The sequence below is a fragment of the Nostocoides sp. F2B08 genome, from assembly GCF_009184895.1.
Classification (GTDB): domain Bacteria; phylum Actinomycetota; class Actinomycetes; order Actinomycetales; family Dermatophilaceae; genus F2B08.
In genome coordinates, this window is the sequence record NZ_WESE01000002.1 from 113,075 (window position 1) to 169,070 (window position 55,996).

Genomic DNA, 55,996 nt, shown 5'->3' on the forward strand with positions numbered 1-55,996 from the left:
TCGAGCTTGGTGATGACGAAGTCGGTGACGCCGTTGATCCTCGTCGCATATCGGCCGATGACCGTGTCCATCCAGCCGCATCGGCGCGGACGGCCGGTCGTGGTGCCGAACTCGGCGCCGACCTTGCGCAGCGTCTCTCCGTCGTCGTCGAAGAGCTCCGTGGGGAAGGGCCCCTCCCCGACCCGCGTCGTGTAGGCCTTGAGGATCGCGATCACCCGCTCGACCCGGGTCGGGGGGATGCCGGAGCCGGTGCACGCACCGCCGGCGGTCGCCGAGGACGACGTGACGAACGGGTACGTGCCGTGGTCCACGTCGAGGAGGGTCGCCTGGCCGGCCTCCAGCAGGACGATCCGGCCGGCGTCGAGCGCCTCCTCGAGCTCCAGCGACGTGTCCCGGACCATCGGCCGCAGCCGCTCGGCGTAGGAGAGCAGCTCCTCGACGACGAGGTCGACGTCGCTCGCGCGGGTGTTGTAGATCTTGACGAGCACCTGGTTCTTCAGGTCGAGGGCCGCCTCGACCTTCTGGCGCAGGATGTTCTCATCGAACAGGTCCTGGACGCGGATGCCGACGCGGTTCATCTTGTCGGCATAGGTGGGCCCGATGCCGCGGCCGGTCGTGCCGATCCGGCGCTTGCCGAGGAAGCGCTCGGTGACCTTGTCCAGGGTGCGGTTGTAGGGCGCGATGATGTGCGCGTTGGCGCTGACGATCAGACGCGAGGTGTCGACGCCGCGCTCGTCGAGGCCGTCGAGCTCCTGGAACAGGACCTCCAGGTCGACGACGACGCCGTTGCCGATGACGGGGACGACGTTCGGCGAGAGGATGCCCGAGGGCAGGAGGTGGAGGGCGTACTTCTCTCGGGTGCCGTCCGGGCTCTCGATGACGACGGTGTGGCCGGCGTTGTTGCCGCCGTTGAACTTGACCACGTAGTCGACCGCGGACCCCATGAGGTCGGTCGCCTTGCCTTTGCCTTCGTCACCCCACTGGGCACCGACGAGGACGATCGCGGGCATGGATGACTCCTTGTGCGGCTGGGCGCCAGGGTTTGGTATGCGCTGGTCGCCTCCCGTGGAAGCCGTCACCGTCGCGCCGGACAGCGCCCCAGCCTATCGCCTCCGGGGGCCCGCGGCGGTGGCCCGGATCGGCGACAGCGGCAGCGGGCCGGCCTCCAGTCGGCCGCGGGCGAGGAGGGCCGCGCCGAGCTGGAAGCGGGTCTCGACGCCCTGCTCGTCCATCAGTCCGGCGATGCGGCGACGCACGGTCCGCAGGCTCCACCCGAGGGTGCGGGCAATGGCCTCGTCCTTGAGCCCCAGCGCCATCAGGTCGATCATCCGCGTCTCGGCGGGCTCCTCGCCGCGCTCCGCGTTGAGGGCCACCCCGGTCGTGTAGGTCGTCTCGTGGAGGGCCGTGAACGCGGCGATGAGCATCGGCTCGCGGATGACGAGGTAGTCGGACTCGGGCACGTTCCACTCCGCACAGGCGAGCACGGCGCTCGATCCGGCGATGAGGAACTCGCTCGGCGGCGCGGCGACGAAGCGCTGCTCCTCACCCGCCTCGGCCCACGCGTTCACCCAACGTCGGCCGGGGGCGGTGTCGAGGACCCCGAGTGGATAGATGGCGCGCATGACCAGCCCGTCGTCGAGTCTGCGGCGCAGGTCCCGCACGCGCTCGTCCTCCAGCCCGGGACCGTACTCGACGGTGCGGTTGACGGTGCGGAGGATACCGTCGCCGATCTCGTCGAGGAGGCCGCCGATGACGTCGGCCGCGATGTCCGCGGGAATGACCTCGAGGTCGGCGTCGCGGACGACGGTGGTCCGGGTCAGCTCACTCGTGATCGACCGGATCGCGTCGCGGACGTCGCTCAGCTCCTGGCGACGGGCGTCGAGGCGCTGGGCCTCCCGGTCGAGAAGTCGTTCGAGGTGCCGGACGACCTTGGCGGGCTGTCGCGCTGGTGACTCGCCGGTAGTTGAATGTTCGTCCACTTTGGCATTTTAGTGCCAATGGCCGCAAAGTGTCGACAAATGGGTGACGTGTCCGGCAAGATGGTGACTCGTCGAGGCTGAACGCAGGGGACATGACGCTTTGACGACAGTGGGGCGCCTAGGGCGCCTGCTCCTGGCAGGGGGCATCGCCGGAGGCCGCGGATACGCGGCCTCCGGCGATCTGTATGTGGGGGTGCCGCCTCACCGGCAAGCCACAGGCGCGACATACCGCGCGATCGACATACCGGCGCTGAGGCGAGAGAGCACCCGCATGCCACAGGCGCGACATACCGCGCGATCGACATACCGGCGCTGAGGCGAGAGAGCACCCGCATGCCACAGGCGCGACATACCGCGCGATCGACATACCGGCGCTGAGGCGAGAGAGCACCCGCATGCCACAGGCGCGACATACCGCGCGATCGACATACCGGCGCTGAGGCGAGGGCGCGGCGGGCGGCGGCTCCCGCTCAGAGCCCCAGCTCGCGGGCGCCGGTCGCCGACGAGGCGCGAAGGAACTCGACGCAGCGGTGGCGCTCCTCCTCCTCGCCGATGCCGTCGGCCGCTCGCGCCAGAGCGGCGAGCGCGCGCAGGAAGCCGCGGTTCGGCACGTGCTCCCACGGCACCGGCCCCTGGCCCCGCCAGCCCGCGCGCCGCAGGGCGTCCAGACCACGGTGGTAGCCGGTCCGCGCGTAGGCGTAGGCCATGACCACCTCGCCCTCGTCGAGGGCGTCCTCGGCGAGAACCGCCCAGGGCAGCGACGACGAGGGGTATGCGCGGGCCACCTGATCCGCCGCCCTGCCCTCGTCGAGGGCCGGGATCGCAGGGTCGTGGGGCAGGAGGGTCTCCGGGATGCCGAGAAGGTCGCTCACGGCGTCAACCCTAGTGAGCATGACGGAGGGCTGAGCACGACTGAGGGCGAGAACCTCCGACTTCGGGAGACAACGGTTGTCTCCCGAAGCGGAGGTTTCTCGCCCTCGGAGAGAAAGTTGCGGCAGGGACCCGTCAGCCGCGATGGGTACCGGCGGAGCGGAGGTTCTCGCAGGCCTCGACGACGCGGGCGGCCATGCCCGCCTCGGCCTCCTTGCCCCAGGCGCGCGGGTCGTACTGCTTCTTGTTGCCGACCTCGCCGTCGATGCGCAGCACGCCGTCGTAGTTCTTGTACATCCACGCGGCGACCGGCCGCGTGAAGGCGTACTGCGTGTCGGTGTCGACGTTCATCTTCACGACGCCGTAGTCGACCGCGGCCGAGATCTCCTCCGGCAGTGAGCCGGAGCCGCCGTGGAAGACGAGGTGGAACGGCTTGGCGTCGGCGGCCAGGCCGAGCTCCTGGCTCGCGGCCTCCTGAGCGGCCTTGAGAACCTCGGGGCGGAGCTTGACGCCACCGGGCTTGTAGACGCCGTGCACGTTGCCGAAGGTCAGGGCCGTCATGTAGTAGCCCTTCTCCCCGGCACCGAGTGCGCGCACCGTGGCGATGGCGTCCTCGGGCGTGGAGTACAGCTTCTCGTTGATCTCGTTCTCGACACCGTCCTCCTCGCCGCCGACGACACCGACCTCGATCTCGAGGACGACGTTGGCCTTCTGGCAGCGATCGAGGAGGTCCTCGGCGATCTGGAGGTTCTCGTCGAGCGGCACGGCCGAGCCGTCCCACATGTGGCTCTGGAAGAACGGCAGGCCGCCGCCGTCGACCCGCTCCTGGCTCGCGGCGAGCAGCGGCCGGACGAAGCCGTCGAGCTTGTCCTTCGGGCAGTGGTCCGTGTGCAGGGCGATGTTGACCGGGTAGTTCTTGGCGACCTCGTGCGCGAACGCGGCGAACGCGAGCGACCCGGCGACCATGTTCTTGACGGTCGGGCCGGAGAGGTACTCGGCGCCACCGGTCGAGACCTGGATGATGCCGTCACTGCCGGCGTCCGAGAAACCCTTGAGGGCGGCGTGCAGCGTCTGGCTCGAGCTGACGTTGATGGCCGGGTAGGCGAAGCGCTCGTTCTTGGCCCGGTCGAGCATCTCGCGGTAGACCTCGGGTGTTGCGATGGGCATACCTACTCCTTCGTGCGGGCGCCTCGCGACGCCGCGTATGTGGGCGTGTGGTCCTCGCCCATCCTTCCACGTGCGCCCGTCCCGCGTGAGTGCCGGTCCGTACTCACTCGCGCGGGGGCGCGAGCACGTAGGGCGTTGTCGTCGCGACCTGCGACAACCCCATCCGGATCAGAATAGGACGCGACGTCGGGAGCGCGTCGACCCGGCAGATCGAATGACCGGCGTCCAGTGCCCACTGGGCTCGCACGGCGGCCATGGCGCGGTACAACCCCTGCCCACGGTGCTCGGGATGGACCTTGCCGCCCCACAGTCCCGCGAAGTCCGTCCCCGCGACGAGCCGAAGCACCCCATGTCCGACGATCACCCCCTCCTCTCGGTCGACTGCCACCACCGACCGGACGTGCTGCCGGTCCGCCTCCTCCTCGGCCCGGAGCACCCGCGACCAGGCGGCTCCGCCTTGCCCGAAGACCGCCTCGTCGAGCGCCTCCACCTGTTCCCACTCGGCCTGCGCGGAGGCGGGGTCGGCGGAGATGGCGCGCACCGCATACCGGTCGGCGATCGTCACCGGTCGGGCGACCCGTTCGGCCGGGCCGAGCATCAACGCCTCCTCGTCCTCGGGCACGAACCCGTATGCGCGCAGCAGCTCCGGCAGGTCCGCCGGCTCGTCATAGGAATAGGTCTTCCACTCGACGCGCTGCCCGCGCGCGGTGAAGAAGGCGACCTGGCGCTCGATGACCGCGGCCGGGTCGGGCCCGAGGCCGGCCGGCGAGTCGATCATCGCGCCGTCCTCGGCCGGGTCGGGCGGGTAGACGCGCCGCACCGGCCCGTCGTACTCGACGACGTGCGTCGGAACGTACTCCCGCTCGGTGAGGCGGACCTGCTCGTGGAACCTCCGGAGCAGATCAGGGGTCTCGGTGGGTGCGTCCTTCGCTGTCATCCCCTCATCGAAGCGCAGCGGTGACCGAGTCCGCAGCCCGAATGAGGGCGAGGTGACTGAAGGCCTGCGGGAAGTTGCCGGCGAGCCGACCGGACTCCGGGTCGTACTCCTCGGCCATCAGCCCGAGGTCGTTCGCGTAGCCGACCAGCTGGGACATCAGAGCCCGCGCGTCGTGGACCCGGCCGGAGCAGGCGTACTGCTCGACGAGCCAGAAGCAGCAGATGAGGAACGGGTACTCGTCACCCTCGAGCCCGTCGAGCCCACTCTCGGTGCGGTAGCGGTGCAGCAGGCCGTGCTCGTCGCGCAGGTCCTCCTCGATCGCGGCGACCGTGCCGAGCATGCGCTCGTCGTCGTACGCGACGAACCCGGTGTGCGGGAGCTGCAGGAGCGAGGCGTCGACCTCGCGGTTGTCGTACGTCTGCGTGAAGGTGCCTCTCTCAGCATCGAACCCGCGCTCGAGGATCTCCTCGCGCAGGTGGTCGCGCAGCTCCCGCCAACGCTCCACGTCGCCCGACAGGCCGTGCTCCTCGACCGCACGGATCCCCTCGTTGAAGGCGGCCCACATCATCACCCTGCCGTGGGTGAAGTGGTGTAGGTCGCCGCGCATCTCCCAGATGCCGTGGTCCTCGCGGTCGAGGTTCGTCTCGCAGTACCGGAGCAGGTTGCACTGCAGACCCCATGTGTAGTCGTCCTCGCGGGCACCATGGTCACGCAGCCGGGCCAGGGCGAGCATGACCTCACCGGGCACGTCGGCCTGGTACTGGTCCGCGGCGCCGTTGCCGATCCGCACCGGCCGCGAGTTCTCGTATCCGACGAGGTGGTCCAGCTCCCGCTCGTCGAGGTCCCGCTCACCGCCGAGGCCGTACATGATGCGCAGGTCGGCGATGTCCCCCGCCACCGCGCGCAGCAGCCAGTCGCGCCACAGCGTGGCGCCCTCGATGAAGTCGTGGTCGACCATGACCTCGATCGTCAGCGCCGCATCGCGGAGCCAGGTGTAGCGGTAGTCCCAGTTGCGCCCGCCGCCGAAGCTCTCGGGCAGCGACGCGGTCGGGGCGGCGACGATGCCGCCCGTGCGACCGTGGGTGAGGGCGCGCAGCACGAGCAGCGAGCGGGTGACCTCGCGGTCGTGCACGCAGTGCGCCTCCACACGGTCGGCCCAGTCGGTCCAGAAGGTGCGGGTGCGCTCCAACGCCTGGTGGACGTCGACCGGCTCGGGACGGTCCTCCCAGGACGGGAACCACGTGAGGTCCCAGGACAGCTCGTCGCCCTCGCTCATCGTGAACGACCCGACGAACCGGGGTGCCGTGCCACCCGACGTCGTGTCGGCGCCTCCGCCCTGCTCGCCGGACTGGTCGATCGCGTGCAGACACGGCCCGTTGAGGAGCAGTGCGTCCGGTCCGGCGATCGACGACAGCCGGGCCCGTCCGTCGTCGGCGTCCTCCAGCCGGCGGAACCACGGGGTCGAGCGCGCATAGTCGAAACGGACCCGCAGGTCGTGGACGATCTCCACCTCACCCTTGAGACAGGTCACGATCCGGACGAGGTCACCGTGCCCGTCGCCAGGGACCAGGAAGTCGACGACCCGCGCCCGTCCGGTGGGCGCCTCCCAGACCGTCTCGAGGACGAAGGTGTCCTCCTCGTAACGCCACGAGGCGACCGTGCCGTCCGTGACCGACACCTGCCAGCGCCCGTCGTCGGGCCCGCCGAGGATGGCCGAGAAGACCGCCGGGCTGTCGAACCGCGGCAGGCACAGCCAGTCCACGCTCCCGTCGCGGGAGACGAGCGGCCCGGTCCGCAGGTCCGAGAGCAGGGCGTAGTCCTCGAGGGGGGTACTCATCGCGCCAGTCTGGCAAGGCGACAACCCGTTGACGGCATCCGACGGTGCGAGGACCATGACACGGACAGGGCCGGGCCGCGGGCCCGGCGTCGCATCGTGACCGAGGAGATCCTGATGAGGTTCGCACGAGTACTCGCGGCAGTCGCACTGCTACTCAGCGTGGGAGGGCTGTCGTCGCCCGTCTTCGCGACGACCGTCTACCGCGCGTCGCTGGACGGCGGTCAGGAGGTCCCGGCCCGCGAGACCGATGCCCGCGGACAGGCCATCCTCCGGCTGTCGTCAGACGGCACCGAGCTCCACTACCGAGTCATCGCCAACCGCATCGACAATGTCGTCGCAGCCCACATCCACGTCGGCGCGGCCGGCACCAACGGACCCGTCGTCGCCTTCCTGTTCGGTCCGCAGGCTCCCGGCAGCGGTCGGACCAACGGTGTCCTCGCGACCGGCACGATCACGGCGGACGACCTGGTCGGCCCGCTCGCGGGACAGTCGCTCGATGCGCTCATCGACGAGATCGAGGCCGGCGGCGCCTATGTCAACGTCCACACCAACGACGGCGTCGACCCGGCCAACACCGGCCCCGGCGACTTCCCCGGGGGCGAGATCCGCGGCCAGATCGGCTGAGCCGGCCCGCTCCTGGGTCCGCGTACTCAGGCGCTACGGAGGGACGACGCGCCACCCTTGAGGTATGGATCCGACGAGTGTCCGCGCGCTGAGCGAGGCGACCCCCGAGACCCGCAACCGGGTCGTCGACGCCCTGCGCGCGCTTGCCATCACCGTGGTCGTCGTCGGCCACTGGCTCGTCGCCGCCGTTGTCGTCCGCGACGGCGAGCTGGTCCCGAGTGCAGTGCTCGACATCGCGTCGTGGAGCCATCCACTGACCTGGGTCTTCCAGGTCATGCCCGTGTTCTTCTTCGTCGGCGGGTACGCCAACGCCCTCTCCTGGCGCGCGGCCCGCCGCGACGGCCGGTCCTACGCCGACTGGGTGCGCGCCCGGCTCGTCCGGCTCGGTCTGCCGGTCGTCCCGCTTCTGGTGACGTGGCTCGTCCTGGCGAGCACCGCATACTCCCTGGGCGTCTCGGGATCGACGCTGCGGCTCGCCTCGCAGGTGGCCCTCGTGCCCACGTGGTTCCTCGCGGCGTACGTCCTCGTCGTGGCCGTCGCCCCGGCGACCCTGGTCCTGTGGGAGCGCTGGCGCTGGTGGAGCATCCTGGCCGGGCTGGCAATGAGCCTCGCGGTCGACGCGGTGAGCATCGGAACCGGGGAGGAGCTTGTCGGGTTCGCGAACTACCTGCTCGCCTGGGCGACGGTCCATCAGCTCGGGTATGCGTGGGTCGACGGAGCGCTCGGCTCTCGGCTGCGGCGCCTGGCTCTCGCCGGTGTCGGCCTGGTCGGGCTGCTCCTCGCGGTGGGACCCGGACCCTACCCGATCTCGATGATCGGGGTGACGGGCGCCGAGCTGAACAACTCCTACCCGACCCGGGTCACCATGGTCTTCCTCGGCCTGCTCCAGGGCGGCGTCATCCTCCTCGCCGAGCGACCGCTCGCCGAGCGGCTACGCAGGCCGCGACTGTGGACCGCCACGGTCGCCGTCAACGCCCGGATCATGACGTTGTATCTGTGGCATCTGACCGCGATGGTGCTCGTCATCGGGCTGGCGATGCTCGCCGGCGGTGCGGGTCTGGGCTGGGAACCGCTGAGTGCCGGTTGGTGGGCGACCCGCCCTTTGTGGATCGGGACTCTTGCCCTCGTGGTCGTTCTCGCGGTCGCGCTGTTCGGGCGGTTCGAGAACCCGCGGCGCGACACCCGCCCGGCGCCTCCCCTGTGGGTGGCCGTCCTGGCCGTCGTGCTCACGTGCGGAGGGCTCGCAGTGATGGCGAAGTTCGGCATCGTCGACAACGGTGGCGTCACGTGGGTCTGGCCGCTGCTCCCGATCGCCGCCCAGGTACTGCTGCGGGTCGTGCCGCGGCATGCCGCGACCCTTACTCACTCGTGAGTCCGCAAGTGCCGGTGGTCCACGGAGGATCCTGCGATCGACGGGGGACGAGGGTCGCGCGTGGGCGGATCTGTCGCCGGAGCGGGCGGTCATGGATCGCTCGACTCGAGGTCGGCGCACGCGCGCTCCCAGTCCGTGGCCAGGGCCGCGAGGTCGGCGCGGTAGTCCCCGATCGGCGCACCCCGGCCACCGCGCCCGAGGAGGATCCCCTCTGCCGCCCACCTCGCGGCGGCCTCGTCGCGCAGGTGCTCGGGCAGCTCGCCGCGGGCGTTCGTCACCCGCCACCACGTCACGTTGCCGCCCCAGTGGCGCATGACCGAGCCGACCTGGCGCGGGCCGATGCCGACGAGGGCGGCGAGGTCGCCGTAGGAGACCAGTCGCCCGCGCGGCACGAGCTCGACCGCGCGCAGCACGCGTTCGACCACGACCTCGTCCACGTCGGTCAGACTAACCGGGGCCCTCGGGCGCGGCCCCCTGTGCCGGCGGCACCCAACCGTGCACGTGCTGCAGAACCCACGTGTGCATGGCGATCGCCGCGGCCGCCCCCGCGTTGATCGACCGGGTCGAGCCGAACTGCGTGATGTGGACCAGCTCCACGCTGGCCGCCCGCGCCTCGGCGCTCAGGCCCGGACCCTCGCCGCCGAAGAGCAGCAGAGCCGCCCGGGGGAGCGCATACCCCTCGAGCGGAAGCGAGCCCGGTACGTTGTCCACGCCGACCACGGTCAGCTCGTGCTCCTCGGCGAACCGGACGAGAGATCCGATGTCCGGATGGTGGTGCTCGTGCTGGTAGCGGTCGGTGACCATCGCTCCGCGGCGGTTCCACCGGCGGCGGCCGACGATGTGGAACGCGGCGACGTTGAACGCGTTGGCGGTCCGGATCACCGAGCCGATGTTGAAGTCGTGAGACCAGTTCTCGACGGCGACGTGGAGTGGATGCCGTCGGGTGTCGAGGTCGGCGACGATCGCCTCGTGCCGCCAGTAGCGGTAGCGGTCCTCGACGTTGCGGCGGTCCCCCTCGCGCAGCAGCACCGGGTCGTAGTGCTCCCCCGCCGGCCGGTCGCCCGTCCACGGGCCGACCCCGACCGTCGGTCGGTCGTCGGCCTCGTGGGACATCGGCGGGGCTCCTTCGGGTCTGGGCCGCCCCAATCTAGCCGGGTCAGGCAGTCGCGACCGCCGGTTCCGCCGCTCGGGCCACCGAGCGGCGGATCGCGTATGCGGCGAGGACCGCCGTGAGCATCCCCAGCGTGCCGGTGGTCACGAAGGCGAGCCGGGGGCCCATGACGACGGCGAGTGAGCCGCCGAGCACGGTGGCGACGACCGAGCCGCTGCGGGCCACGCCGCTGACGACGGCGACGACGCGACCGCGCAGACGCTCGGGGGTCTCGTCGAGGATGACGACGACGATGAGGGCGTTGGCGAGACCGAGTGCGACGCCGGCGACGAGGCAGAGCAGGAGGAAGACCGTGAACCCCGGTGCGACACCCTGCCCGACCTGGGTCGCCGCCGTGAGGGCGAGCGCGGCGAGCGTGACCGGGACGCGGCGGGCCGGATCGAGGAGGGCGCCCGCGGCGAGCGCGCCGAGGACCGCTCCGATCCCGCCGGCGACGGCGGCCAGTCCGAACTGCGCGGGCGAGGCACCGAGCACGTCGCGCACGAGGAACACCTCGACGGCGTTGACCGCCTCGACGGCGATGATGAACGGCACGAGCGCCAGGACGAGGACGAAGGCAACGCCCTGCCCCCGCAGCGAGCGCAGGGCCGCCACCGGCAGCAGCGTCAGCGGTTCGGCCGCCACCGGCACCCGGCGGGTGCGGACGAACAGCGGCGTGAGTCCCGCGACGACGCTCAGGGACGCGGCGATGAGCAGGGCCGTGCCCTCCCCCATGGTCTGGACGACGACCCCCGCGAGACCGGCCCCCGCCGGCATCGCCACGGAACGCAGCCCCTGCTGGACCGACACGAGCTGGGCCGTGTGCTCCTCACCCGCGAGATGCGGGAGGAGAGCCGTCCACACGGGCATGCCGAGAGAGCCGGCGAGCATGGCGATGAGCGTGAGGAGGTAGGTGGGAACCAGAGCCTCCCAGACCGCGAGGCCCGCGAGGGCCGCCGCCTGCACCGAGAGGGTGCTGACGAGGATGAGTCGCGAGTCGTAGCGGTCGGCGAGCGAGCCGGCGATCCCCATCGTGAGGATCGTCGGGAGCGAGATGCACAGCAGGAGGAGGGTCGCCGCATACGGGCCGGCCCCGCTCGCGTGCACCCGGAGCAGGAGGGTGACGAGGGACAGACCGAGTGCCCCCGTGACGAGCGCGCTCGCGGTGAGCATGAGTCGAGCGTCGCGGATCCGCCAGACGGACGACGCGTTCTGAAAGAGTTGTTTCATAAATGTGAAGGTACTCTTTCAGATCTTCGGTGGCAACCCTAGAATCGCGACATGCCGGATTCCCCCGACGCGAGCTCGTCCGTCACTCCCGACCACTCACCTCCCGACCAGGTGCGCATCACCGACTGCCAGGCCCTGCGAGCGCTCGCCCACCCGGCCCGGCAGCGGGTGATCATGGAGCTGTACTCCGGGGAGGTCCTCACCGCGAGCGAGGCCGCACAGATCTGCGGGATGACCCCGTCCGCGATGAGCTATCACCTCAGGGCGCTGGAGAAGGCCGGCATCGTCGAACGGGTCGAGAGCACCGACGGCCGGGAGCGTCCGTGGAAGGCGGCGGCAGAGTCCCTGACGATCGACCGTGCCGCACACTCGGGAGCCGGGACGGCGATCCTCCAGAAGTACACGGGGACCTGGACGGCGGACCTCATCGCGGGGCTCGAGCGGCTCTACGACGATCTCGGGGCGGGACAGAACCATGGCGTTCTCAGCCGTGGCCGGTTCTGGGTCACGGAGGCGGAAACGCGTGAGCTCGCGGAGGAGATCTTCCTACTGTGGGACCGCTACAAGGGCCGGACCCGCGCCGACCATCCCGAGGGTGCGCGACTTCGTGACGTGTACTCACTCGTCCTGCCCACCGAGGACGGGTGAGCGCAGATGTCGGGGACCCGCCACGGCGACACCCGACGCTGGGTCCTGCACGTCGACCTGGACCAGTTCCTCGCCGCCGTCGAGGTGCTGCGTCACCCCGAGCTGGCCGGACGTCCCGTGATCGTCGGCGGTCGGGGCGACCCCACCGAGCGGGGCGTGGTCTCGACGGCCTCCTACGAGGCGCGCGAGTTCGGCGTGCGCTCCGGCATGGCCCTGCGCATCGCGGCCCGGCGGTGTCCCGACGCGGTGTTCCTGCCGGTCGACTTCCCGGTGTACGAGTCCGCCTCGCGACAGGTCATGGACGCGATCAGGGCGGTCCCCGGCGCGGTCGTCGAGGTGCTCGGCTGGGACGAGGCCTTCGTCGGCGTGACGACGGACGACCCCGACGCCGTCGCGACGCGGATCCAACGGGACGTCCTCGCCGCAACGGGTCTGCACTGCTCGGTCGGCATCGGCGACACCCGGGTGCGCGCCAAGGTCGCGACCGACTTCGGCAAGCCCCGGGGGAGGTTCCGGCTCACGTCGGACACCTGGCTCGAGGTCATGGGCGAGCGACCGGTCAGCGCGCTGTGGGGCGTGGGCCCGCGGATCGCCGCCCGGCTGGGGGCGCTCGGAATCGCCACCGTGGCCGACCTGGCCGGCGCCGACGAGGCGGCGCTTGCCGCGGAGTTCGGTCCCCGCACCGGTCCGCACATCGGCGGCCTTGGCCGAGGCGGTGACAGCGCCGCCGTCGACCCGACCCCCTGGGTTCCCCGGGCCCACGGCCGCGAGACGACCTTCCAGCAGGACCTCACGGACGAGGCGGAGATCGCCGCGGCCATCGACGAGCTCGCCCGACGCGTCGTCGAGGACATCCGCAGGGAGGGTCGGCCGGCTCAGCGGGTCCACCTGAAAGTCCGCTTCGCGCCCTTCTTCACCTTCACCCGAGTGCGCACGCTGGCCGAGGCGACCTATGACGCGGAGGTCGTCGCGCATACCGCCCGGGCGCTGCTGGCCCGCCTCGAGGACGACCGGCCGATCCGCCTGCTCGGCGTGCGCGCGGAGATGGTGTCGCCGGAGGGCGGGTACGACCGCTGACCCGAGCGGTGCCGTCAGGCGCCGAGCTGACCCTTCCCGCCCAGTCGGAGCCACTGGAAGCCGTACCCGGGCAGCGCCAGCTCGAGCGGGCCGGACTCGACCGGGAGGCCGTCCCGCTCGAGCAGGTCGACCACCTCCATGCCGTCGTCGAGGCCCTCGATGTCGACGGACACCGACACCGGTTCGGCCCCCAGATTGTGCACCGCGATGACGGCGGACTCGTCGAGGTCGCACCGGTGGGCGAGGACCTGAGGACTGCCGCTGTCGAGCATCGTGACCTCCCCCCAGCCGAGCTCGGGGCAGGTGCGGCGCACCGAGATGATCTCGCGCATGAACGTCCAGAGGCTGTCCGGGTCGTGGCGCTGGTCCTTGACGTTGACGTGATCCGGGCCGAAGCCGCCGGGGACCGGTCGCTGGATGAGCCGGCTCGGCGGCGCGCTCGAGAACCCGGCGCTGGGGCCCGACGCCCACTGCATGGGCGTTCGCACCGCCATGCGGCCCTCGGCCTCGAGGTCCTCACCCATCCCGATCTCCTCGCCGTAGTAGAGGGTCGGCGTGCCCGGCAGCGAGAACATCAGGCTGTAGGCCATCCGGATCCGGCGCGGGTCGCCGGCGAGCATCGGCGGCAGCCGCCGCTTCAGGCCCCGTCCGAACAGCTGCATCTCGGGCTCGGGACCGAAGGCGTCGAAGACCTCCTGACGCTCGTCGTCCGAGAGCTTGTCGAGGGTGAGCTCGTCGTGGTTGCGCAGGAAGTTCGCCCACTGACACGCCTGGTGGATGCGCGGTCGCCCCTGCAGCGCCGTGACGATCGGGGCCGCCTCCATCCGCGCGAGCGCGAGATAGGTCGCCTGCATGGTCACGAAGTCGAACATCATCGTCAGCTCGTCACCGGCGTCGCCGCCGAAGTACTCGAGCTGCTGCTTGTGCGGGATGTTGACCTCACCGAGCATCATGGCGTTGCCCTTGCGGCGCGCCATGAAGGCCCGGATCTCCTTGAGGATGTGGTGCGGGTCGGAGGGGACGGCCGGGTCGTTGTCGGCCGGACCGGAGGTCTCGACGTCCTCGATGAAGAACGGCACCGCGTCGACGCGGAACCCGTCGATGCCGAGCTCGAGCCAGAACCCGATGACGCGCATGATCTCGTCGCGCACGGCCGGGTTGGCGACGTTGAGGTCGGGCTGGTGCCGGTAGAAGTGGTGGAGGTACCACTCCCCCGTCTTGTCGTCCTTGGTCCAGATCGAGTCCTCCTCGTCGGGGAAGACCACCTGGTCGCTCGTGTCCGGGGGCTCGGAGTCCCGCCAGACGTAGTAGTCGCGGTAGCGGTTGGTCGTGCTGCTGCGGGCAGCGCGGAACCACGGGTGCTGGTCGGAGGTGTGGTTGACGATGAGGTCGGCGATGACGCGGATCCCGCGGTCGTGCGCGGTCCGGATCACCTCGACGAGCCGACCGTGGTCCCCGAGGCGGCCGTCCACGCCGAAGAAGTCCTTGACGTCGTAGCCGTCGTCGCGGTCCGGGCTCGGGTAGAACGGCATCAGCCAGAGGCAGTTGACCCCGAGCTCGGCGAGGTAGTCGATCCGCTCGGCCAGACCCGCGAGGTCACCGGTGCCGTCCCCGTCGGCGTCGAGGTAGGTCTCGATGTCGAGACAGTAGATGACCGCGCTCTTCCACCACAGGTCCGAGGTTTGTGTCGCCCTCATCGGTCGCCTCCCGCCTGGCGCAGGGCGGGGAGGACCGACCCGCCGAACGCGTCGAGGAAGGCCTGCTGACTCTGGCCCACGTGGTGGAGATAGACGTCGTCGAACCCCAGGTCGAGGTACTCGGCGATCCACTCGCGGTGACGTCCGAGATCGTCGGAGATCCGGACCACGCCGTGGACGTCCTCGACCCGCACGTACTCCGACATCGTGTCGAAGGCCTCGACCGTGAGGGTGTCGCCGGCGATCGGGTCTCCGAAGACGTTGCTGCGCCACTGGTCGTGCGCGATCGCCTCCGCCTCCTCCATCGTCGGCGCCCACGACAGATGCAGCTGCAGGGCGGCGCGCCCCCGCCCGCCGTTCTCCCGGTATGCGGTGAGCACCTCGGCGAGGACCTCCACCGGCCGGTTGACGGTCACCAACCCGTCCGCCCAGGCCGCGACGCGGGCCGCGGACTCCGGCGAGATGGCGGGACCGATGAGCAGCGGCTGCTCCTCCGGGGTCTCCCACACGCGGGCCCTGGAGGCCCGGACCAGTCCGTCGCGGCTGACCTCCTGGCCGGCGAGGAGGCGGCGGATGATGTCGACCGACTCCTCGAGCCGGGCGACCCGCTCCTCCTTCGGTGGCCACGGCTCACCGGTCACCGTCTCCTGCATGGCCTCGCCGCTGCCGAGCGCCGCCCAGTACCGGCCCGGGAACATCTGCGCCAGGGTGGCCACCTGGTGGGCCAGGACGACGGGGTGGTACCGCGGACCGGGGATCGCGAGGCTTCCGATCGGAAAGGCGGTGGTTGCGAGCGCCGCGCCGAGCCAGGGCCAGTTGCTTCCGCCGTGTCCTTGTCGCACGCTCCACGGCGTGAGGTGTTCGGAGCACATCGCCATGTCGAAACCGGCGCGTTCGGCGCTCTGGACGTCGGCGAGGAGCTGACGGGGGCTGAGCTGTTCGTGGCTCGCGTGGAAGCCGATCCTGTTCATCGCCCCACCCCACCGCACGGATGGGCCGAAGGCAAGCCGAACGCGGTCGCGCGTCGGCGGTTCGCCCTGGCGTCAGGCCCTCGGCGGGTCGATGCGTCCCTCCGGCCCGGGCTCGACCGCCGGCACGTCGTCGGACCCGGTGTAGGACGACGGCGGCGGGATCTCCGCATCCCGCTGGCCGAAGTCCACCCGCACTGGGTCGCGCTCGGCTCCCTCGACCTCGAAGTACTCCTCCTTCGAGACGTTCGCGATGCCGGCGATGAAGTTCGTCGGAATGGTCTCGACCTTCGTGTTGAGCTCGCGGACGCTCGCGTTGTAGTAGCGGCGGGCCGAGGCGATCCGGTCCTCGGTGCCGGTCAGCTCGTTCTGCAGGGCGAGGAAGTTCTGGTTCGCCTTCAGGTCCGGGTATGCCTCGACCACGGCGAGCAGGCGGCCGAGCGCCTGGGTGAGCATGCCTTCGTTCTCGGCGGCCTGCGCCGGGGTCTGGCCGGGCGACATGGCGGCGGCCCTCGCCCGCATGACGTCCTCGAGGGTCCCGCGCTCGTGGGCCGCATAGCCCTTGACCGTCTCGACGAGGTTGCCGATCAGGTCGTGGCGGCGCTTGAGCTCGGTGTCGATCTGGGCCCAGGCCTCGTGGACGAGGTTGCGCAGCTTGATCAGGCCGTTGTAGCCGCTGACGAACCACAGCACCAGGGCCACGAGAATGACGCCGATGACGATGAAGGCGATGGTCATGCGGTCAGCCTAGCCGCGCGCGGTCACGCACAGTGAAGATCACGATTCGATAACGGGCCGGGCAAACCATGGCCTACTCCGGAGTAACCATTGTGACCTCCACCACACTCAGGCGAGCAACCGCCCTGTGACCGGAGGAGAAGCAGCATGGCACAGACAGTCCTGGTCGGCGTCGATCACGGAGACGCGTCCACTCGAGCCGTCGAGTTCGCGACCGACCGTGCGCAGCGCAATGGATGGGAGATCCTGCTCGTGCACGTCATCAACTGGTCGCCGTACTCGATGAACACGCCGTCCGAGAACGAGGAGAGGCATCGACAGCGCCAGCGCGAGATCGACCATGCGATGGAGCACGTCATCGCTCCCATGCGCGCGATCGTCGAGCACGGGGGCGTGCCCGTGCGTACCGAGGTCCGCCACGGCAAGCCGTCCGACACCCTCATCGACCTCGCGGAGGACAACGACGTGGTGCACATCATCGTCGGCCGGCTCGGCGACTCGGGCCTGCGCGAGGCCATCTTCGGCTCCGTCGCGAGCCGCCTGGTCCAGCATGCCAACGTCCCGGTGACGGTGGTGCCGTGATGGAACAGAGCATGCGCCACCGACAGGCTCCCCCTGCAGGGTCCGCCAAAGTACGCCTCGCCGTCATCGGGGCGGTCATCCTCGGCTTCTTCGTCGCCCTCTTCGTGGGTGCCCCCAAGCCGATCACCTGGCCGAACCCGACGCCGCAGTTCGAGGCCGACGCGTCAGCCTTCGACAGGGTGTCCGGCTGGATCACCAGTCTCGTCTTCTACGGCCCCAACGCCGGAGGCGAGGTCGACATCCGCCTCATCGTGCTGTGGCTGGTCACAGCCGCGATCTTCTTCACGATCTGGCTCGGCTTCCTCAACGTCCGCGGCTTCAAGCACGCGATCGACCTCGTCCGCGGCAAGTACTCCGACCCCGACGACGCCGGCGAGGTCTCGCACTTCCAGGCCCTGGCCACTGCGGTCTCCGGCACCGTCGGCCTCGGCAACATCGCCGGCGTCGCGATCGCCATTTCCATCGGCGGACCCGGCGCGACCTTCTGGATGATCGTCGCCGGTCTCCTCGGCATGAGCCTGAAGGCCGCGGAGTGCATGCTCGGCGTCAAGTACCGCCAGGAGCACGCCGACGGCACCGTCTCCGGCGGTCCGATGTACTACCTCCGCGACGGCCTTCGGGATCTCGGCCGCCCCGGCCTCGGCAAGGTCCTCGCCGTCATCTTCGCCATCTGCATGATCGGCGGCGCGGTCGGCGGTGGCAACATGTTCCAGTCCAACCAGGCCACCGCCCAGATCGTCAGCCAGGTCGGCGGCGAGGACGGGTTCCTCGGCAACAACCCCTGGGTCATCGGCCTGTTCTTCGCCGTCGCGGTCGGCGCCGTCATCATCGGCGGCATCAAGAGCATCGCGAAGGTGACGGAGAAGGTCGTCCCGTTCATGGCCGTCCTCTACCTCACCGCAGCCCTCATCGTCCTGCTCGTGAACTTCAGCGACATCCCTGCCGCCTTCGGCGCGATCATCGACGGGGCGTTCACCGGCGAGGGTGCGACCGGCGGGATCATCGGCGCACTCATCGTCGGTTTCCAGCGGGCCGCCTTCTCCAACGAGGCCGGCCTCGGCTCCGCCTCGGTCGCCCACTCGGCGGTTCGGACCAAGGAGCCCGCGACCGAGGGGTTCGTGGCCCTGCTCGAGCCCTTCATCGACACCGTCGTCATCTGCACAATGACCGCGTTGACGATCATCATCACCCAGGCGTACCTCAACCCCGACGCAGCGGAGCTCGGAGGCGTTGCACTGACGTCGAGCGCCTTCGAGACGGTCCTCCCCTGGTTCCCGGCCGTCCTCGCCATCGCGGTGGTCCTCTTCGCGTTCTCGACCATGCTGAGCTGGTCGTACTACGGGATGAAGGCCACGGGGTACCTCTTCGGCGACAACGTCCTGGCGGAGAACGTGTTCAAGGGGATCTTCCTCTTCTTCACCCTCCTCGGGTCGATCGCCAGCCTCGGTTCGGTCATCAACTTCTCCGACTCGATGATCTTCCTGATGAGCCTGCCCAACGTCATCGGCCTCTACCTCCTGGCCAACGTGATCCGCGGCGAGTTCACGCACTACCAAGACCGTCTGAAGTCCGGCGAGATCAAGGAGTTCGCGCACCGGCACTGAGCGGGATCACGCTCATCGACCACGGAGGGCCCGAGGAGGAGTCCTCGGGCCCTCCGTCGGCGTCGGGATCGCCGGCTTCAGGCCAGCCCGAGGTCGGCGAGTGAGTAGGCGAACCGGTACTCCAGGCCCGCCTCGGCGAACCGCTCGGCGGCTCCGGTCGCCCGATCGGCGATCGTGGCCACGGCGAGTACGGTCGCCCCCGCCTCCCGCGCCGCGGTGGCCGCCTCCAGCGGCGAGGCGCCTGTGGTCGACGTGTCCTCGACGACGAGCACCCGGCGCCTTGCCACGGACGGGCCCTCGATGCGCTGCTGGAGGCCGTGCGCCTTGCCGGCCTTGCGGACGACGAAGGCGTCGAGGCGCTCCCCGGCCACAGCAGCGGCGTGCAGCATCGCCGTGGCGACCGGGTCCGCACCCAGGGTCAGTCCACCGACGGCCTCGTAGGGGAGATCGGCGGTCAGGTGGCGCATGACGCGTCCGACGATCGGCGCGGCCTCCCCGTCGAGGGTGATGCGGCGCAGGTCGACGTAGTAGTCGGCGTCCCGTCCGCTCGAGAGGGTCACCCGACCGTGGACGATGGCCCGCTCCCTGATGATCTGGAGCAGGCGGGCGCGGTCCTGGGAGATGTCGGAGGCGATGTCGTGGGTCACGCTCGCAACCCTAGTGCGGGTCAGCGGCGGTGCCTGGGCGTGGCCAGTCGGGCCCGCAGAAGCCGTCGCGGTGTGACCTGCAACAGCCCGACGAGCGCCTTGTACTTCGCGCTCGGGACGGAGATCGCGCGGCCCGCCCGGGAGTCGGCGATCGCCGCCGCCACGACGTCGCGCACATCCAGCCACGCCGCCTCCGGCAGGTAGGACACGTCCATCCCTCCCCGCTCGTGGAACTCGGTGTGCGTGAACCCCGGGCAGAGAGCGGTCGCTGAGACGCCGGAGCCCGCCAGCTCCGTCGACAGCGCCTCGGTCAGCACGGTGACATAGGCCTTGGCGGCCGAGTACGACCCCGCGGAGATGAACGAGGCGACCGAGGACACGTTGATGATCTCGCCGCGTCCTCGCGCCCGCATCGTCGTCGCCGCCGCGTGGGACAGGACGAGCACCGCGCGACACATGAGGTCGAAGGCCGCCTCCTCGGTCGCCAGGTCGTTGTCCGTGAACGACGACTTCAGGCCCAGTCCGGCGTTGTTGACGAGGACGTCAACCGGGTCGTCCGCGGACCGCAGGCGCTGCGCGACGCCCTCGAGCGCCGCGCGGTCGACCAGGTCGGCCGCGACGACCTCGACGCGGACGCCATAGGTGCGCCGGGTCTCGTCGGCGAGCTTCTCGAGTCGGGAGGCGGTGCGCGCGACCGCGACCACCGCATACCCTTGCTCGGCGTACTGACGGACGAACTCGCGACCGATGCCGGCGGTCGCCCCGGTGACGAGGACGGTAGGCATGGCCTGCAGCCTACGTGGAGCACGGTAGGATACCCCCATGGGTATTGTCACCGAGCCTCGGACACGCGCCGCCGCGGGTCGGCTCGCGTACCTCCCGGTGACCCTGTTCTCGTCGGTGATGGGCCTGGGCGGGGTGGCCCTGGCCTGGCGACGCGCAGCACGGGTGTGGGACCTTCCCGACTGGCCGTACCTCGTGTTCCTCACCCTCGCCGTGGCTGCCGCGCTCGTCGTCGGGACGCTGTACGCGGTGAAGTGGGTCCGCTACCCGCAGGCGGCCCGTGCCGAGCTGGCCCACCCGCTGCGGATGGCCTTCGCACCGACCGTGACGATCGCGATCCTCGTGCTGGCCACGGCCCTGTCCGAGATCGCCCCCGGCGTCGCGTCCGTGCTGTGGTGGGTCGGGGCCCTCGGGCACCTGGCGGCGACCGTGGCCGTCCTCACCGCCTGGTTCGGCCGGGCAGACATCCTCGCCGGCCACGTCACCCCCGCCTGGTTCATCCCCGTCGTCGGCAACGTCATCACCCCGCTCGCGGCTGCCGCGATCGGGTCGGTCGAGCTGGCCTGGATCTCGTTCGGCGTCGGCGTCGTGTTCTGGCTGGCCCTCCTTCCCCTGCTCCTCCAGCGGCTGCTGACCCACGACCAGCCGTTGCCGGAGAAGCTCCTGCCGACGATGGCGATCTTCATCGCGCCGCCGGCGGTGACCATGCTCTCGTGGCAGAGCCTCACCGGGGCTCAGGCCGACCCGCTCAGCCTGGTGCTGCACGGGGCGACCGTCGCGTTCGTCGTGCTCCTCTTCGCGCAGGTCGGCCGGCTGCGCACCCTGCCCTTCGCACTGCCCTTCTGGACCTACACCTTCCCCCTGGCCGCGGCCGCGGTGGCCACGACCGCGATCGCGGGACAGGCGGACTGGGTCGGCTACGACGCCATCGCCGTCACCCTGCTGGTCGTCTCCACGACCGTCGCCGTCGCTGTCTCGGTGCTGACCGTGCGCGCCGCGCGCCAGGGGCGCATCTGCGTCCCCGAGGGATGAGGCCGATGACGACCCACGGAAGCACCGAGCCGAGCGGCACCGAGGGCGATCTCCCGACCTGGAGGCGGACCCTCGTCGTCGTCGCGCACCCCGACGACGAGTCGTTCGGGCTCGGCGGGGTGATCGACGCCCTCGTGCGCGCCGGTTCGTCCGTGCGTGTGCTCTGCCTCACGGCCGGAGAGGCCTCGACCCTCCATGCGGACGACGAGGTCGAGCTGACCCTCGTCCGCGCGGCCGAGCTGGAGGCGGCGGCCGAGCGACTCGGGGTCACCTCGACCACCCTCCTGCGTCACCCCGACGGTGAACTGAGCCACCGCATACCGGATCTGCTGACGTCGGTGCGCGAGGCCGTGCAGGTGGAGGCCCCGGACGGACTGCTGGTCTTCGGGGCCGGGAACGGCGTGACCGGGCACCCGGACCACGAGGCGGCGACGGCTGCGGCGCTCGCGGTGGCGGCCGAGCGAGGCCTCCCGGTCCTCGAGTGGTGCCTGCCGACCGAAGTGGCCGAGGCGCTCAACGCCGAGCTGGGGGCGTCGTTCGCCGGCCATGCCTCCGACACCCTGCCCATCACGGTCCGCGTCGACCGCGACCGTCAGCGCCGGGCGATCGCGGCCCATGCCAGCCAGGCCGTGCCCGGATCGGTCCTCTGGCGACGCCTGGAGCTGCTCGCGGACCTCGAACACCTTCGTCTGACCCGCCCCCAGGACTCTGACCGCCCCCTGCCACCCCCCAACTCAGGAGCCCCCTCGTGAAACCTCGTCGCACCGTCGCACTCGTCCTGTCCGCACTGCTCGCCGTCATCGGCCTGTCCGGCTGCTCGGACTCGGATCCCGAGGTCAGCGCCACCGCGGGCACGGCGGCCACCGCGCAACCCGCTGCGGGGAGCGAGCTCGACGCCGCCGACTTCGCGGCCGCCCTCAAGGCACCCGAGACCGTCATCCTCGACGTGCGCACGCCGGAGGAGTTCGCCGAGGGACACATCCCCGGTGCGGTCAACATCGACGTGCAGGCGCCCGACTTCGCGAGCCAGGTGGCCGCGCTCGACCCGCACGTCCCCTACGCCGTGTACTGCCGATCGGGCAACCGGTCGCAGGTGGCGCTCGACCTGATGGCCCAGATGGGGGTCACGGACGCCTATCACCTCGGCGGTGGCGTCGGCGCGTGGCAGCAGGCCGGTGGCGAGCTGGTCTCCGGCGGCGAGTGAGGCCGGGCCCGACCGGTACGGACATGGCACCCGTCGTGGCGACCCTAAGCAGGTGCTTAGGCTAGGAGCGTGCGCATCGCCACGTGGAACGTCAACTCGATCCGCTCCCGCATCGACCGCGTGGAGGACTGGATCCGGCGCACCGACGTCGATGTCCTGGCGATCCAGGAGACCAAGTGCCGGGAGGACCAGCTCCCCCGCCGACGCCTGGAGGCGCTGGGCTACGAGGTCGCTCACCACGGGTTCAACCAGTGGAACGGCGTGGCGATCCTCTCCCGGCTGGGTCTGCGCGACGTCGAGGTCGGCCTCCCGGGCGTGCCGATGTGGGGCGACCCGGCCGTCGCCGAGGCACGGGCCATCGGCGCCATGTGCGGTCCGGTTCGGGTCTGGTCGGTCTACGTGCCCAACGGTCGGCACCTCGACGACCCGCACATGACCTACAAGCTCGCCTGGATGGAGCACCTGCGCGACCGGGTCACCGGGTGGCTCGCGGCCGAGCGCGACGGCGGGCCGCCGTTCGCGGTGATGGGCGACTGGAACATCGCACCTCGTGACGAGGACGTCTGGTCGATGGAGTTCTATCGCGACAAGAGCCACGTCTCGCCGCCGGAGCGGGCCGCCTTCGACGCGCTGCTGGACGCCGGGCTCACCGACGTCGTGCGGCCACATGCTCCCGGGCCCGGAGTCTATACATACTGGGACTACCAGCGACTCCGTTTCGCCAAGAGGCAGGGTATGCGCATCGACTTCGTGCTCGGCTCCCCCGGGTTCGCCGACCGCGTCGTCGGCGCGGCGATCGACCGCGAGGAGCGCAAGGGCACCGGCGCGAGCGACCACGCGCCGGTCGTCGTCGAGCTCTCGGAGCCGACATGAGAGCCCGACAGGTCATCGACGGTGGCTCGCACCAGCTCATCGAGGGGCGCGGCGGCGAGCGGATCGCCGTCTGGGAGTATGCGCCGGGCCACTCGGGTGTGTCCGTCAGCCCCGTGACGGTCGTGTTCGCCCACGGCTGGACGCTCGACCACACCGTCTGGGTCCCGTTCATCGAGAGGGTCCAGGCCGAGCACAACGTGCGCGTCCTCGCCTACGACCAGCCGGGACACGGCGACACGACGCTCGGCAGTGAGTACCGCCCCACGATCAGGGCTCTGGGTGAGACCCTGGTCGACGTCCTCGACGCGACGGTGCCGGAGGGCCCGGTCGTGCTCGTCGGCCACTCGATGGGCGGCATGACGATCATGGCGTATGCGGGGGCCCACCCCGAGGACATCGGCACCCGGGTGCAGGGCGCTCTGCTCGTCGGCACGACGGCCGGGGACATCACCCGCCGGTTCCAGGGGGTCGAGACCGCCGTGATGCGCGTGATCCACCGCGCGCCGATGATCCCCACGGGCAACCTCATCACCCAGCGCGGACAGCGGCACAGCCTCTTCGGCGACCGGTGCGACCCGGCCGACCTGGCGTACACGGTCAAGGTGATGTCCTCGACCCCCCTGCCGACGCTCAGCCGCTACTACCTCGCGCTGATGGAACACGACGAGACCGAGCACCTCGGCGTGCTCGCCGGCACGAGGACCGTCGTGATGGTGGGCGAGAAGGACCGCCTGACCTCCGTCCGCCACGCTCGGCGGCTGCACACCGCGGTCCCGGGGTCGCGGCTCGTCGTCGTGCCCGGAGCGGGCCACATGCTCATGTTCGAGGCGCCCCAGCTGCTCGGTCTCGAGCTCAGTCACCTCATCGACGCGGCCGAGTCCGCCGGCGGCTCCCAGGTCAGATCAGCTCGCTCGCCCGGTTGACGGCGTGCCCGCGCCGCCGCACGTCGAGGGCGAGGCAGGCGAGGGCGGCGAGCAGGGCGCCGAAGGAGGCTCCGAGCAGCATGGTCTGCACCTGGCCGATCGCAGCGTCGATGAGCGCGTCGACGTCGGTGGGGTCCGGCAGCGCCGCGACCTCGCGGTAGTACCTGTTGAGGCCGATCGCCGTCAGGACCGCGATGCCGACGACCATGCCGACCATCCGCGCGACGACGACGAGTGCGCTGGCCGTGCCGTGGGCGTCCTGGGGGGCGTCGGCCAACGCCGCGTTGTTCACCGGCGCGAGCGCCAGGCCGACGCCGAAGCCGATGACGACCAGCCCGACCGTGCCGGCCGCGCTGTCGAGTGACCCCCGCCCCCACGAGCTCGCGGCGAACAGCGCACCGGAGGCGAGCAGCATGCCGATGCCGGCGACCGCGCCGTCACCGAGCCAACGCAGGGCCCACCCGCCGAGGACGGCACCGACCGGGACGGCGACGAGGAACTTCAGCAGTTCCAGAGCGGCCACCGTCTGGTCCGGCGAGACAGTGAGCCGGCTGAGCAGGGGGATCCCGACGATGACGGCGACCAGGGCCGTGCCGACGAGGAAGGACACGAGCAACGCCCACGGCACCCTGGCTCGCACGACGCCTCGGGGCACGAGCGGCTCGTCAGTGCGGGCGTGTCGCCAGACGTAGAGCAGCGCGAGCACCGCACCGAGCGGAAGCAGCGAGTAGCCCAGCGGGCCGATGACCTCGGTCTCCGGGTCCGCAGAGGCGAAGGTGAGGATGACGCAGCCGAGCGCGCCGCCGAGGAGCAGCGCCCCCGGCAGGTCCGCGTGCCGAAGGACCGGCCAGGCGGCCCGGGTGGCCAGGACGACGCCGGCTCCGGTGATGGCGAGCGCCACGACCCCGATCGGGGTCAACAGCACCGCGGAGGAGTCGCCGAACGGGACGAAGGGTGCGCCGAGCGCCACACTCGTCACGAGGGCGTCCGGCGCCCAGAGCGCGAGCACGAGAACGGCGAGCCCGAGAGCGAGAACGGCGGTGGGCGCCCAGACCCGCATCGACGTATGCGCGGGCCGGTCGGTCCGAGCAGGTCGCCCGACGACGAACAGGGCGATCGAGAGCAGGACACCGGCGACGGCGTTCAGCCAGAAGATGGCGCGCCAGTCGGCGACGGCGAGCACGGCTGCCCCGAGGACGGGCCCGAGGACGGAGCCGAGCTCCTGCACGGCACCGACGACGCCGAGGGGCGTACCCCGACGGTCGGCCGGCCACAGGTCGGCGACGAGGGCGAGAGTCGCCGGGACGAGCCCCCCGCCCCCGATCCCCTGGACGACGCGACCGCCGACGAGGACGGGCAGGTCGGTGGCGAGCGCGGTGACGACCGACCCGAGTACGAAGACCGCGAGACAGAGCTGCAGCACGCGCTGCCGGGAGACGAGGTCGGCCACTCGGCCGATGAGCGGAAGGATGGCGATGTAGCCGAGAAGGAAGCCCGAGACGATCGGGGTGGCCCGCTGGAGCGCCTCGATGGTGACCCCGACACCGGCCATCATGTCGGTCAGGGCGAGGACGACGACGTAGGTGTCGGCCGCGGCGAGGGCGACCCCGATCGCGGCGATGGTCAGGATGGACCGGGCCCGGGGTCCCGCACCCGTGGCGACGGTCTGGGTCATCGCGTGGAGCTCAGGTCGTCGGGCTGGCGGCGGGAGTGGTGGGCGCATCGGTCGCGGCACCCGTCGGCCGCTCGATCGGGACCGCCTGCCCGTAGTCGGTGAGGAGCAGGGTGTACGTGGACTCGGTCCCGTCGTAGAACTCGCCCTCGAGGACGGCGCTGCGCAGCTCGTTGTCGTCCGTCAGTCCGTACGTGACGTCGAACGTGCGGTCGGGTCCGCCGAGTCGCAGGAGCGCCTCGACCCGGTCGCCGGGCAGGGTTCCGGTGATCTGACGGAGGATCTCGCGGCCCTCTCTGGTCCGCTCGCCCTCGGCGAGGTCGGTCGTGGCGCCGATGAGGCTGGACAGCCCTGCCTCGGGGTCGAGGAACGTCGTGGGGTTCGGTGCCCCGAGCTCGTCGAGGTCGACCGGCGCGTAGTCGGGGGTGAACAGCTTCATGTATGCGTCGGGCCCGATGCAGATCAGCCCCACCGTCGCGGTGACGCCGTTGATCCGCCCTTCGATGTCTCCGGCGAACTTGATGGTGTCGCCGTCGACGACGGCGACACCGGTGGCCGAGCGGACCCCGTTGACGTCGGTCGGCACGTCGGTGCCCGTGAGCTCGACCGTCATGGCCTCGGTTGACTCGAGGATCTCCTGGGCGGCGGCGAGCTGCTCCTGCGGTCCCGCCGGCGCCTCGGCCTCGGCACTGCTCTCGTCACCGGAGCATCCGGTGACGACGAGCGCCAGGGCGAGGGCACCGGCGGTGAGGGAGAGACGACGCATGGCGCAATGCTACGGCTCGTCCACCACGAGCCTCGTCAGGTCGTGACGAGGGTCAGTCCGTCGGCCTGGGAGGACCGGTCGATCCGGACCGTGTCGCCGTCGCGGACCTCCCCGGAGAGGACCGCCTTGGCGAGCCGGTCGCCGATCTCCTTCTGGATGAGGCGGCGCAGTGGCCGGGCGCCGTAGGCGGGGTCGTAGCCGGTGAGCGCGAGCCACTCGCGGGCGGCGTCGGTGACCTCGAGCATGATGCGCCGGTCGTGCAGGCGGGTCGTCAGCTCACGAACCTGGAGGTCGACGATGTGCTGGAGCTCCTCGGCGCCGAGCGGGTCGAAGATGACGACCTCGTCGAGCCGGTTGAGGAACTCGGGTTTGAAGGCCGCACGCACCGCGCCCATGACGGACTCCCTCTTGGCCTCGTCGCTCAGCGTCGGGTCGATGAGCACGTGGCTGCCGAGGTTGGAGGTCATGACGAGGATGACGTTGCGGAAGTCGACTGTGCGTCCCTGCCCGTCGGTGAGCCGACCGTCGTCGAGCACCTGCAGCAGGATGTCGAACGTCTCGGGGTGGGCCTTCTCGACCTCGTCGAGCAGCACGACGGAGTAGGGCCGCCTCCGGACCGCCTCGGTGAGCTGGCCGCCCTCCTCGTAGCCGACATAGCCGGGCGGGGCACCGATGAGCCGGGCCACCGCGTGTCGCTCGGAGTACTCCGACATGTCGATGCGGACCATGGCGCGTTCGTCGTCGAAGAGGAAGTCGGCGAGCGACTTCGCGAGCTCGGTCTTGCCGACGCCGGTGGGTCCGAGGAAGAGGAACGAGCCCGTCGGACGGTCCGGGTCGGCGAGGCCCGCCCGGCTGCGCCGGACCGCGTCGGAGACCGCCTGCACTGCGGCGGTCTGGCCGATGAGCCGCGCTCCGATGATCGACTCCATCGCGAGCAGCTTCTCCGTCTCGCCCTGGAGCAGCCGACCTGCCGGGATGCCGGTCCACGCGGAGATGACCTCGGCGATGTCGTCGGCGCCGACCCGCTCCTTGACCATGAGCTCCTCGGCGGAGCGCGCCCGCTCGGCCTCGTCGGCCTGCGCGAGCTCGGCCTCGAGGGAGGGGATCTCGCCATAGAGGACACGGGAGGCCCCCTCGTAGTCGCCGTCGCGCTGCATCCGGTCGGCCTTCGTGCGCAGGTCGTCGAGACGCGCGCGCAGGTCGCCGATCTTGTTCAACCCGGACTTCTCCGCCTCCCAGCGGGCGGTCAGCTCGGCGAGTTGCTCGCGGCGCTCGGCGAGGTCGGCGCGCAGGCGCTCCAGACGCTCCCGGGACGCCTCGTCGGTCTCCTGGGCGAGGTGCATCTCCTCCATGGTCAGCCGGTCGACCGCGCGCTGCAGCTCGTCGATCTCGACGGGGCTGGAGTCGATCTCCATCCGTAGCCGGGAGGCGGCCTCGTCGACGAGGTCGATGGCCTTGTCGGGTAGCTGACGACCGGTGATGTAGCGGTCCGACAGGGACGCCGCCGCGACGAGGGCGGTGTCCTCGATCTCCACCTTGTGGTGCGCCTCGTAGCGCTCCTTGAGGCCGCGGAGGATCGCGATGGTGTCCTCGACGCTGGGCTCGCCGACGAACACCTGCTGGAAGCGCCGTTCCAGGGCGGGGTCCTTCTCGATCCGTTCGCGGTACTCGTCCAGGGTGGTCGCGCCGACGAGCCGCAGCTCTCCTCGGGCGAGCATGGGCTTGAGCATGTTGCCGGCGTCCATCGCGCCCTCGGACGCGCCGGCCCCCACCATGGTGTGCAGCTCGTCGATGAAGGTGATGATCTGCCCCTCGGCGCCCTTGATCTCCTCGAGCACGGCCTTGAGCCGCTCCTCGAACTCGCCGCGGTACTTCGCACCCGCCACCATCGCGCTGAGGTCGAGGCTGACCAGCCTCTTGTCGCGCAGGCTCTCGGGAACGTCGCCGTCGACGATGCGCTGGGCCAGCCCCTCGACGACCGCGGTCTTGCCGACCCCCGGTTCGCCGATGAGGACGGGGTTGTTCTTCGTGCGCCGGGACAGCACCTGGACCACCCGTCGGATCTCGCTGTCCCGGCCGATGACCGGGTCGAGCTTGCCGTCCCTGGCCGCCTGCGTCAGATCCGTGCCGAACTTCTCGAGGGCCTCGCCGGTCTCGACGGGGGTCTCGGAGGTCACCTTCCGGCCGCCGCGCTGGGTGTCGATGGCCGTCTCCATGTCGGCCGCGCCGCGCTTCTCGACGGCGGCCAGGTGACCGGTCTCGGCCAGGGCGAGCCAGAGCAGGTCGACCGCGAGGTACGAGTCGCCCTTGGCGCGCATGAGGGTGTCGGCCCGCTGGAGCACAGCGAGCGCCTCCCGCCCGAAGGTGGGTGCCTGGGTGCCGCCGGAGGTCCTCGGGAGGGAGCGGAGCCTGGCGTCCGCCTGGCCGAGAACGTGCCCGACGCCGGTGCCCGCAGCGGCGAGAAGCGCATCGGCCTGTGTGGTGTCGAGCTGCGCGAGGGCGCTCGTGATGTGGTCGGGGGTGATCTCCGGGTGTCCGGCGGTCTGCGCCGCCCGCTGGGCGAGCGCGAGCGCCTCGGCCACCTTGTTCGTGGGCTTGAGCTCCATGCCGTCGGTGTCTCCTGGTCAGGTGGTGCGGGTGCGTATCGATCCGATGGGATCAACCCTGCCAAAGTTGAGTCTATTCCGCTCAACCTTCGCCCTGGACGTGCGAGACGTCGTGCTCAGCAGGTGGCGCCGAGGTCCGAGAGGGTGTCCGTCGGCTCGGGGGTCGACGTCGGTCCGTCGGTGGGCGTGCCGTCCGGGCCGACCGTCGGCGACGACGTCGAGCCGGGGGTCGACGGCGTCGACGGGCTGGTCGTGGGACTCGGAGGGGGCGGGGTCTCGATCGCCTCCTGCACGAGCCGCCGGATCTCGGCGAAGTCCGGGTCGACGACGTCCACCACCTGGTTGGTCACCGGAAGCGACTGGAGGCGCCCGTCCTTCATCCGCAGCACGAGCTCGGCCCACGCCGGCAGATCCGCGGCGGGGATGTCGACGCGCAGGTTGTCGGCGACGGCGTCGGCGAGCTGGGGGTACCGGGCGAGCATCCGCAGCGGGTCCACCTGGTCGATGATCGCGCCGACGACGCACCGCTGGCGGCGCATCCGGGAGAAGTCGTCGGTCGTCGCACGGGAGCGTGCGTACCAGAGCGCGTGGTAGCCGTCCATCCGCTGCAGGCCGGGCTCGATCCACCCGGTGATCCCGACGACCTGGCCGTTCTCGACCTTGCCGCCGATCGGGACCCGCTCGGTCGCGTTGATCATCACCCCGCCCATGGCGTCGACGAGCTGCTCGAAGCCACTGATGTCGACCAGGACCGTGTCGTCGATCTCCAGACCGGTGATCTCCGAGACGACGTCCCGCGTCGTGGTCAGACCCGGTGAGGAGTCACCCGGGAACAGGTCGGGACGCCCCTCGGCGAGGGTCCAGACGCCGTTGAGAAGGCACTCGTCGCCGCAGTCGTAGCCCTCGGGGTAGATCTGGCTGAACGGGTTGTCCACCGGGAACGGCACGCGCTCGAGGTTGCGCGGCAGGCCGATGAAGACCGTGTCACCGGTCGCGGTGTCGATGCTCGCGACCATGATCGAGTCGGGTCGCACGCCCACCCGGTCGGGTCCGGCGTCGGAGCCGAGGAGCAGGAGGTTGACCCTCGGGCGCGAGGCCCAGGGGTCCTCGTCGTCCTCGTCCACAGCGGACATCGGCGGTCGGGTCGAGGACGTGACGACCTCGTCGAGGGTGTCGCGCTGGATGTCGATGCCCTGGACCGCCACCGCGGTCGGCGCCGCGATGACGACACACATCAGCGCCGTGAAGGCCGACAGTCGGCGGCGGTCGGCGCGGCGCATGTCCGGGGGACGACTGCCGCGCGAGGTCGCCACGATGCCGAGGATCCATGCCGCCGCGAGCACGAGGACGATTCCCGTCACCCCGAGCAACCGGCCCCGGTCCACCCCGATCTCCAGCACGGAGTCCACCGCGCCGTCGCGAGCGAAGAGGTAGCCGAGGTAGGCGAGCGGAGCGAGGAAGGCGAGGACGATGCCGTATGCGAGGGCCGGCCTGATCCGGAACAGCCCGGCGGCGGGGAGAAGGGTCGACAGCGCGGTCGCGCGGTAGGACCGGCGGACCTCACTCTCATACCGGACCTGTCGGTCGGAGCGGGTCTCGTGGTCGACCCTCCAGTGCCGCGATCGCGCGGGATCGACCACGACGGCTCCTTGCTCTCGACCCTGGTCCGGGATGATGGACGCGCACCCGTGCGTCCCTGGGACAGTTGAGCACAACGAACCCCCGCGGCGGAAGGTGCCGATGGTGTTGGATCGGACTCATGGCCACCCCTCTCCCATCGGACCTCGAGATCGCCCGGGCCACCCCCCTCCGGCCGATCGCCGAGGTCGCAGCCTCCGCTCATCTCCCCGGCGAGTACGTCGAGCCGTACGGCCGGCACGTCGCCAAGGTCGATCTCGGCGCCATCGAGGCGCTCGCCGACCGTCCCCAGGCGCGATACGTCGTTGTGACGGCCGTGACGCCGACACCACTCGGAGAGGGCAAGACGACGACCGCGGTCGGCCTGGCCCAGGGGCTCGTCGCCCTCGGCCACGAGACGATGCTGACGCTTCGCCAGCCCTCGATGGGGCCGACGTTCGGTGTCAAGGGCGGCGCGGCCGGCGGGGGCTACAGCCAGATCGTGCCGATGGAGACCCTCAACCTGCACCTCACCGGCGACTTCCACGCGGTGACCGCGGCGCACAACCTGCTCGCCGCGATGGTAGACAACCACCTCCATCACGGCAACGAGCTCGACCTGGACCCGCACTCCATCTCGTGGCGCCGGGTGCTCGACGTGAACGACCGGGCGCTGCGCAACACGGTGATCGGCCTCGGTGCCCGCATCGACGGCGTCCCCCGCCAGAGCGGCTTCGACATCACCGCGGCGAGCGAGGTCATGGTCATCCTGGCGCTCGCGACCTCGCTGCAGGACCTGCGCCGGCGGCTCGGGCGCATCGTCGTCGGGTACACCCGCGGGGGTCTGGCCGTCACCGCCGAGGACCTGGAGGCGGCCGGGGCGATGGCGGTCATCCTCAAGGACGCCCTCAAGCCCAACCTCATGCAGACGACCGAGAACACCCCGGCGCTGATCCACGCCGGCCCCTTCGGCAACATCGCGACCGGCAACTCGTCGGTCATCGCCGACATGGTCGGGATCCGCACCGCCGACTACGTGCTGACCGAGGCCGGGTTCGGAGCCGACATGGGCGCCGAACGGTTCTTCAACGTCAAGTGCCGCGTCGGCGGCCTCACTCCCCACGCAGCCGTTCTCGTCGTCACGGTCCGCGCTCTGAAGACGCATTCGGGGCGGTATGCGGTGGCCGCCGGCCGCCCACTGCCACCGGCGATGCTGCAGGAGAGTCCCGAGGACGTGCGGGCGGGCGCCGCGAACCTGCGCAAGCACATCGAGATCATCCGGTCCTTCGGGGTCTCTCCCGTCGTGGCGATCAACGCCTTCCCGAGCGACCACGCGAGCGAGCACGACGTCATCGCCGACATCGCCCGGGCCGCAGGGGCCCGCGTCGCGGTGGCCACACACGTCGTCGACGGCGGCAAGGGCGCCGCGGACCTGGCCCGTGAGGTCGTCGCGGCCTGCGCGGAGCCGTCCACCTTCACGCCCACGTACGACCTGCGCGACCCGCTGCCGACCAAGATCGAGCGGATCGCCACGGGTGTGTACGGCGCCGACGGCATCGATGTCGCCCCGGCCGCGGCCAAGGAGCTGCGTCGCTTCGAAAGCCTCGGCTACGGCGGGCTTCCGGTCGTCATCGCCAAGACGCACCTGTCGATCTCGTCCGACCCGACCCTCACCGGCGCCCCCACGGGCTGGCGCCTGCCGGTGCGTGAGGTGCGGCTCGCCGCGGGAGCCGGCTACGTCTACACCATCTGCGGGGACATGCGCACCATGCCTGGGCTGTCTTCACGGCCCGCGGCCCGCGGGATCGACCTCGACGAGGACGGCAACGTCGTCGGCCTCTTCTGATGTCGCGTAGCGTCGGATCCGTGACCGAGACCCGTCAGCGTGCTCTCCCGACCGACCGACGCCGCCAGGTCTGGGTCACGGTCTGCTTCGTCGCGGGCATCGTCGGCGTGCTGTTCGGAGTCGGAGTCCTCGGAGAGCGGGTCGAGGAGAGCCCGGGCGGTGACCTCGCCGCCGACGCCACGCTGTTGGCGCCCGCATCGCCGGCCTTTTCGATCTGGACCGTGATCTACCTGGGACTCACCGCATACACGGTCTATCAGTGGCTGCCCGAGCAGGCGACCGACCGGCGGCATCGCGCCATCGGCGGCCTCGCCGGGGTCTCCATGCTGCTCAACGCGGCCTGGCTGCTCGTCACGCAGCAGGGCTGGATCTGGGTCAGCGTCGCCGTCATCCTCGCCCTCGCCGCCGTCCTGGTCCGCCTCGTCTTCCTGCTGCAGACCACCCCTTCCTACGGGATCGCGGAGACGCTCATGGTGGACCTGACCTTCGGGCTCTATCTCGGGTGGGTCCTCGCCGCGTCGGGAGCCAACGTGGGAGCCGCGTTGTCATCCTCGAACGCCGGACCGGGGCGGTGGACGGCGATCGCGCTCATCGTCGTCGTCACGATCGTGGGCGCCGCGCTGCTGCGGCTGTTCTCCGGGCGCTTCGCGGTCGCCGGCGCACTCGCCTGGGGACTGGGGTGGATCGCCATCGGCCGGCTGTTCGACGAACCCAGCGACGCGCTGGTCGGCATCGTCGCCGCGGTCTGCGCCGTCGTCATCCTGGCGGTCGCCTGGACGAGCCAGGAACGCCGCGCAGTGATCGACGACCGCATCGCGATCTGAGCAGAAGCGTGACTGACCTGGTCGCCGAGCTCGTCCCCATCGCGGTCGCCATCGCGCTCTCGCCCTTTCCGGTCATCCCGGTGGTCCTGCTCCTGCTCACCGACCGCGCGCTGCCCAACGGTGGCGCTTTCCTCGGGGGATGGTTCGGCGGGCTGCTGGGGCTCACGGCGGCCCTCACCGTCCTCGCCGGAGCCATCGAGCTGTGGGACGAAGCGCCCACCTGGGCCGCCTGGGCCCGGGTGGTCCTCGGGGCCGGGCTCGTCGCGCTCGGCGTCCGGTCCTGGTTCGCCCGCGGCCGAGACGAGGGAATGCCCGCCTGGATGGACGCCCTCGACGGCTACACCCCCGCCCGCTCGGCCCGGCTGGGCCTCCTGCTCGCCGTCGCGAACCCCAAGTCGGTCGTCCTCGTCCTGGCCGGAGCCGTCACGATCGGCTCGGCCGCCCCGGGTCTCGCCCTCGGTGCCCTCGCCGCTGTTGTGTTCGCCGCTCTCGCCGCCAGCGCGGTGGCCCTGCCCGTCCTGCTCCGGCTGATCCTCGGGACGCGCGTCGTGCCGCCACTGGAGCGTCTCCGGAGGTGGCTCGTCGAGCACAACGACGCCATCGTCGCAGTCATCCTGGTCGTGCTCGGCGTCCTCCTCGCGCGCGCGGGCTGGGCCATGCTCTGAGGGTTTCGGCCGACCGTTCGCCCGAGCCGATCGCTCTCAGCCGTCGGGTTTGTCGTACCAGCCGCCGTGCTCGGCCGCCAAGGCCTCGAAGCGCTCGCGCAGACCGTTCTCCGCGGCCGCTCCCGGGTCGTCGACGACGTTGTCCTCGCGCACGTACACCGCCCACTCCACGGCCTCTGCGTCGTCCTCCCCCGCGAGCGCCTCGCGCTCGACCCGCACCTCGGTGAATCCCTCGTCGCGCAGCTCGTCCGCGATCCCCTCGGCCACGTCGCGATCGGGCAGGACGACGATGTGCTCGGTCACGAGTCGTACTGTCTCACGGCGGACGCCGATCCCCACCACGGCGCCCAGCATGCCCACCGCGCGACATAGCACGCCCCTGGCATACCCCCCCCCCCCCCCCCCCCCCCCCCCCCCCCCCCCCCCCCCCCCCCCCACCCCTGAACGTCCCCCACCAGCATGCCCACCGCGCGACATAGCACGCCCCTGGCATACCCCCACCCCTGCGCGTCACACACCTGCGCCTCTACACCTCGGCCAGCCGCGGCCGCCATCCACAAGTTCGAGCCCAAGGGCTTATCAATGTCCGTCATTGGGGTTATGGTCGAAGGACCGGTGCCGATCGCGCGGCTTCGGTTGTTCGCGTCCCAGTCGTTCGCGTCACCCGTTCCAGTCAGTTCCGAGGAGGTCGAGCCCATGGCCCCGCGTCGCTCAGTCGCCGCTGCCGTTGCGGCGGGCGCCCTCGTGGTCGGCCTTACGACCTCCCCGGCGAGTGCCAACGGCGACGTCGTGGCCGGCGGGCCGGAGCCCCGCGACCTCGCGTCGCAGGTCAGAACCGATGCGCTGCTCGACCACCTCGCGGCCCTCCAGGCCGTCGCCGACGCCAACGCGGGCAACCGAGCGGCGGGTACCAACGGATATGACGCGACGGTCCGCTACGTCGAGCGCCGCCTGGCCGCCGCCGGATACGAGACGTGGCGGCAGACGGTGCCGTTGACCGTCGAGGAGACGGTGTCCTCCTCCGTCGAGTACACCATCGACCGGACCACCCGCGTGATCCGCCACATGCCCATGACCGCCAGTCCTGGGACCGGCCCGGACGGCGTGACCGGCAGGGTGGTCAGCCCGTCCGGCCGGAGCACCGGGTGCCTCCCCCGCGACTGGCGTGAGGCCGACGTGTCGGGGTCCATCGCTCTCGTCTCTCGGGGCTCCTGCACGTTCGACGCGAAGTCACGGGTGGCGGCGGCCGCCGGGGCGAGTGCGCTCATCGTGCACAACAGCACCGCCGGACAGCTCAACGGCACGCTGCGCACGTCGGACCGCCACGTGCCGACGGTCGGCGTCTCGATGGACTCCGGGAGGGTCCTCGCCGGTCTGCCCGACGGAGCCGAGGTCACCGTCGTCGTCGACAAGGTCGTCGAGGAGCGCGAGACCGTCAACCTGTTCGCCGAGACCGGATCCGGCCGCGCCGAGGGTGTCGTCGTCGTCGTCGGAGCCCAGCTCGACAGCGACCCCGACAGCCCGGGCATCAACGACAACGCCACCGGCAGCGTCGCCATTCTCGAGACGGCGGTCCAGCTGGCCGAGGCCGAGCCCCTCGACCGCACCGTGCGCTTCGCGTGGTGGGGTGGTGGCGAGCTCGACCGGGCCGGGTCACAGCACTACGTCGACGACCTCGCCGAGACAGACCCCGAGGCCCTCGAGCAGATCGACGTCTACCTCGACGTGCGCCAGATCGGGTCGACCAACGGCGTCGTCGGCGTCTATGACGCCGACGAGTCCACCTACGCCATGCCCGGCGCGGCGCCTTCGCGCGCCGCGCAGGCCGAGCGACTCATCGAGGACCGCTTCGACGCGACCGGTCAGCCGTGGGTGGACGTGCCCTTCTCCGCCCCCGGCGACCACCGTCCGTTCGCCCGCGCGGGCGTTCCCGCCGCCGGCCTGACCGCCGGCGCCGACGGCACCAAGTCGCCGGACCAGGCGGCGGCCTTCGGCGGCACCGCCGGACTGGCCTACGACCCCAATCAGGACACCGTGGCCGACGACGCCGACAACGTCGACCCGCAGACCTTGTCGGTCCTGGCCCAGTCGGTGGCGCACACGACCGTCGCGCTGGCCACGGACCCCGGCCTCGTGGACGTTCGCGACCTGCTCCCGACCGAACCACCGGCCGCCGGGAGCGACGATGCGGCACCCGACTCGGCCGAGACCGACGGCGACGACTGACGCCGGCAGAGACCTCGCGCTCGGCCGGCCCGTCAGCGCCGGGACAGCAGGACCACCGACTCCGTGGCGTCGGCCGTCTGGGGGCGCAGGTCCCAGCCGCGGAAGACCGCGTCCGGCACCATCCCCGCGGAGAGGAAGTCGTCCCTGAAGGCGTGGTAGCCGTAGTCGTCGTCGAGGCTGAACTCGACGACGGCCCGGCCCTGCGGGGCGAGGCAGAGCGAGATCCGACGGAACACCTCGGTCCGCTCACCGGCGTCCATGTCGCCGAGCGGAGCCTGGGTCCACACCGCGAGGTCGAAGGGCGCAGTCTCGCCGAGGCGGTCGAGCGACAGTGTCGTGAACCGGGCCGGAACCCAGGCCACTCCGCTGGCCTCGGAACTGCCGGCGACCTCGGCGAGCAACTCCTCGGACGGGTCCACGACCATGACGCGGTGTCCGATGGCGCCCAGGTCCCGCGCCAGCCGACCTGATCCGCAGCCGATGACCAGGACCCGGCCGTGGCCGCCGAGCATGATGTCGACGAGCTTGGCCTCCCGTCCGGTGACGGTGACGCCGGCACCGGCATCGGTCGACGCCGTCGCCGGGAGGGTGACCTCCCCGACCGGGACGCCCAGAGCGACCGCGACCTCCTGGGCCGAGGTCGGGCGGTCCTTCGGCTCCTTGGCCAGGCACCGTGAGACGACGTCGAGCAGGTCGGTCGGAACGGCCGAGGGAAGGGTGGGCATGGGCTCCGAGATGTGCGCCAGTGCGGTCGCGACCGGGGTGTCGAGGTCGAACGGCCGACGTCCGGTCAGCATCTCGTGGGCCACGACCCCGAGGGCGTAGAGATCGCTGGCCGGCGTCGCCGCGCGGCCGAGTGCCTGCTCCGGGCTCAGGTAGTGCGGAGTCCCGAGCATCTCCCCGGTCCGGGTCAGGCCGGTCGACCCGGTGGCCCGCGCGATGCCGAAGTCGGTCAGCTTGACGACACCGTCGGCGGTGAGCATGACGTTGGCAGGCTTCACGTCACGGTGCACGACTCCGGCCTCGTGGGCGGCGTGCAGCGCGAGGGCCATCTGCCCGACGATGGAGCGCGCCTCGACGACGTCGAAGCCCCCGCGGTCGCGGATGGCCGCCGACAGGGGAACGCCCTCGACGAACTCCATGACGAGGTAGGCGATGCCGTCGTGGCTGCCGTAGTCGAAGAGAGTGGCGATGTTGTGGTGCGAGAGGCCTGCCGTGAGCATCGCCTCCTCGCGGAAGCGCTGGGCGAACACCGGCTCGTTGGTGCTGTCCGGTCGCATGATCTTGACGGCGACGACCCGACCGAGCACCTCGTCGCGGGCTCGCCACACGTCACCCATTCCGCCGTGGGCGACGAACGTCTCGAGCAGGTACCGGTCGCCGAGGAGGTATCCCTCATTGAAGCGTTTCACAGGGTCCTCAGATCAGGCATGGACCCAGCATAATCGCAGATCAGAGGGTGTCTGGCGTCACACTGACCCGCTCGCGCACGACGCGTCCGTCCAGTGCGCTCAGTCGGGCCAGTGGCGACCGCTGGGGTCCCACAGCACGAGGGCCCGGGACTGGCGCCGCCGGGGCCGCTCGCCGGGCCGCGTCGCATAGACGTCACCCGAGGGCGAGACGGAGAAGATCCGGTGCGTATGCGGTGCTCGCGCTGCCCGAAGCTGCTCACCGAGGTCCGCGAGCCGCTCCTCGAGCTCGGCGACCCGCTGTTCGAGCTCGAGGATGCGGGCGATGCCGGGGAGGCTGACGCCTTCCTGGGACAGCCGCTGGATCTCTCGGAGCTGGCTGACGTCGCGGCTGGAGTAGCGCCTACCCCCACCGCGCGTGCGGGACGGAGTCACGAGGCCGATCCGGTCGTACTGGCGAAGGGTCTGGGCGTGCATTCCGGCCAGCTCGGCCGCGACGGAGATGACGAAGACGGGCGTCTCGTCGTCCGGGTCGAAGGACGAGGCGGTGAAGCGCAGCGGAGTCATGGCACGCTCCTACCGACGGGCCCTCTCGGCGAGCTCGGCACGCGGGTCGGTGTCGCCGAGCTGCTGGTGCAGGGTCTCCAACGTTGCCCTGGCCTCGTCGGAGAGCTCCGTCGGTACGGTGACGACGACCTTGACGAGGAGGTCGCCACTGCCCCGGGTCGACGCCACCCCGCGACCCTTGACGCGCAGGACGCGACCGCTCGGGGTTCCGGCGGGGATCTTGACGCGCACCGACCCACCGTCGAGGGTCGGCACAGCGACGGTGGCCCCGAGAGCCGCCTCGTGGAACGTCACGGGTAGGTCGATCGTCAGGTTGTCCCCGTCGCGACCGAACACCGGGTGTTTCTCGACCGACACCTTGAGGAGCAGGTCGCCGCGGTCCGCGCCCGGATCACCCCGCTCACCCTTGCCCCGAACCCGGATGGTCTGGCCGTCCTTGACGCCGGCGGGGATGCGCGTGGTGACCGTCTCCCCACTGCCGGTGCGCAGGGTGACGGTCGAACCCTCGACGGCGTCGCGGAACGCGAGCGTCGTGCGCGCCTCGACGTCGTGGCCCTTGCGGGGACCGCGGGGGGCTCCGTAGGCGTCGAACCCTCCGGGTGGCGCGCCCGCCCGCTGCGCCGCACCGCCGCCGAACATCTGGGCGAGGATGTCGTTGATGTCGGCCCCTTGCGCACCCTGGGCGCCGCCGCCGTAGGCGGGGCCGCCCGTCGAGAAGCGCACCCGGGACCCACCGCCCCCTCCGCCGAAGGCGGAGAAGATGTCCTCGAACCCGCCCGTACCGCCGCCGGGGCCGCCGGCCGTGAAGCGCGCGCCGCCGCGCACCATCTGCCGGATGGCGTCGTACTCCTTGCGCTGCTCCTTGTCGGAGAGCACGGAGTGGGCCTCACCGACGTCCTTGAACTTCTGCTCGGCCGCGGCATCCCCGGGGTTCTTGTCCGGGTGGTACTGGCGGGCGAGCTTGCGGTAGGCCTTCTTGATCTGTGCCTCGTCGGCGTCGGACGAGACGCCGAGGATCGCGTAGAAGTCCTTGTCGAGCCAGTCCTGACTCGCCATCGGCGTCTCCTCCTCTCGTCAGCGAACGAACAGCACGGACATCGGTCAGCTCGGGTCGGCGACGGACACCCGGGCGGGCCGGATGACCCGTTGCCCTGTACGGTAACCCGGCTGGAGGACCTGGACGATCGTCGTGGCGGACGCGTCGACCGGCGTGATCGACCCGTCCCACTCGGCGTGGAGCAGGGCCTCGTGAACCACCGGGTCGAACGCCTCGCCCGGCGCGCCGTACCGCTCGAGCCCGAACTTGCCGAGGCTGTTCTCCAGCTTCTCCGCGATCGAGGCGAACGGGCCGTCGGCCAGGTCGCCGTGCTCGCGCGCCGCGTGGATGTCGTCGAGGACCGGCAGGAGCGAGTCGAGCACGTCGGCGATGACCCGCTCCTGGACCAAGGCGCGGTCGCGGTCGACCCGCCGCTTGTAGTTGACGTACTCCGCCTGCAGGCGCTGCAGGTCGGCCAGACGCTCTCGCGCCACGAGCGTGTCGGGGTGCTCGCCTGCGGTGCCGTCATCCGACCCGGCGCCGACCGAGTCGTTGACGGCCTCGGTGTTCGCGTCGTCGACGACCTCGCCCGTGACCGGCTCCTGGAGGGCCGGAGACTCGTCGACCACCTCGATAGGCGGAACCTCCTGGGCCTCGGCCGCCCCCGGGTCCGGGGTCACCTCGTCGGCGACCCCGGCACCCGGCTCGTTCGCGGCGCCCGCGGTCGTGTCGTCGGGACGCTCGGTCACTTGGTCTCCTCGTCGTCGACGACCTCGGCGTCGACGACGTCGTCCTCCGAGCCACCGGAGTCACCGGCGTCGCCGGCCGGGCCGTCCCCGGGCTGCCCGCCCGGCGCTCCGCCGGACTCGCCCTCCTGCGCAGCCGCCGCATACACGGCCGCACCCATCTTCTGGGACTCGGTGTTGAGCGTGTCGATCTTGGCGTTGATCTCCTCGACGGACGCGCCGGAGTCGGCCTTCAGGACGGTCTTGAGCTCCTCGAGGGCGTCGTTCACCGGCTTCTTGAGGTCGTCTGCGACCTTGTCCCCGCTGTCGGCCAGGAACTTCTCGGTCGAGTACACGAGCTGCTCACCGGTGTTGCGGGCCTCGGTCTCGGCGCGACGCTTCTTGTCCTCCTCGGCGTGCGCCTCGGCGTCCTTGACCATCCGGTCGATCTCCTCCTTGGAGAGGGCCGAGCCGCCGGAGATCGTGATCTTCTGCTCCTTGCCGGTGCCGCGGTCCTTCGCGGAGACGTTGACGATGCCGTTGGCGTCGATGTCGAAGGTGACTTCGATCTGCGGCACACCGCGCGGCGCCGGCGCGATGCCGGAGAGCTCGAAGGTGCCGAGCGCCTTGTTCTGCTGGGCGATCTCACGCTCGCCCTGGAACACCTGGATGAGCACACTGGGCTGGTTGTCCTCCGCGGTCGAGAACACCTCGGAGCGTTTGGTCGGGATCGCGGTGTTGCGCTCGATCAGCTTGGTGAAGAGCCCGCCCTTGGTCTCGATGCCGAGGCTGAGCGGCGTGACGTCGATGAGCAGCACGTCCTTGCGCTCGCCCTTGAGGACACCGGCCTGCAGGGCCGCGCCGAGGGCGACGACCTCGTCCGGGTTGACGCCCTTGTTGGGCTCCTTGCCGCCGGTGAGCTCCTTGACGACGTCGGACACGGCAGGCATCCGGGTCGACCCACCGACGAGGACCACGTGGTCGATGTCGGAGAGCGAGATGCCCGCGTCCTTGATGACGTTGTGGAAGGGCTGCTTGGTGCGCTCGAGCAGGTCCTTGGTCATCTGCTCGAACTGGGCCCGGGTCAGGGTCTCGTCGAGGTGGATCGGGCCGTTCTCGCTCATCGAGAGGTACTGGAGCGAGATGTTGGTGCTCGTGGCGGAGGAAAGCTCCTTCTTGGCCTGCTCGGCGGCGTCCTGGAGACGCTGCATGGCGATCTTGTCCTTGGACAGGTCGACGCCGGTGCTGTTCTTCACGGTCGTGAGGAGGTGCTGGACGACGCGCTGGTCCCAGTCGTCACCGCCGAGGTGGTTGTCGCCGTTGGTCGCGCGGACCTGGATGGTGGCGAAGCCGTCCTCGGGGTCCTTGCCGACCTCGAGGAGGGACACGTCGAACGTGCCGCCACCGAGGTCGAAGACGAGGATGAGCTCGTCCTCCTTGCCCTTGTCGAGCCCGTAGGCCAGCGCTGCGGCGGTCGGCTCGTTCACGATGCGCAGGACGTTCAGGCCCGCGATCTCGCCGGCCTCCTTGGTCGCCTGCCGCTCGTGGTCGTCGAAGTACGCGGGGACGGTGATGACCGCGTCGGTGACCGTCTCGCCGAGGTAGGACTCCGCGTCGCGCTTGAGCTTCTGGAGGATGCGGGCGCTGATCTCCTGCGCGGTGTAGGCCTTGCCGTCGATCTCGGGGCTCTTCCAGTCGGTGCCCATGTGGCGCTTGACCGAGCGGACCGTCCGGTCGACGTTGGTCACGGCCTGCCGCTTGGCGATCTCGCCGACGAGGACCTCGCCGCCCTTGGAGAAGGCGACGACGGACGGGGTGGTGCGGCCACCCTCGGCGTTCGCGATGATCGTGGGCTCGCCGCCCTCGAGGACTGCCACGGCGGAGTTGGTGGTGCCGAGGTCGATGCCGACTGCACGTGCCATGAGTGGGTTCTCCTTTGAGAAGTTGAGTTGGCTGCACTCAAGTTAGGCGGTGTCCGGTATGCGGTGCAAACCGGAGCGGTCGAACTTGCGTCCGTGAGACTCAACTTTGACCGGGCCTGCACCTATTCCCGAGGGTGATGATGGACCCATGACAGTCGTGAAGATCAACGCCATCACCGTGGGACCCGACAGCGGGGATGAGCTCGCCCGGCGCTTCGCTGCCCGGGCGGGTGCCGTCGACGGACAGGACGGCTTCGAGGGCTTCGAGCTCCTTCGACCCACCGACGACCGTCTCACCTGGCTCGTCGTGACCCGCTGGCGCGACGAGGAGTCGTTCCGGGCGTGGGTGTCCTCCCGCGACTTCGGCGCCGCCCACGGCGATCGGGCCCGCACGGCGCCCGGCGACCACGGGGCGCAGGGTGAGCGTCCCGAGGGCGCGAAGCCGCCGGTGGGGCTGAGCGCCGAGCTGTGGGGCTACGAGGTCGTCGACCTCTGACGCACGCCGCGACGAGGCGCATCTGCCGCGGTCCAGCGCAGATGCCGCAGCTACAAACGGCCGCCGCAGCAATTTCTGCGGCGTGAGCGCTCATCTGCGCCCGCTGCGCAGTTCCGCGTCACCTCCGCACACGGCGCACCCGGCACCGACCGGCTACCGTCGTCGCATGACATCGCGACGACCAGGTGAGCCCCTCGCCCGCAGCTCAGCCCGGCTCGTCGAAGAGGCCGCCCACCAGGTGACGGCGCTGCCGCCCGAACGTGTCGCCGAGCTTCTCGACGACCCCGACCACCTCGTCGTCGACATCCGCGACCCTCGCGAGCTGGAGCGCGAGGGGATGGTGCCCGGCGCATACCGGGCCCCGCGGGGCATGCTCGAGTTCTGGGTCGACCCGGAGAGTCCCTACTACAAGCCCGCGCTCGACGACGGCCGCACGTTGGTCCTCTACTGCGGCAGCGCCTGGCGCTCGGCCCTCGCGGCCAAGGCCTTGGTCGAGATGGGGCGCGAGGACGTCGTGCACCTCGAGGGCGGCTTCACCGCCTGGCGGGCTGCGGGCCTGCCGGTGGAGACGTACACACCCCGGCGCTAGCTAGCCCTCGCGGTCGCCCGTCTCCGCCTCTGCCTCGGCCTGCCCCGACCCGGGCACGGTCGTGTGCACCCGGACCAGGTCGATGCGCCGCCCGTCGAGCTCGAGCACCTCGAGCACCCGATCGTCCCAGCGCACCGTGTCCCCCACCTCGGCCAGTCGCCCGAGGCGTTCGAGGATGAAGCCGCCGAGGGTGTCGAAGTTGCCCTCGGGCAGCTCCTCGCCGAATACCCGCTCGGCATCCGCCCGGCCGAGGAGCCCGGGCACCTCGTTGTCCTCCATCGTCGTGCTCGTCTGGATCTCGTGCAGGTCGTATTCGTCCCGGATCTGCCCGACGAACTCCTCGAGCACGTCCTCGATCGTGACGATGCCGTCGGTTCCGCCGTACTCGTCGACGACGATCGCCAGGTGGTTGTTCTCGCCCTGCATCTCGCTCAGCGCGCTGAGGACCGGCTTGCTCCCGGGGAAGAACACAGTGGGTCGGATGAGGTCACCCACAACCCGCGCGTCGACCGGCGGGGTGAGGAGGTCGCGCACATGGAGGAAGCCGAGGATGTGGTCGGTGTCCTCCCCCGTGATCGGATACCTCGAGTGCTCCCGCTCGGTGACGTAGTGCCGGGCGTCGTCGATCGGCAGGGCGGCGTCGATGAAGTCCACCTCGGTCCGCGGGGTCATCACCTCGTCCACGGTTCGCTCGCCGACGGAGAGCATCCCGACCACCATGTCGCGCTCCTTCTCGCTGAGCGACTCGTGCTCGGCGACGAGGGACCGCAGCTCCTCGGGCCCGATGTCCTCGCGCTGGGCGTGCGGGTCCTGGCCGAGCAGCCGCACGACCGCGTTCGTGGAGACGGACAGCAGCCAGATGACCGGGCGCAGGAGACCGGCCAGGAGGTCGAGCGGCCGGGCGAGCAGGAGCGAGGTGCGCTCCGCGGCCATGAGTGCGAGCCGTTTGGGCACGAGCTCACCGAGGACGAGGGAGAGGTAGGCGATGACCAGGGTCGTCGCGACGAAGGCGACGGCATAGGCGGAGCCCTCCGCCATACCCACCCCCTCGAGGCCGCCCGCGACCACGGGCGCGATCTGCGCCGCACCGAAGGACGCCGAGAAGAACCCGGCGAGGGTGACCCCGACCTGGACTGCCGAGAGGAAGCGGTTCGAGTCGCCGGCCAGGCGGGCGACGGTTTCGCCGGCCCGCCCCCGGTCGGCCAGGCCGCGGATCTGGCTCTCGCGCAGTGACACCAGCGCGATCTCGGAGGCGGCGAAGACGCCGCCGATCAGGATGAAGACGAGGACAAGGGCGATGTTGGCCCATAAGGAGTCCACTGTCGGACCTTTCGGAGTGCGCGGGGCGGGCGCGCCCGCCGGGCGTGAGGGTGAGGACGATCCTCGCACATGCGCTCCGGCCCCTGACGCCACCGCGTGGAGGCGCTGCCGGTCGGACGGCTACACCGAGGCGGCCTGCCGGGCGGCGGGAGCGGGGACCGGGACGGTCCGGATCAGTCCACTCATCGCGATGAGGGAGATCGCGGTCGCCACGAGGAGCACGCGGGCGCCGAGGATCTCCGCGAGCGGCGGTGCGACCAGCGATCCGGCCAGCGCGGCGCCGACCATCACGGTGTCCCCGAGCCCGAAGACACTTGCACGGCTGTCGTCCGGGATGAGCCCCTGGAGGTGACGGGTCGCGTTGCCCTCCGCGTGCACCGCCGCTGCCCCGATGACGCCGAGCGCCGGGAGCGCGGCGAGGACGGCCGGAGCGAGCCCGAGCAGGACGATGCCGCCGGACATCAGGGCCAGACCGCACAGGGTCCGACGGACCGGACCTCGCCCGAGCCGGAGGAGGAGGGGTGCGCCCAGAGCCCCGAAGCCGAGCACTGCGGTCCCGATCCCGAATGCGGCCTCGGTGCTCCACGGAGCGGCCCAGTCGCCGGTCGCCATCGGCAGCAGGGTGATCCCCACCCCCGCGAGGACGAAGTTGATCATGGCGAGCAGCCCCAGCGTCCGTCTCGCCTGCGAACTGGCGGCCAGCACCGCGTGCCATCCGGTCCGGCCCCGCCGGGCCGTCCCACTCGGCGCGGGAAGGTCGACCCCGCGCATGACGACCACCGCGATCGCGGTCGCCCCGGTCGCCAGCGGGATGACGAGCCCGGGCACGCCCAGCAGGAGCCCGCCGACCGCGGGCCCGACGACGAAGCTGCACACCTCGATCGTCACGAGCCATTCGGTGCTGCGCGCCCGCGCCCCGGGCACCGCCGGGAGTCCCGCCACGAGCGCGGGGTATGCGGGGGTCGCCACCGCCACGACCAGCGCACTGAGGAGCACAGCGAGTCCGAGGAGGTCTGCCCACAGCGCGACGCCGCTGGCTGCGAGGAGGACGACCCTCGCGACGAGCGTGCCCATCACGATTCGCGAGCGCGAGAACCGGTCGGCGAAGTGCCCGACCCACCACGAGCAGAGCACGTAGGGGGCCATCCGCGCGGCTCCCGCCACGCCGAGCCACCATGCGGACCCGGTCCCCGCCCACACGGCGGCGAGCAGCAGCGGCCATGCGGCACCCATCGCCGTCGCGGCCAACGCATGGCTGACGAGGATCCGGGTCGGCGCCCTCATCGGGGTCAGACCACCTGACCGACGAGGGTGGTCGGCAACGGATCGAACCCGTTGAAGCCGACGGTCGAGTAGCAGGTCGAGTATGCCCCGGCGCAGTCGATCCGGACCTCGTCCCCCTCGGCCAGCGCGAGCGGGAGCATCCGCGGCTCGTTCTGGTAGAGGACGTCCGCGCTGTCACACGTCGGCCCTGCGACGACGCACGGCCCGACGGGACCTCCGTCGCGACTGGTCCGCAGCGGATAGCGAATTGCCTCCTCGAGGGTCTCGACGAGCCCGGTGAAGACGCCGCAGTCGAGGAACACCCACCGGGTGCCGCCCCGGTCGACGACCTCCACGACCGACGTCACGACGGTGCCGGCCTCACCGACGATGCCCCGCCCCGGCTCGATCAGCGTCCGCGGCAGGTCCGAGCCGAACGACGCCCGCAGCGCCGTCCGGATCGCCGACGCATAGTCGGCGACGGCCGGCTCGTCACCGGCGAGTCGGGCGGGGAATCCGCCACCCAGGTCGAGCAGCCACGGCCGCAGCCCGTAGGCGCGCAGGCCGGCGAACACGCGGGCGGACGCCGCGACGGGTGTCGCCCAGGCGCCCGGGTCGCGCTGCTGGCTGCCGACGTGGAAGGAGACCCCGGCGGGGTCGAGCCCGAGATGGGCGGCCAGGAGCAGGATGTCGAGGGCCTCGGCGGTCGAGACGCCGTACTTGCGAGACAGCGGCCAGTCCGATCCCGCCCCGCTCGTCACGAGCCGGCACAGCACCGAGGACCCCGGTGCCGCCTGCGCGACCTTGCGCGTCTCCTGCGGTGAGTCGACGACGAACAGGCTGACGCCGAGCGCGGCCGCCTCGACGATGTCGGAGCGACGCTTGACCGGGTTGGAGTACACGAGGGTCTCCGGCTGCGCTCCGGCAGCCAGGGCGGCCTTCACCTCGGCCGGGCTCGCCACGTCGAACCGGCATCCGGCCTGGTGCAGGGACCGCAGCAGGACGGGATGCGGGTTGGCCTTGACGGCGTAGTGCACACCCGTCCCGGGCAGGGCATCGGCCAGGGCGGAGAAGGCGCCGACCGCCGCGTGGACGTCCAGCTCGAGCCGGGGGGTGGAGGTGACGGGACGCGGCGCGGTGGGGTCGGTCGGTTCGGCGGAGGCGTGGACCTCCTCTACTGTCGGCAGACTCATGCCCACAAGGAGGCAGCGGGAGGGCTTCCTGATACCTCCCCGGGCTCGGGATGGCTAACCCGCGCTCGCGACGTCCTCGACCGGGACCGCATCACACGTCCCGTCCGGCAGCGAGCCCAGGGTCTCGACGGTCCGCGCGAAGGTCGTCGGATGGGTCTGCGGTGTGGCCGGCTCGACGACGTAGCCGTCGAGGTCGACCCTGGTCGGCTGGTAGTCGACGGCCGAGGTCACGTCCCCGTCGGGGTCGATCGTGAACGTGGCGCGCGCCATCATGCCCTCCTGTGTCGTCGGCAGCAGCCGACCCCCGGTCGTGTCCGGCGACTGGTTCGAGAGGAAGTTCCCGAGCCCGTAGAAGACGGTCCGTCCGTTGACGGTCTCGCAGGGCTGGATGACGTGGACGTGGGTGCCGATGATCAGGTCGACGGCGCCGGTGCCGAGGAGCTCCCGAGCGAGGCGACGCTGGTCAGCGGTGGGGGTGGCGACGTACTCCTCGCCCCAGTGCATGCTGAGCACGACGAGATCGGCACCCGAGTCCCGCGCCGCTTGCGCGTCGGCGGCGATCCCCTCGGCCTCGACGACCGGCCACATGGCGCGCGACAGCCATGGGGCGTCAGGTGGCACCTCGGTGTTGGGCCCCCCGTTGTTGAGCAACGTGTAGCTGTAGGCGAGATGGGCCACGGTCACGTCCCCGATCTCGTAGAGCGCAGGCTCTCCCGCCCGCGACTCGTCGGCCTGTGGACCTGCGTACCCGAGGCCCTCCTCCTCGAGGACGTCGATCGTCTGCGCCAGCCCGTCCAGACCGCGGTCCCAGCTGTGGTTCGACGCGAAGTCGCATCCGTCGAATCCGGCTGCGTGCAGGCCGGTCGCCACCTCCCGAGGTGAGTTGAAGACCAGCGTCCGGGGTTGCGTCAGGCCGGTGTTGTCGGCCGAGAGCGGAGTCTCGAGATGACAGATTCCGAGGTCGGCTCCCTCGATGAAGGGTGAGACCTCCTCGAGCATGGGGGCGAAGTCGAACTCGGCGATGGAGCCCTCGGCGTTGCGGGCCGCGTTCGCGATCACCGGCGCGTGGGGGAGGATGTCGCCCGCTGCGACGATCGTGACGGTGACCGGTTCCGAGGTGGCCGTCGAAGTCGCAGTCGTCGGCGCCGATGTCGCCAGAGCGGTCGGATCGCCGGCCCCGTCGGGCTGCGCCCCGGATCCCAGGCCGGAACAGGCGGCCAGAGCCATCGCTGCCCCCAGGGTGGGGAGCCAGCGCCAGGTCCGTCGCATCACACTCACTCGCTCTGACTCCGCCTCACGACCACTCCGCCGCCCGGGTCAGCGACCGTTCCTCTCCCGGTGGCCGCACCCCGGCCAGCAGCAGGGGCGCCGCATGCCCTCCTCGAGCTCCTCGCGGGTGCGGCGGATACGGCGCTCCCGCGTGGCGTCCTTCTTGGCATCCTCGACCCAGCAGATGAACTCGTTGCGCGCCAGGGGGGTGATGTCACGCCACGCCGTCAGCGCCTCCCCGTGCGCGGTCAGCTCCGCGGACAGGTCACTCGGCAGGTCATGGACCGTGCCTCCCGGAATCGTGCGCATCCGTCCATGGTATGCGCGACGCACGATTCGCCCGAAGCGTCACCCTCCCCGGATGGAGTCCCGCCGCCGGCGGTTCGCCTTCGGGGTGCGCCGGTCCCGGGCCTTGGTGAACTGGCGGAGCAGGTCTGCACCGACGTCGTTGAGCGCCGCCCGCAGATCCTGCTCGTCGGAGGTGGCGACGAGCCGGTCCTTGCCGCCCACCCATGCCTCGAGGGTGACCCGCTGACCGGGGGACTCGCGGTCCTTGACGCTCAGCTCGAGCTCCCAGACGCGGTCGCTCGTCGCGATCCGACTCAGGAGCTGGGACAGCGTGTCGGCGATGAGCGGCCGGTCGCTGTCGGAGAAGCCGCCACCGAGGCGGACGGTGTCGGCGTCGACGGGCTGGTTCACGGGCCACTCCTCGGGTCGGGTACCGGTCTCTGCGTCCACCCTCTCACGGGTCCCGACGAGCGGTGCGGCGTCCTCAGGAGGACGTGTCGGTTGTGCCCTCGTACAACCCCACATGGTTGCCGTCCGGGTCGGCGAAGATCGCCCACCACGAGGTCTCGGAGATGGGTGACTTCTCCATGAGCACGGTGCCTCCGCCTGCCGTGACCTTCTCGAGGGTGTCCTCGATCGAGTCGACCTCGACATAGGACCGCGGCTGGGTGAAGCCCTCACTGCGAGGCGCCAACCCGCCGCCGCTGACGCCGTTTGGCGCCTGCCACATGGGATAGCCCTCGAAGCCCGGCATCTCGGCGATCTGCCAGCCGAACAGGTCTGCGTAGAACGCCGAGGCGGCGCCGAGGTCCGCGACGGGGATGTCGATATGCGTGATGTCGCCGTGTGCCATGGGTCCTCCTTCGTTGAAGGTTCCAGGCTAGCCCCGACATGGGCCGAACGCTCGATATCCGCTGTCGACCCTGCCGGTGAAGGCTGGACCCGACCTAGCATTGCGTAGACGTGGGCCGCGCACGCGGCGCGCGACGCAAGGGAGAGACAACGGGCATGCACGCGGCTCTGTCGTTGCGGCTCTTCGGGCCGGTGACGCTGACCGACGCCCAGGGGCGGCCGCATCGCCTGCGCGGCAAATGCGCTCGGATCCTGGGCGTGCTCGGGATGCGGGCAGGTTCCGCGGTGCACAAGGACGAGCTCGCCGACGCCGTCTGGGACGGCGCCCCTCCCACGTCGTACCGGCAGACCCTGGACAGCGACGTGTGCGTCCTGCGCCGACGGGCCGGTCTCGGGACCGGCCGCGTCTCCGTCCTCGCGACCGTGCGCGGCGGGTACGAGCTGGATCCCGGCCGGCTCGAGGTGGACGCGGTCACCAGGCGCGACCTCGTCGAGCGGGTCGTCGACGCCACCTCGGCCACTGCGTTGGACGTCGGCCACCCGCTGGTCCGGACCAGCGGAGACATCCTGTTCGAGAACGAGCCGTTCTGGGACTGGGGCCGTGTCGTGCGCGAGGGCTGGGAGTCCGCCCTGAGCGATGCTCTCCTCCACATCTCCCGCTCGGCACTCGTGTGCGGGGAGCCCTCCCTCGCTCTGACCGCGGCCGCCGCGTCGCTCGGGCTGGCACCAGACTCCGAGTCCGCGACCGTTCACCTGATGCGCGCCCAGTGGTGGTCGGGCCGGCACAACGATGCCCTGCGGACCTACGTGACCCTCCAGGACCGGCTGGTGCGCGAGCTCGGCGAGATCCCGCAGCGGGAGACCCAGGACCTGTACCTCGCACTGTTGCGCGACCACGACCGACTGCCGTCCGCGGACGCCGCCGAGGACCACGTGCGGCTTCTGCTGACCCTGCTTCGTCGCACGCTGGACCAGACGCGCACGCCCCAGGACGGCGCCGGGGGGCCGGACACCGGCACAGAGGCGGAGCCCGCTCGGGCCTCGATGTGACGACCACGGTCCTCGTCGCCCACGGCAGCCTGGCCCTTGCAGAGGCGCTCTCCGCCGTCGTCGCGAGCGAGCCCGGGCTCGAAGCCGTCGCGACCGCCACCGACCCCGCGGGGGCCCTGACGGACGTCGGGCGGATCCGACCGGACGCCGTCCTGGCCGACCTGGGCGAGGGGGACTGGGTTGTGGCGGTCATCGCCCTCACCAAGGCCTACCCTCAGATCCGGGTCGTCGGCCTGGCCCCGGCGGAGGCGGCGGCGACCGATCGCCTCCTGGCCGCGGGCGTGCACCTCGTGGACGCGGCGTCCGCAGGGATGGGCGCGGTTCTCGCAGCCCTGCATGCCGGCGGGGGGCGGCGCGCCGACGAGCCCGGCGGATCCGCGCGAGCAGCGTCGGGCACCCAGCCGACGCGGTCCTCGGCCCTGGCGCCGACCGACCTCCAGCTCCTCCGTCTGGTCGCCGCAGGCCTGGACAGTGAGTCCGCCGCCCGTGAACTGGGGACCGACGCCGGCCTCGTCCGCCGCAGGCTCCGCCGGATCTGCACCGAGCTGCGGGTCGAGTCACCGATCCAGGCGGTCGCGGTCGCCCTCCGCGAGGGCGTGCTCGACCTGGGGTCCGGCCCGTGACCCAGCCGCGACCCGTCGCGATCGGCTGCGGGCGGCCGGCATCAGTCCGACGACCCCACCACCCGACCCGTGACGTCCTCGAGGGGGACCGATCCGAACTCCCGTGAGTCGATGGACCGGAACCGGTTGTCGCCCATGACGAAGACATGGCCTTCCGGCACGTTAACCGGCCCGAAGAAGACGCCATCGAGGGCTCTGGGATCGGTGTAGGGCTCCTCCTGCGGTTCCCCGTTGACGTAGAGCACGGCGTCGACGATGGCGACGGTGTCGCCACCCACGCCGACGACGCGTTTGACCATCGTCCCCCGGGGCCCGTCGAAGGCGACCAGCTCAGCCGGCCGCAGCTCCCCACCCATCAGTGCCACCCTGCTGACGTACACGGTGCTGCCGGATGCGATCGTCGGCGCCATCGAGTCGGAGTCGACCCGGTAGGGGGTCAGGACCCACTGCCGCGCCGCGAGGACGACGAGTGCCGCGACGACGATCACGGCGGCGATGGCGGCCCAACCGGTGCGTCCCCGTCTCTCGACCGGCCGCTCCTCGGTCGGCGCCGCTGCCTCAGATGTCGGAAGGGTCGTCATCGAGCTGTGGGGGCGCCGCCCGTATCGGGTCGAGCTCGGCGGGCTGGCCGTCCTGGAGGCCGACGTTGAACGCGGTCATCATCGCGAAGTCCTCGTGCGGCAGGTTGTGGCAGTGCATCATGTAGCGGCCCTGCCGCTGGAAGCGTCCGATGACCCGCACGACCTCGTTGGCGCCCAGGTAGACGGTGTCCTTCGGGCCGAGCTCGAAGTCGAACGGGGCGGCCCCGTTCCGGCTGAGAACCTTGAAGTCGATCAAGTGGACGTGCATGGGGTGCGACCACCCACCGGAGGTGTTCCGGAACTCCCACGTCTCCACGGCGCCCAGCTCCGGGTCGGCGATGGCGAAGGTGTGGCCGCTGGCGACGACGTCGTCCCAGGTCGTCTCGTTGAGCGAGAAGATGTTCGTGGTGTCCGACTTCTTCAGCTCGATGACCCGGGTTCTGGTGCTCATGCTCTCGGTCAGCGACATGACACTGCTGTTCGCGAGAGTCTGCGGAATCGTGTTCCACGTCGGGTCGCTCGTGTCGACCGGCTCGTCGGTGACCCGGAAAGCCATGATGTTCCGGGTGTTGTCGAAGTCGACGTTGTTCTCGAGACTTGCGTTGAAGAGGCGGACAACTCTGCCCGGCGGGTACTTCGAGAAGTCCACGAGGAACTCGTACCGCTCGCCGACGCCCTGCCGCCAACTCGTGACCGCCCGTGACTGCGGCATCAGGCCGTTGTCGGTCGCGACCATGTGGACCGGCTCGCCGCTGCCGAGGTAGGGCCGGTAGGACCGGGATATCGAGGCGTTGAGCAGCCTGAACCGATAGACGCGCCGCTGGACGTCCATGACCGGCCACGGCACACCGTTGACGAGGACGACGTCGCCCCAGAGCCCCGAGTGCTCCTTGTCGTCGAAGGCGAGGGATCCGTCCCGGTTGAACATCAGGTCGCCCAGGGTGAGTGCGACGTCGAAGCGACCCTGCGGGAGCAGCGCGCGCTGGGCGTCGTCGTGGACGTGGAACTGGGCGGCGAGCCCGCGGTACACGTTCTGCGAGGTGATGTGCGAGGCGTGGTCGTGGAACCAGAAGGTCCGCCCGCCCTGGACGTTCTCGTAGAAGTAGTCCTTGTAGTAGCCGGGCATCGTGATGTCGTTGGCGTACCCGTCGTACTGCGGGAGAGAAGCGTGCCCGTGCAGGTGGGTGGACAGCGCATACCCGTGCTCCTCGTGTCCGAGGTGCCCGTCCCCGAACAGTCGGTTGCGTACCCGCAGGACCACGCGCGTCCCGTTCTCCACCGAGATCGTCGGCCCCGGGACGAGCCCGTTGTACCCGATGACCGGCGTCGGGAGCCGGTCCAGGATGTTGATGGTCGCCGGCTTGGCCGTCACCCGGTAGTGCTCGACCGGTGCACCGTCGTCGTCCACGCCCCGGTAGACCGGCTCGAGACGCGGCAACGGCCGGAACCCCCGTCGGAACGGGCGTGGGAAGTCCCGGTCACTGAGGTCGCTGATCGACTTCGTCGACAGGACGTTGCCCAGCGGAGAGGTCAGGCCGACATAGGCGAGTGCGCCCACCCCACCGGCGGTGAGCACGGCTCGTCGAGAGACCGGCACGACTGGCTCCTTCCACGGTGCGGCCTAGGCCGCCGGACCCGCTCCCCCGGCTGCCGGGATGCGGTCCACACCACTCAACCTTCCGTGACCTTGTGCAGACCTTGCGTTTACCCGAGCGGGTCCCCCGTTCGGAGGACCGTGCCGGTCCGGTCCGCTCGGCCGGATCGCGGATCGACGTGTGACACGATGGCGCGCGTGACTTGGCTCGAAGCGATCATCCTCGGCATCGTCCAGGGCCTGACCGAGTTCCTCCCGATCTCCTCGAGCGCCCACCTGCTCATCGTGGGCCAGCTGTTCTTCGACGGCCGCGACCCGGGCGCCGCGTTCACCGCCGTGAGCCAGATCGGGACCGAGATGGCGGTCGTGGTGTACTTCGCCAAGGACATCGGGCGGATCATCTCGAAGTGGTTCCGAGCGTTCGCGGGGAAGGTCCCGCAGAGCGACCCCGATGTGCGGATGGGCTGGATGGTCATCGTCGGATCGATCCCCATCGGCGTCCTGGGCCTGCTGTTCGAGGACGCGATCGACAGCGGGCTGCGCAACCTGTGGATCACGGCGACCATGCTCGCCGGAGTGGCTTTGGTCCTGTTCATCGCCGACCGGCGGGCGAAGAACGAGCGGACCCTGGACCAGCTCACCTGGCGACACGCGATATCCCTCGGCCTCTGGCAGGCGCTTGCCCTCATCCCCGGGGTCTCGAGGTCGGGCGCGACCATCTCAGGTGGGCTGCTCATGGGCTACCGCCGGGAGGCCGCGGCCCGCTACGCGTTCCTGCTCGCCGTTCCCGCCGTGCTGGCCTCCGGGTTCTACAAGCTCAAGGACATCGGCGACGACGCCACGGCGGCCTGGGGACCGACGATCCTCGCGACGGCCATCGCCTTCGTCATCGGCTACGCGGTCATCGCCTGGCTCCTGCGCTATGTCGCGACCCACACCTTCACGATCTTCGTGGTCTACCGGCTGGTCCTCGCAGGCGTGCTCGTCGTTCTGCTGGCGACCGGCACGATCGCCGCCACCTGACCGACGGCACCGGCCGTCAGGCCCGCACGTGCCAGGCGTCGTCGGCCGGTCGGCCCGCGGCGACGAGGCGGCCCTCCTCCTCACCTGCGTCCGCCCAGCCGTCGAGCTCGATCACCGCGATCGCCGAGGTCGGCATGGGAACCCACTCCCCGGTCAGGGTCTCGACGAGCTCCTCCACCGCGGGGTTGTGGCCGACCAGCGCGGCGGTGTCCACGGTCGTCGGGATCGAGCGGATCCGCTCGAGGAGGTCCCGGCCGTCGAAGGTGTAGGCGCTCTCGGACTCGCGCACGTCCGCCTCGTCGGTGAGCTCCTCGGCGATGAGCGCCCAGGTCTGTCGGGTGCGCGTGGCCGCGGAGACGATGGCGAGGTCTACGGGCGGGCAGTGCTCGGCCATCCACCGGCCGGTCTCCGGGGCCTGGCGACGACCACGGGGCGCGAGGGGACGGTCGCGGTCGTCCAGAGCGACGCTCCAGTCCGACTTCGCGTGGCGGATGACGACGAGCGTGACGGTCATAACCTCAGCGTAGGTCCGCCCGCGAGCGCCGCCGGCCACATGTCACAATCACCACGTGGGAGGAACGCAGTCCGCGTCGTCGGCCCCGCCGACCAAGGGCCCGACCAACCTCACCAAGTTCGCCTGGCTGGCGATCGCGACCGCTCTCGCGACGATCGCCCTGAAGATGGCCGCCTATCTCGTCACCGGCTCCGTGGGCCTGCTCAGCGACGCCGCCGAGTCCGTCGTCAACCTCGTCGCGGCCTTCGTGGCCCTCATCGTCCTGCACATCGCCGCCAAACCGGCCGACGAGAACCACCACTTCGGCCACACGAAGGCGGAGTACTTCTCCGCGGCGGTCGAGGGCATCATGATCTTCGTCGCCGCGGTGGTCATCATCGTCGCCGCGGTCGAGCGCTTCATCAACCCGCAGCCACTCGAGCAGGTCGGTCTCGGCCTGGCCATCTCCGTCGTGGCGTCCGTGCTCAACGGTGCCGTGGCCCTCGTCCTCGTCCGCGCCGGCCGGCGTCACCGCTCGATCACGCTCGAGGCCGATGGGCGACACCTCTTCACCGATGTGGTCACCTCGGCCGGCGTCATCGTGGCCGTCCTGCTCGTGGCACTCACCGGGTGGCTTCGGCTCGACCCGATCATCGCCTTCCTCGTCGGCTGCAACATCATCTGGACGGGCTGGACGCTGGTCCGCCGCAGCGTCGACGGCCTCATGGACCACACGATGACCCCCGAGGAGCACGACCGTCTCACCGCGACCCTGTCCCGCTTCTCCTCCGAGGACGTCGTCTTCCACGGCGTCCGCACCCGCGAGTCGGGGGCGGAGAAACACGTCGCCATGCACGTCCTCGTGCCCGGGACGTGGAGCGTGCAGCGCGGACACGACCTCCTCGAGGAGGTCGAGGAGGCGGTCCGGACCGAGTTCGGGCGCTGCGAGGTCGTCACCCACCTCGAGCCGCTCGAGGACCCCCGCTCCTACGAGGACGGCCCGGGCCTGGCCGTCCCGTCCGACCACCGCCCGGACCGCCACCACGGGCCCCGATAAGGTCGGCCGGATGAGCGAGTCCTACTACCGCGCGCTCGGCGCCGGCCGCTACGAGCCGACCGTCCACACCCAGGGCGCGTGGCGCGAGGACGAGCAGCACATGGGTGCGCCGTCGGCGCTCATCGCGCACTGCATCGAGCGACACGAGCCACGGCCGGACATGCTCCTCTCCCGGATCTCCTACGACATCCTCGGGGTCATCGGCCTCGCCGTGACGAGCGTGGAGATCGTGACGGTCCGCCCCGGGCGCACGATCGAGCTCGTCGAGGCGGTGCTGAGGACCGGCGCCTCCGACCGTCCCGCGATCAGGGCCCGGGCCTGGCGGTTGCAGACCTCGGACACCTCGGCGGTCGCGGGCGGCGCCCCGGACCCCCTGCCGGGTCACGAGGACCCGGACGCCCTGCCGGCCTGGCGGGAGCGCAGCGACGTCTGGCCGGGCGGCTTCATCGCGGCCCTCGACATCCGCCGACCCGGCCCCGTGC

56 protein-coding genes (2 of these 56 cut by a window edge) are annotated in these 55,996 nt (G+C 70.9%); 22 read left to right on the forward strand and 34 right to left on the reverse strand.

The window, feature by feature from the left end:
- The 6 genes from GA707_RS04150 to GA707_RS04175 all read right to left on the reverse strand — a co-directional run.
- Positions 1-1,010: the 5' portion of an adenylosuccinate synthase gene (locus GA707_RS04150; RefSeq protein ID WP_152177174.1), read on the reverse strand. Its footprint begins 292 nt before the window's first position; the window shows 1,010 of its 1,302 coding nt (coding positions 1-1,010); it begins with the start codon at positions 1,008-1,010; its stop codon lies off the left edge, out of view.
- Positions 1,011-1,103: 93 nt separating this feature from the next.
- Entirely contained in the window at positions 1,104-1,979 is an 876-nt protein-coding gene (locus GA707_RS04155) for a hypothetical protein (RefSeq protein WP_152177175.1), read from the reverse strand.
- Positions 1,980-2,449: 470 nt separating this feature from the next.
- Complete coding sequence (locus GA707_RS04160) at positions 2,450-2,851, reverse strand: DUF3151 domain-containing protein (protein ID WP_226963523.1); 402 nt, start codon at positions 2,849-2,851, stop codon at positions 2,450-2,452.
- Positions 2,852-2,984: 133 nt separating this feature from the next.
- The gene (fbaA, locus tag GA707_RS04165; protein WP_152177177.1) at positions 2,985-4,016 is read right to left on the reverse strand and encodes a class II fructose-bisphosphate aldolase; all 1,032 of its coding nucleotides are present in this window, start codon (positions 4,014-4,016) and stop codon (positions 2,985-2,987) included.
- 103 nt (positions 4,017-4,119) lie between these two features.
- Positions 4,120-4,953 carry a GNAT family N-acetyltransferase gene (locus GA707_RS04170; RefSeq protein ID WP_152177178.1) on the reverse strand — a complete coding sequence of 278 codons (834 nt, stop codon included), beginning with the start codon at positions 4,951-4,953 and terminating at the stop codon, positions 4,120-4,122.
- Positions 4,954-4,957: 4 nt separating this feature from the next.
- Positions 4,958-6,790 carry a glycoside hydrolase family 15 protein gene (locus GA707_RS04175; protein ID WP_152177179.1) on the reverse strand — a complete coding sequence of 611 codons (1,833 nt, stop codon included), beginning with the start codon at positions 6,788-6,790 and terminating at the stop codon, positions 4,958-4,960.
- Positions 6,791-6,904: 114 nt separating this feature from the next.
- Between GA707_RS04175 and GA707_RS04180 the strand changes: the two genes are divergently transcribed.
- Together GA707_RS04180 and GA707_RS04185 are read left to right on the forward strand one after the other, a co-directional pair.
- The gene (locus tag GA707_RS04180) at positions 6,905-7,414 is read left to right on the forward strand and encodes a CHRD domain-containing protein (RefSeq protein ID WP_152177180.1); all 510 of its coding nucleotides are present in this window, start codon (positions 6,905-6,907) and stop codon (positions 7,412-7,414) included.
- A 64-nt stretch (positions 7,415-7,478) separates the two neighbouring features.
- Complete coding sequence (locus GA707_RS04185) at positions 7,479-8,786, forward strand: acyltransferase (RefSeq protein ID WP_152177181.1); 1,308 nt, start codon at positions 7,479-7,481, stop codon at positions 8,784-8,786.
- Between the two features lie 89 nt (positions 8,787-8,875).
- On the opposite strand, the gene GA707_RS04190 is transcribed toward GA707_RS04185, so the two are convergent.
- Genes GA707_RS04190 through GA707_RS04200 form a run of 3 tightly spaced genes read right to left on the reverse strand, consistent with a single transcriptional unit; the run spans position 8,876 to position 11,166 of the window.
- Positions 8,876-9,223, reverse strand: a complete 348-nt coding sequence (locus tag GA707_RS04190; RefSeq protein WP_152177182.1) for an MGMT family protein — start codon at positions 9,221-9,223, stop codon at positions 8,876-8,878.
- 10 nt (positions 9,224-9,233) lie between these two features.
- On the reverse strand, positions 9,234-9,899 hold the full coding sequence (locus tag GA707_RS04195; RefSeq protein ID WP_152177183.1) for a TrmH family RNA methyltransferase: 666 nt from the start codon (positions 9,897-9,899) through the stop codon (positions 9,234-9,236).
- A 43-nt stretch (positions 9,900-9,942) separates the two neighbouring features.
- Positions 9,943-11,166 (reverse strand): MFS transporter, encoded by a 1,224-nt coding sequence (locus GA707_RS04200; protein WP_152177184.1) that lies wholly within the window; start codon positions 11,164-11,166, stop codon positions 9,943-9,945.
- Positions 11,167-11,217: 51 nt separating this feature from the next.
- On the opposite strand from GA707_RS04200, the gene GA707_RS04205 reads away from it, so the two are divergent.
- Together GA707_RS04205 and GA707_RS04210 are read left to right on the forward strand one after the other, a co-directional pair.
- The gene (locus tag GA707_RS04205; protein WP_152177185.1) at positions 11,218-11,814 is read left to right on the forward strand and encodes a helix-turn-helix transcriptional regulator; all 597 of its coding nucleotides are present in this window, start codon (positions 11,218-11,220) and stop codon (positions 11,812-11,814) included.
- A 6-nt stretch (positions 11,815-11,820) separates the two neighbouring features.
- A complete protein-coding gene (locus tag GA707_RS04210) occupies positions 11,821-12,891 on the forward strand; it encodes a DNA polymerase IV (protein WP_152177186.1) in 1,071 nt (356 codons plus the stop codon).
- A gap of 14 nt (positions 12,892-12,905) precedes the next feature.
- Here GA707_RS04210 and GA707_RS04215 read toward each other — a convergent pair whose 3' ends face one another.
- The 3 genes from GA707_RS04215 to GA707_RS04225 form a co-directional block, all read right to left on the reverse strand.
- Complete coding sequence (locus GA707_RS04215; RefSeq protein WP_152177187.1) at positions 12,906-14,588, reverse strand: alpha-amylase family protein; 1,683 nt, start codon at positions 14,586-14,588, stop codon at positions 12,906-12,908.
- Positions 14,585-15,559 carry a TIGR03885 family FMN-dependent LLM class oxidoreductase gene (locus GA707_RS04220; RefSeq protein WP_152177188.1) on the reverse strand — a complete coding sequence of 325 codons (975 nt, stop codon included), beginning with the start codon at positions 15,557-15,559 and terminating at the stop codon, positions 14,585-14,587. Before GA707_RS04220 ends, GA707_RS04215 begins: the two co-directional genes overlap by 4 nt.
- 72 nt (positions 15,560-15,631) lie before the next feature.
- Positions 15,632-16,294, reverse strand: coding sequence for a LemA family protein (locus GA707_RS04225; RefSeq protein ID WP_152177189.1), 663 nt, complete (start codon positions 16,292-16,294; stop codon positions 15,632-15,634).
- Positions 16,295-16,441: 147 nt separating this feature from the next.
- Here GA707_RS04225 and GA707_RS04230 point away from each other — a divergent pair, with 147 nt between their 5' ends.
- Positions 16,442-16,876 (forward strand): universal stress protein, encoded by a 435-nt coding sequence (locus tag GA707_RS04230; RefSeq protein ID WP_152177190.1) that lies wholly within the window; start codon positions 16,442-16,444, stop codon positions 16,874-16,876.
- Positions 16,876-18,480 (forward strand): sodium:alanine symporter family protein, encoded by a 1,605-nt coding sequence (locus tag GA707_RS04235; RefSeq protein WP_226963586.1) that lies wholly within the window; start codon positions 16,876-16,878, stop codon positions 18,478-18,480. The genes GA707_RS04230 and GA707_RS04235 overlap by 1 nt, the downstream gene beginning before the upstream one ends.
- A gap of 77 nt (positions 18,481-18,557) precedes the next feature.
- Here the strand turns inward: GA707_RS04235 and GA707_RS04240 are convergent, their stop codons facing one another.
- Positions 18,558-19,127, reverse strand: a complete 570-nt coding sequence (locus GA707_RS04240; protein WP_226963524.1) for an orotate phosphoribosyltransferase — start codon at positions 19,125-19,127, stop codon at positions 18,558-18,560.
- A gap of 20 nt (positions 19,128-19,147) precedes the next feature.
- A complete protein-coding gene (locus tag GA707_RS04245; protein ID WP_152177191.1) occupies positions 19,148-19,912 on the reverse strand; it encodes an SDR family oxidoreductase in 765 nt (254 codons plus the stop codon).
- A gap of 37 nt (positions 19,913-19,949) precedes the next feature.
- On the opposite strand from GA707_RS04245, the gene GA707_RS04250 reads away from it, so the two are divergent.
- The 5 genes from GA707_RS04250 to GA707_RS04270 all read left to right on the forward strand — a co-directional run bounded on the left by GA707_RS04250 (position 19,950) and on the right by GA707_RS04270 (position 23,942).
- Positions 19,950-20,942: an SLAC1 anion channel family protein gene (locus GA707_RS04250; RefSeq protein WP_152177192.1), complete on the forward strand. Its 993-nt coding sequence runs from the start codon at positions 19,950-19,952 to the stop codon at positions 20,940-20,942.
- A 5-nt stretch (positions 20,943-20,947) separates the two neighbouring features.
- Positions 20,948-21,694, forward strand: a complete 747-nt coding sequence (locus GA707_RS04255; protein WP_152177193.1) for a PIG-L deacetylase family protein — start codon at positions 20,948-20,950, stop codon at positions 21,692-21,694.
- The gene (locus GA707_RS04260; RefSeq protein WP_152177194.1) at positions 21,691-22,146 is read left to right on the forward strand and encodes a rhodanese-like domain-containing protein; all 456 of its coding nucleotides are present in this window, start codon (positions 21,691-21,693) and stop codon (positions 22,144-22,146) included. Before GA707_RS04255 ends, GA707_RS04260 begins: the two co-directional genes overlap by 4 nt.
- A 69-nt stretch (positions 22,147-22,215) precedes the next feature.
- Positions 22,216-23,019: an exodeoxyribonuclease III gene (locus GA707_RS04265; protein WP_152177195.1), complete on the forward strand. Its 804-nt coding sequence runs from the start codon at positions 22,216-22,218 to the stop codon at positions 23,017-23,019.
- Positions 23,016-23,942, forward strand: coding sequence for an alpha/beta fold hydrolase (locus tag GA707_RS04270; RefSeq protein WP_152177196.1), 927 nt, complete (start codon positions 23,016-23,018; stop codon positions 23,940-23,942). Before GA707_RS04265 ends, GA707_RS04270 begins: the two co-directional genes overlap by 4 nt.
- Here GA707_RS04270 and GA707_RS04275 read toward each other — a convergent pair.
- The 4 genes from GA707_RS04275 to GA707_RS04290 form a co-directional block, all read right to left on the reverse strand.
- Positions 23,917-25,617, reverse strand: a complete 1,701-nt coding sequence (locus tag GA707_RS04275) for an MFS transporter (protein WP_152177197.1) — start codon at positions 25,615-25,617, stop codon at positions 23,917-23,919. The two genes, GA707_RS04270 and GA707_RS04275, sit on opposite strands and share 26 nt — an antisense overlap.
- Positions 25,618-25,627: 10 nt before the next feature.
- Complete coding sequence (locus GA707_RS04280) at positions 25,628-26,380, reverse strand: LppX_LprAFG lipoprotein (protein WP_152177198.1); 753 nt, start codon at positions 26,378-26,380, stop codon at positions 25,628-25,630.
- Between the two features lie 35 nt (positions 26,381-26,415).
- A complete protein-coding gene (gene clpB / locus GA707_RS04285; protein WP_152177199.1) occupies positions 26,416-28,986 on the reverse strand; it encodes an ATP-dependent chaperone ClpB in 2,571 nt (856 codons plus the stop codon).
- Positions 28,987-29,102: 116 nt separating this feature from the next.
- On the reverse strand, positions 29,103-30,626 hold the full coding sequence (locus GA707_RS04290; RefSeq protein ID WP_152177200.1) for an LCP family protein: 1,524 nt from the start codon (positions 30,624-30,626) through the stop codon (positions 29,103-29,105).
- 119 nt (positions 30,627-30,745) lie between these two features.
- Here GA707_RS04290 and GA707_RS04295 point away from each other — a divergent pair, with 119 nt between their 5' ends.
- From GA707_RS04295 to GA707_RS04305, 3 genes are read left to right on the forward strand one after another with little or no spacing between them, the layout of a single operon-like run.
- Positions 30,746-32,449, forward strand: a complete 1,704-nt coding sequence (locus GA707_RS04295; RefSeq protein ID WP_152177201.1) for a formate--tetrahydrofolate ligase — start codon at positions 30,746-30,748, stop codon at positions 32,447-32,449.
- Positions 32,450-32,469: 20 nt separating this feature from the next.
- Positions 32,470-33,273: a tryptophan-rich sensory protein gene (locus GA707_RS04300; RefSeq protein ID WP_226963525.1), complete on the forward strand. Its 804-nt coding sequence runs from the start codon at positions 32,470-32,472 to the stop codon at positions 33,271-33,273.
- 8 nt (positions 33,274-33,281) lie between these two features.
- The gene (locus GA707_RS04305; protein ID WP_193315165.1) at positions 33,282-33,938 is read left to right on the forward strand and encodes a GAP family protein; all 657 of its coding nucleotides are present in this window, start codon (positions 33,282-33,284) and stop codon (positions 33,936-33,938) included.
- Between the two features lie 36 nt (positions 33,939-33,974).
- Here the strand turns inward: GA707_RS04305 and GA707_RS04310 are convergent, their stop codons facing one another.
- The gene (locus GA707_RS04310; RefSeq protein WP_152177752.1) at positions 33,975-34,241 is read right to left on the reverse strand and encodes a ribonuclease E inhibitor RraB; all 267 of its coding nucleotides are present in this window, start codon (positions 34,239-34,241) and stop codon (positions 33,975-33,977) included.
- Positions 34,242-34,634: 393 nt separating this feature from the next.
- On the opposite strand from GA707_RS04310, the gene GA707_RS04315 reads away from it, so the two are divergent.
- Positions 34,635-36,164, forward strand: a complete 1,530-nt coding sequence (locus GA707_RS04315; RefSeq protein WP_193315166.1) for a M28 family peptidase — start codon at positions 34,635-34,637, stop codon at positions 36,162-36,164.
- 32 nt (positions 36,165-36,196) lie between these two features.
- Here GA707_RS04315 and GA707_RS04320 read toward each other — a convergent pair whose 3' ends face one another.
- From GA707_RS04320 to dnaK, 5 genes are all read right to left on the reverse strand, one after another.
- Positions 36,197-37,576 carry a protein kinase gene (locus GA707_RS04320; protein WP_152177205.1) on the reverse strand — a complete coding sequence of 460 codons (1,380 nt, stop codon included), beginning with the start codon at positions 37,574-37,576 and terminating at the stop codon, positions 36,197-36,199.
- Positions 37,577-37,675: 99 nt separating this feature from the next.
- Positions 37,676-38,140 (reverse strand): heat shock protein transcriptional repressor HspR, encoded by a 465-nt coding sequence (locus GA707_RS04325; RefSeq protein ID WP_152177206.1) that lies wholly within the window; start codon positions 38,138-38,140, stop codon positions 37,676-37,678.
- 9 nt (positions 38,141-38,149) lie between these two features.
- A complete protein-coding gene (locus tag GA707_RS04330) occupies positions 38,150-39,196 on the reverse strand; it encodes a DnaJ C-terminal domain-containing protein (RefSeq protein ID WP_152177207.1) in 1,047 nt (348 codons plus the stop codon).
- A 45-nt stretch (positions 39,197-39,241) separates the two neighbouring features.
- Positions 39,242-39,925 (reverse strand): nucleotide exchange factor GrpE, encoded by a 684-nt coding sequence (gene grpE, locus GA707_RS04335; protein ID WP_226963526.1) that lies wholly within the window; start codon positions 39,923-39,925, stop codon positions 39,242-39,244.
- Positions 39,922-41,823 (reverse strand): molecular chaperone DnaK, encoded by a 1,902-nt coding sequence (dnaK, locus tag GA707_RS04340; RefSeq protein WP_152177208.1) that lies wholly within the window; start codon positions 41,821-41,823, stop codon positions 39,922-39,924. Before dnaK ends, grpE begins: the two co-directional genes overlap by 4 nt.
- A 148-nt stretch (positions 41,824-41,971) precedes the next feature.
- Here dnaK and GA707_RS04345 point away from each other — a divergent pair, with 148 nt between their 5' ends.
- On the forward strand, positions 41,972-42,319 hold the full coding sequence (locus GA707_RS04345) for an antibiotic biosynthesis monooxygenase (protein ID WP_152177209.1): 348 nt from the start codon (positions 41,972-41,974) through the stop codon (positions 42,317-42,319).
- A 166-nt stretch (positions 42,320-42,485) separates the two neighbouring features.
- On the forward strand, positions 42,486-42,908 hold the full coding sequence (locus GA707_RS04350; RefSeq protein ID WP_152177210.1) for a rhodanese-like domain-containing protein: 423 nt from the start codon (positions 42,486-42,488) through the stop codon (positions 42,906-42,908).
- On the opposite strand, the gene GA707_RS04355 is transcribed toward GA707_RS04350, so the two are convergent.
- The 7 genes from GA707_RS04355 to GA707_RS04385 all read right to left on the reverse strand — a co-directional run bounded on the left by GA707_RS04355 (position 42,909) and on the right by GA707_RS04385 (position 49,094).
- Positions 42,909-44,228: a hemolysin family protein gene (locus GA707_RS04355; protein WP_152177211.1), complete on the reverse strand. Its 1,320-nt coding sequence runs from the start codon at positions 44,226-44,228 to the stop codon at positions 42,909-42,911.
- 120 nt (positions 44,229-44,348) lie between these two features.
- Positions 44,349-45,512: a hypothetical protein gene (locus GA707_RS04360; protein ID WP_152177212.1), complete on the reverse strand. Its 1,164-nt coding sequence runs from the start codon at positions 45,510-45,512 to the stop codon at positions 44,349-44,351.
- Positions 45,513-45,517: 5 nt separating this feature from the next.
- Positions 45,518-46,684, reverse strand: coding sequence for a type III PLP-dependent enzyme (locus tag GA707_RS04365; protein ID WP_152177213.1), 1,167 nt, complete (start codon positions 46,682-46,684; stop codon positions 45,518-45,520).
- Positions 46,685-46,738: 54 nt separating this feature from the next.
- The gene (locus GA707_RS04370; protein ID WP_152177214.1) at positions 46,739-47,953 is read right to left on the reverse strand and encodes a CapA family protein; all 1,215 of its coding nucleotides are present in this window, start codon (positions 47,951-47,953) and stop codon (positions 46,739-46,741) included.
- Positions 47,954-48,001: 48 nt separating this feature from the next.
- The gene (locus GA707_RS04375) at positions 48,002-48,262 is read right to left on the reverse strand and encodes a YdeI/OmpD-associated family protein (protein ID WP_152177215.1); all 261 of its coding nucleotides are present in this window, start codon (positions 48,260-48,262) and stop codon (positions 48,002-48,004) included.
- Between the two features lie 39 nt (positions 48,263-48,301).
- Positions 48,302-48,652, reverse strand: a complete 351-nt coding sequence (locus GA707_RS04380; RefSeq protein ID WP_152177216.1) for an HPF/RaiA family ribosome-associated protein — start codon at positions 48,650-48,652, stop codon at positions 48,302-48,304.
- Positions 48,653-48,725: 73 nt separating this feature from the next.
- Entirely contained in the window at positions 48,726-49,094 is a 369-nt protein-coding gene (locus GA707_RS04385; RefSeq protein WP_152177217.1) for a VOC family protein, read from the reverse strand.
- Positions 49,095-49,204: 110 nt separating this feature from the next.
- Between GA707_RS04385 and GA707_RS04390 the strand changes: the two genes are divergently transcribed.
- Together GA707_RS04390 and GA707_RS04395 are read left to right on the forward strand one after the other, a co-directional pair.
- Positions 49,205-50,143 (forward strand): BTAD domain-containing putative transcriptional regulator, encoded by a 939-nt coding sequence (locus tag GA707_RS04390; RefSeq protein ID WP_152177218.1) that lies wholly within the window; start codon positions 49,205-49,207, stop codon positions 50,141-50,143.
- Entirely contained in the window at positions 50,140-50,766 is a 627-nt protein-coding gene (locus GA707_RS04395; RefSeq protein WP_152177219.1) for a response regulator transcription factor, read from the forward strand. The genes GA707_RS04390 and GA707_RS04395 overlap by 4 nt, the downstream gene beginning before the upstream one ends.
- 41 nt (positions 50,767-50,807) lie before the next feature.
- Here the strand turns inward: GA707_RS04395 and lepB are convergent, their stop codons facing one another.
- Both lepB and GA707_RS04405 read right to left on the reverse strand, forming a co-directional pair.
- Positions 50,808-51,347, reverse strand: a complete 540-nt coding sequence (lepB, locus tag GA707_RS04400; RefSeq protein WP_226963527.1) for a signal peptidase I — start codon at positions 51,345-51,347, stop codon at positions 50,808-50,810.
- Entirely contained in the window at positions 51,325-52,944 is a 1,620-nt protein-coding gene (locus GA707_RS04405) for a multicopper oxidase family protein (RefSeq protein ID WP_226963528.1), read from the reverse strand. Before GA707_RS04405 ends, lepB begins: the two co-directional genes overlap by 23 nt.
- Positions 52,945-53,139: 195 nt before the next feature.
- Between GA707_RS04405 and GA707_RS04410 the strand changes: the two genes are divergently transcribed.
- Positions 53,140-53,964 (forward strand): undecaprenyl-diphosphate phosphatase, encoded by an 825-nt coding sequence (locus GA707_RS04410; RefSeq protein WP_152177220.1) that lies wholly within the window; start codon positions 53,140-53,142, stop codon positions 53,962-53,964.
- 16 nt (positions 53,965-53,980) lie between these two features.
- On the opposite strand, the gene GA707_RS04415 is transcribed toward GA707_RS04410, so the two are convergent.
- Complete coding sequence (locus GA707_RS04415; RefSeq protein WP_152177221.1) at positions 53,981-54,478, reverse strand: histidine phosphatase family protein; 498 nt, start codon at positions 54,476-54,478, stop codon at positions 53,981-53,983.
- 55 nt (positions 54,479-54,533) lie between these two features.
- Here GA707_RS04415 and GA707_RS04420 point away from each other — a divergent pair, with 55 nt between their 5' ends.
- On the forward strand, positions 54,534-55,514 hold the full coding sequence (locus GA707_RS04420) for a cation diffusion facilitator family transporter (RefSeq protein WP_226963529.1): 981 nt from the start codon (positions 54,534-54,536) through the stop codon (positions 55,512-55,514).
- A gap of 10 nt (positions 55,515-55,524) precedes the next feature.
- A protein-coding gene (locus GA707_RS04425; protein ID WP_152177222.1) for a thioesterase family protein crosses the window boundary here: on the forward strand, positions 55,525-55,996 show its 5' portion. It continues 320 nt past the right edge of the window; only the first 472 of its 792 coding nucleotides appear in the window; it begins with the start codon at positions 55,525-55,527; the stop codon falls past the right edge of the window.

What these genes read in the sequence shown, in the direction of transcription:
- GA707_RS04255 (WP_152177193.1), top strand. Translation starts at nt 20,948, where the DNA reads ATGACGACCCACGGAAGCACCGAGCCGAGCGGCACCGAGGGCGATCTC.
- GA707_RS04210 (WP_152177186.1), top strand. Translation starts at nt 11,821, where the DNA reads ATGTCGGGGACCCGCCACGGCGACACCCGACGCTGGGTCCTGCACGTC.
- clpB (WP_152177199.1), bottom strand. Translation starts at nt 28,986, where the DNA reads ATGGAGCTCAAGCCCACGAACAAGGTGGCCGAGGCGCTCGCGCTCGCC.
- GA707_RS04350 (WP_152177210.1), top strand. Translation starts at nt 42,486, where the DNA reads ATGACATCGCGACGACCAGGTGAGCCCCTCGCCCGCAGCTCAGCCCGG.
- GA707_RS04370 (WP_152177214.1), bottom strand. Translation starts at nt 47,953, where the DNA reads ATGCGACGGACCTGGCGCTGGCTCCCCACCCTGGGGGCAGCGATGGCT.
- GA707_RS04345 (WP_152177209.1), top strand. Translation starts at nt 41,972, where the DNA reads ATGACAGTCGTGAAGATCAACGCCATCACCGTGGGACCCGACAGCGGG.
- GA707_RS04270 (WP_152177196.1), top strand. Translation starts at nt 23,016, where the DNA reads ATGAGAGCCCGACAGGTCATCGACGGTGGCTCGCACCAGCTCATCGAG.
- GA707_RS04235 (WP_226963586.1), top strand. Translation starts at nt 16,876, where the DNA reads ATGGAACAGAGCATGCGCCACCGACAGGCTCCCCCTGCAGGGTCCGCC.
- GA707_RS04225 (WP_152177189.1), bottom strand. Translation starts at nt 16,294, where the DNA reads ATGACCATCGCCTTCATCGTCATCGGCGTCATTCTCGTGGCCCTGGTG.
- lepB (WP_226963527.1), bottom strand. Translation starts at nt 51,347, where the DNA reads ATGACGACCCTTCCGACATCTGAGGCAGCGGCGCCGACCGAGGAGCGG.
- GA707_RS04205 (WP_152177185.1), top strand. Translation starts at nt 11,218, where the DNA reads ATGCCGGATTCCCCCGACGCGAGCTCGTCCGTCACTCCCGACCACTCA.
- GA707_RS04230 (WP_152177190.1), top strand. Translation starts at nt 16,442, where the DNA reads ATGGCACAGACAGTCCTGGTCGGCGTCGATCACGGAGACGCGTCCACT.
- GA707_RS04385 (WP_152177217.1), bottom strand. Translation starts at nt 49,094, where the DNA reads ATGGCACACGGCGACATCACGCATATCGACATCCCCGTCGCGGACCTC.
- GA707_RS04365 (WP_152177213.1), bottom strand. Translation starts at nt 46,684, where the DNA reads ATGAGTCTGCCGACAGTAGAGGAGGTCCACGCCTCCGCCGAACCGACC.
- GA707_RS04250 (WP_152177192.1), top strand. Translation starts at nt 19,950, where the DNA reads ATGGGTATTGTCACCGAGCCTCGGACACGCGCCGCCGCGGGTCGGCTC.
- GA707_RS04415 (WP_152177221.1), bottom strand. Translation starts at nt 54,478, where the DNA reads ATGACCGTCACGCTCGTCGTCATCCGCCACGCGAAGTCGGACTGGAGC.
- GA707_RS04280 (WP_152177198.1), bottom strand. Translation starts at nt 26,380, where the DNA reads ATGCGTCGTCTCTCCCTCACCGCCGGTGCCCTCGCCCTGGCGCTCGTC.
- GA707_RS04275 (WP_152177197.1), bottom strand. Translation starts at nt 25,617, where the DNA reads ATGACCCAGACCGTCGCCACGGGTGCGGGACCCCGGGCCCGGTCCATC.
- GA707_RS04180 (WP_152177180.1), top strand. Translation starts at nt 6,905, where the DNA reads ATGAGGTTCGCACGAGTACTCGCGGCAGTCGCACTGCTACTCAGCGTG.
- GA707_RS04185 (WP_152177181.1), top strand. Translation starts at nt 7,479, where the DNA reads ATGGATCCGACGAGTGTCCGCGCGCTGAGCGAGGCGACCCCCGAGACC.
- GA707_RS04215 (WP_152177187.1), bottom strand. Translation starts at nt 14,588, where the DNA reads ATGAGGGCGACACAAACCTCGGACCTGTGGTGGAAGAGCGCGGTCATC.
- GA707_RS04175 (WP_152177179.1), bottom strand. Translation starts at nt 6,790, where the DNA reads ATGAGTACCCCCCTCGAGGACTACGCCCTGCTCTCGGACCTGCGGACC.
- fbaA (WP_152177177.1), bottom strand. Translation starts at nt 4,016, where the DNA reads ATGCCCATCGCAACACCCGAGGTCTACCGCGAGATGCTCGACCGGGCC.
- GA707_RS04325 (WP_152177206.1), bottom strand. Translation starts at nt 38,140, where the DNA reads ATGACTCCGCTGCGCTTCACCGCCTCGTCCTTCGACCCGGACGACGAG.
- GA707_RS04220 (WP_152177188.1), bottom strand. Translation starts at nt 15,559, where the DNA reads ATGAACAGGATCGGCTTCCACGCGAGCCACGAACAGCTCAGCCCCCGT.
- GA707_RS04170 (WP_152177178.1), bottom strand. Translation starts at nt 4,953, where the DNA reads ATGACAGCGAAGGACGCACCCACCGAGACCCCTGATCTGCTCCGGAGG.
- GA707_RS04375 (WP_152177215.1), bottom strand. Translation starts at nt 48,262, where the DNA reads ATGCGCACGATTCCGGGAGGCACGGTCCATGACCTGCCGAGTGACCTG.
- GA707_RS04295 (WP_152177201.1), top strand. Translation starts at nt 30,746, where the DNA reads ATGGCCACCCCTCTCCCATCGGACCTCGAGATCGCCCGGGCCACCCCC.
- GA707_RS04360 (WP_152177212.1), bottom strand. Translation starts at nt 45,512, where the DNA reads ATGAGGGCGCCGACCCGGATCCTCGTCAGCCATGCGTTGGCCGCGACG.
- GA707_RS04195 (WP_152177183.1), bottom strand. Translation starts at nt 9,899, where the DNA reads ATGTCCCACGAGGCCGACGACCGACCGACGGTCGGGGTCGGCCCGTGG.
- GA707_RS04315 (WP_193315166.1), top strand. Translation starts at nt 34,635, where the DNA reads ATGGCCCCGCGTCGCTCAGTCGCCGCTGCCGTTGCGGCGGGCGCCCTC.
- dnaK (WP_152177208.1), bottom strand. Translation starts at nt 41,823, where the DNA reads ATGGCACGTGCAGTCGGCATCGACCTCGGCACCACCAACTCCGCCGTG.
- GA707_RS04200 (WP_152177184.1), bottom strand. Translation starts at nt 11,166, where the DNA reads ATGAAACAACTCTTTCAGAACGCGTCGTCCGTCTGGCGGATCCGCGAC.
- GA707_RS04330 (WP_152177207.1), bottom strand. Translation starts at nt 39,196, where the DNA reads ATGGCGAGTCAGGACTGGCTCGACAAGGACTTCTACGCGATCCTCGGC.
- GA707_RS04245 (WP_152177191.1), bottom strand. Translation starts at nt 19,912, where the DNA reads ATGCCTACCGTCCTCGTCACCGGGGCGACCGCCGGCATCGGTCGCGAG.